Annotated in this window: 52 protein-coding genes, 4 tRNA genes and 3 riboswitches (2 of these 59 only partly in view); of the genes, 18 read left to right on the plus strand and 38 right to left on the minus strand. The window is 52.4% G+C overall.

Annotated elements, in window-relative coordinates; genetic code table 11:
- From minD to KQI75_RS07100, 8 genes are all read right to left on the minus strand, one after another.
- Window positions 1–683, minus strand: the 5' portion of a protein-coding gene (gene minD, locus KQI75_RS07065; protein ID WP_216470040.1) for a septum site-determining protein MinD. 67 nt of this gene lie to the left of the window's left edge; only the first 683 of its 750 coding nucleotides appear in the window; it begins with the start codon at window positions 681–683; the stop codon falls past the left edge of the window.
- A gap of 133 nt (window positions 684–816) precedes the next feature.
- On the minus strand, window positions 817–2907 hold the full coding sequence (locus KQI75_RS07070) for a penicillin-binding transpeptidase domain-containing protein (protein ID WP_216470041.1): 2091 nt from the start codon (window positions 2905–2907) through the stop codon (window positions 817–819).
- Entirely contained in the window at window positions 2894–3454 is a 561-nt protein-coding gene (locus KQI75_RS07075; protein ID WP_216470042.1) for a rod shape-determining protein MreD, read from the minus strand. Before KQI75_RS07075 ends, KQI75_RS07070 begins: the two co-directional genes overlap by 14 nt.
- A gap of 11 nt (window positions 3455–3465) precedes the next feature.
- The gene (gene mreC / locus KQI75_RS07080; protein ID WP_216470043.1) at window positions 3466–4299 is read right to left on the minus strand and encodes a rod shape-determining protein MreC; all 834 of its coding nucleotides are present in this window, start codon (window positions 4297–4299) and stop codon (window positions 3466–3468) included.
- A gap of 27 nt (window positions 4300–4326) precedes the next feature.
- Window positions 4327–4932: a Maf family protein gene (locus KQI75_RS07085; protein WP_246566486.1), complete on the minus strand. Its 606-nt coding sequence runs from the start codon at window positions 4930–4932 to the stop codon at window positions 4327–4329.
- A 13-nt stretch (window positions 4933–4945) separates the two neighbouring features.
- Window positions 4946–5398, minus strand: a complete 453-nt coding sequence (dut, locus tag KQI75_RS07090) for a dUTP diphosphatase (RefSeq protein WP_216470044.1) — start codon at window positions 5396–5398, stop codon at window positions 4946–4948.
- A gap of 2 nt (window positions 5399–5400) precedes the next feature.
- Window positions 5401–7512, minus strand: a complete 2112-nt coding sequence (locus tag KQI75_RS07095; RefSeq protein ID WP_216470045.1) for a U32 family peptidase — start codon at window positions 7510–7512, stop codon at window positions 5401–5403.
- Window positions 7512–8495 carry a cell division protein ZapA gene (locus KQI75_RS07100; protein ID WP_216470046.1) on the minus strand — a complete coding sequence of 328 codons (984 nt, stop codon included), beginning with the start codon at window positions 8493–8495 and terminating at the stop codon, window positions 7512–7514. Before KQI75_RS07100 ends, KQI75_RS07095 begins: the two co-directional genes overlap by 1 nt.
- Window positions 8496–8785: 290 nt before the next feature.
- Here KQI75_RS07100 and proB point away from each other — a divergent pair, with 290 nt between their 5' ends.
- Genes proB through KQI75_RS07115 form a run of 3 tightly spaced genes read left to right on the plus strand, consistent with a single transcriptional unit; the run spans window position 8786 to window position 11477 of the window.
- The gene (gene proB, locus KQI75_RS07105) at window positions 8786–9592 is read left to right on the plus strand and encodes a glutamate 5-kinase (RefSeq protein WP_216470047.1); all 807 of its coding nucleotides are present in this window, start codon (window positions 8786–8788) and stop codon (window positions 9590–9592) included.
- Between the two features lie 6 nt (window positions 9593–9598).
- Window positions 9599–10846 (plus strand): glutamate-5-semialdehyde dehydrogenase, encoded by a 1248-nt coding sequence (locus tag KQI75_RS07110; protein WP_216470048.1) that lies wholly within the window; start codon window positions 9599–9601, stop codon window positions 10844–10846.
- 28 nt (window positions 10847–10874) lie between these two features.
- On the plus strand, window positions 10875–11477 hold the full coding sequence (locus KQI75_RS07115; protein ID WP_216470049.1) for a CYTH domain-containing protein: 603 nt from the start codon (window positions 10875–10877) through the stop codon (window positions 11475–11477).
- A 111-nt stretch (window positions 11478–11588) separates the two neighbouring features.
- Here KQI75_RS07115 and KQI75_RS07120 read toward each other — a convergent pair whose 3' ends face one another.
- From KQI75_RS07120 to KQI75_RS07130, 3 genes are all read right to left on the minus strand, one after another.
- The gene (locus KQI75_RS07120) at window positions 11589–12143 is read right to left on the minus strand and encodes a folate family ECF transporter S component (RefSeq protein WP_216470050.1); all 555 of its coding nucleotides are present in this window, start codon (window positions 12141–12143) and stop codon (window positions 11589–11591) included.
- 60 nt (window positions 12144–12203) lie between these two features.
- A riboswitch (THF riboswitch) is annotated at window positions 12204–12299 on the minus strand.
- Window positions 12300–12344: 45 nt separating this feature from the next.
- Window positions 12345–12851, minus strand: coding sequence for a CarD family transcriptional regulator (locus KQI75_RS07125; protein WP_216470051.1), 507 nt, complete (start codon window positions 12849–12851; stop codon window positions 12345–12347).
- A 185-nt stretch (window positions 12852–13036) separates the two neighbouring features.
- On the minus strand, window positions 13037–13486 hold the full coding sequence (locus KQI75_RS07130; protein WP_216470052.1) for an Rrf2 family transcriptional regulator: 450 nt from the start codon (window positions 13484–13486) through the stop codon (window positions 13037–13039).
- A 179-nt stretch (window positions 13487–13665) separates the two neighbouring features.
- On the opposite strand from KQI75_RS07130, the gene KQI75_RS07135 reads away from it, so the two are divergent.
- Complete coding sequence (locus KQI75_RS07135) at window positions 13666–14061, plus strand: pyridoxamine 5'-phosphate oxidase family protein (protein ID WP_216470053.1); 396 nt, start codon at window positions 13666–13668, stop codon at window positions 14059–14061.
- Window positions 14062–14191: 130 nt separating this feature from the next.
- On the opposite strand, the gene KQI75_RS07140 is transcribed toward KQI75_RS07135, so the two are convergent.
- The 4 genes from KQI75_RS07140 to KQI75_RS07155 all read right to left on the minus strand — a co-directional run bounded on the left by KQI75_RS07140 (window position 14192) and on the right by KQI75_RS07155 (window position 20271).
- The gene (locus KQI75_RS07140; protein WP_216470054.1) at window positions 14192–15847 is read right to left on the minus strand and encodes a solute:sodium symporter family transporter; all 1656 of its coding nucleotides are present in this window, start codon (window positions 15845–15847) and stop codon (window positions 14192–14194) included.
- A gap of 337 nt (window positions 15848–16184) precedes the next feature.
- Window positions 16185–17630 (minus strand): MFS transporter, encoded by a 1446-nt coding sequence (locus KQI75_RS07145; protein WP_246566487.1) that lies wholly within the window; start codon window positions 17628–17630, stop codon window positions 16185–16187.
- 431 nt (window positions 17631–18061) lie between these two features.
- Window positions 18062–19027, minus strand: coding sequence for a sugar phosphate isomerase/epimerase family protein (locus KQI75_RS07150; protein ID WP_216470055.1), 966 nt, complete (start codon window positions 19025–19027; stop codon window positions 18062–18064).
- Window positions 19028–19092: 65 nt separating this feature from the next.
- Window positions 19093–20271 carry a Gfo/Idh/MocA family protein gene (locus KQI75_RS07155; protein WP_216470056.1) on the minus strand — a complete coding sequence of 393 codons (1179 nt, stop codon included), beginning with the start codon at window positions 20269–20271 and terminating at the stop codon, window positions 19093–19095.
- A 276-nt stretch (window positions 20272–20547) separates the two neighbouring features.
- On the opposite strand from KQI75_RS07155, the gene KQI75_RS07160 reads away from it, so the two are divergent.
- Entirely contained in the window at window positions 20548–21426 is an 879-nt protein-coding gene (locus tag KQI75_RS07160) for a helix-turn-helix domain-containing protein (RefSeq protein ID WP_216470057.1), read from the plus strand.
- A gap of 309 nt (window positions 21427–21735) precedes the next feature.
- Here the strand turns inward: KQI75_RS07160 and KQI75_RS07165 are convergent, their stop codons facing one another.
- The 11 genes from KQI75_RS07165 to KQI75_RS07215 form a co-directional block, all read right to left on the minus strand.
- Entirely contained in the window at window positions 21736–22773 is a 1038-nt protein-coding gene (locus KQI75_RS07165; protein WP_216470058.1) for a sugar ABC transporter substrate-binding protein, read from the minus strand.
- A 401-nt stretch (window positions 22774–23174) separates the two neighbouring features.
- The gene (gene spoVAE / locus KQI75_RS07170; RefSeq protein ID WP_216470059.1) at window positions 23175–23531 is read right to left on the minus strand and encodes a stage V sporulation protein AE; all 357 of its coding nucleotides are present in this window, start codon (window positions 23529–23531) and stop codon (window positions 23175–23177) included.
- Window positions 23532–24563: a stage V sporulation protein AD gene (gene spoVAD / locus KQI75_RS07175; RefSeq protein ID WP_216470060.1), complete on the minus strand. Its 1032-nt coding sequence runs from the start codon at window positions 24561–24563 to the stop codon at window positions 23532–23534.
- A 10-nt stretch (window positions 24564–24573) separates the two neighbouring features.
- Window positions 24574–25017, minus strand: coding sequence for a stage V sporulation protein AC (gene spoVAC / locus KQI75_RS07180; RefSeq protein WP_216470061.1), 444 nt, complete (start codon window positions 25015–25017; stop codon window positions 24574–24576).
- A gap of 107 nt (window positions 25018–25124) precedes the next feature.
- Complete coding sequence (gene glgA, locus KQI75_RS07185; protein WP_216470062.1) at window positions 25125–26567, minus strand: glycogen synthase GlgA; 1443 nt, start codon at window positions 26565–26567, stop codon at window positions 25125–25127.
- A 243-nt stretch (window positions 26568–26810) separates the two neighbouring features.
- Window positions 26811–28133: a zinc ribbon domain-containing protein gene (locus KQI75_RS07190; protein WP_216470063.1), complete on the minus strand. Its 1323-nt coding sequence runs from the start codon at window positions 28131–28133 to the stop codon at window positions 26811–26813.
- A 265-nt stretch (window positions 28134–28398) separates the two neighbouring features.
- The gene (locus tag KQI75_RS07195) at window positions 28399–28797 is read right to left on the minus strand and encodes a hypothetical protein (protein ID WP_216470064.1); all 399 of its coding nucleotides are present in this window, start codon (window positions 28795–28797) and stop codon (window positions 28399–28401) included.
- A gap of 95 nt (window positions 28798–28892) precedes the next feature.
- Window positions 28893–30095: an RtcB family protein gene (locus KQI75_RS07200; RefSeq protein WP_216470065.1), complete on the minus strand. Its 1203-nt coding sequence runs from the start codon at window positions 30093–30095 to the stop codon at window positions 28893–28895.
- Window positions 30096–30160: 65 nt separating this feature from the next.
- Window positions 30161–30246 (minus strand) — tRNA-Leu (locus KQI75_RS07205).
- A gap of 44 nt (window positions 30247–30290) precedes the next feature.
- A tRNA-Leu gene (locus KQI75_RS07210) sits at window positions 30291–30376 on the minus strand.
- Between the two features lie 3 nt (window positions 30377–30379).
- A tRNA-Leu gene (locus KQI75_RS07215) sits at window positions 30380–30462 on the minus strand.
- Window positions 30463–30710: 248 nt separating this feature from the next.
- On the opposite strand from KQI75_RS07215, the gene KQI75_RS07220 reads away from it, so the two are divergent.
- The 10 genes from KQI75_RS07220 to KQI75_RS07265 all read left to right on the plus strand — a co-directional run bounded on the left by KQI75_RS07220 (window position 30711) and on the right by KQI75_RS07265 (window position 41999).
- Window positions 30711–31127, plus strand: a complete 417-nt coding sequence (locus tag KQI75_RS07220) for an RrF2 family transcriptional regulator (RefSeq protein ID WP_216470066.1) — start codon at window positions 30711–30713, stop codon at window positions 31125–31127.
- Window positions 31128–31187: 60 nt separating this feature from the next.
- Entirely contained in the window at window positions 31188–31775 is a 588-nt protein-coding gene (locus KQI75_RS07225; protein ID WP_216470067.1) for an NADH peroxidase, read from the plus strand.
- Window positions 31776–31930: 155 nt separating this feature from the next.
- On the plus strand, window positions 31931–34510 hold the full coding sequence (locus KQI75_RS07230; RefSeq protein ID WP_216470068.1) for a calcium-translocating P-type ATPase, PMCA-type: 2580 nt from the start codon (window positions 31931–31933) through the stop codon (window positions 34508–34510).
- 104 nt (window positions 34511–34614) lie between these two features.
- A riboswitch (FMN riboswitch) is annotated at window positions 34615–34742 on the plus strand.
- A 130-nt stretch (window positions 34743–34872) separates the two neighbouring features.
- Entirely contained in the window at window positions 34873–35982 is a 1110-nt protein-coding gene (gene ribD / locus KQI75_RS07235) for a bifunctional diaminohydroxyphosphoribosylaminopyrimidine deaminase/5-amino-6-(5-phosphoribosylamino)uracil reductase RibD (RefSeq protein ID WP_216470069.1), read from the plus strand.
- Between the two features lie 4 nt (window positions 35983–35986).
- The gene (locus KQI75_RS07240; RefSeq protein WP_216470070.1) at window positions 35987–36640 is read left to right on the plus strand and encodes a riboflavin synthase; all 654 of its coding nucleotides are present in this window, start codon (window positions 35987–35989) and stop codon (window positions 36638–36640) included.
- A gap of 15 nt (window positions 36641–36655) precedes the next feature.
- Window positions 36656–37864, plus strand: coding sequence for a bifunctional 3,4-dihydroxy-2-butanone-4-phosphate synthase/GTP cyclohydrolase II (locus tag KQI75_RS07245; RefSeq protein ID WP_216470071.1), 1209 nt, complete (start codon window positions 36656–36658; stop codon window positions 37862–37864).
- 32 nt (window positions 37865–37896) lie between these two features.
- Complete coding sequence (ribH, locus tag KQI75_RS07250) at window positions 37897–38358, plus strand: 6,7-dimethyl-8-ribityllumazine synthase (protein ID WP_216470072.1); 462 nt, start codon at window positions 37897–37899, stop codon at window positions 38356–38358.
- Between the two features lie 260 nt (window positions 38359–38618).
- On the plus strand, window positions 38619–40202 hold the full coding sequence (locus tag KQI75_RS07255; protein ID WP_216470073.1) for a glucose-6-phosphate isomerase: 1584 nt from the start codon (window positions 38619–38621) through the stop codon (window positions 40200–40202).
- 242 nt (window positions 40203–40444) lie between these two features.
- Window positions 40445–40786 (plus strand): hypothetical protein, encoded by a 342-nt coding sequence (locus KQI75_RS07260; protein ID WP_216470074.1) that lies wholly within the window; start codon window positions 40445–40447, stop codon window positions 40784–40786.
- Window positions 40787–40874: 88 nt separating this feature from the next.
- Window positions 40875–41999, plus strand: coding sequence for a polysaccharide deacetylase family protein (locus KQI75_RS07265; protein WP_216470075.1), 1125 nt, complete (start codon window positions 40875–40877; stop codon window positions 41997–41999).
- Between the two features lie 90 nt (window positions 42000–42089).
- On the opposite strand, the gene KQI75_RS07270 is transcribed toward KQI75_RS07265, so the two are convergent.
- From KQI75_RS07270 to KQI75_RS07295, 6 genes are all read right to left on the minus strand, one after another.
- Window positions 42090–42166: transfer RNA gene (locus KQI75_RS07270), tRNA-Arg, on the minus strand.
- A 122-nt stretch (window positions 42167–42288) separates the two neighbouring features.
- Window positions 42289–43158 (minus strand): YitT family protein, encoded by an 870-nt coding sequence (locus KQI75_RS07275; protein WP_246566488.1) that lies wholly within the window; start codon window positions 43156–43158, stop codon window positions 42289–42291.
- Window positions 43159–43193: 35 nt separating this feature from the next.
- Window positions 43194–44681, minus strand: a complete 1488-nt coding sequence (glpK, locus tag KQI75_RS07280; protein WP_216470076.1) for a glycerol kinase GlpK — start codon at window positions 44679–44681, stop codon at window positions 43194–43196.
- Window positions 44682–44768: 87 nt separating this feature from the next.
- Window positions 44769–46019: a M16 family metallopeptidase gene (locus tag KQI75_RS07285; RefSeq protein ID WP_216470077.1), complete on the minus strand. Its 1251-nt coding sequence runs from the start codon at window positions 46017–46019 to the stop codon at window positions 44769–44771.
- A 183-nt stretch (window positions 46020–46202) separates the two neighbouring features.
- A complete protein-coding gene (locus tag KQI75_RS07290) occupies window positions 46203–46649 on the minus strand; it encodes a MarR family winged helix-turn-helix transcriptional regulator (protein ID WP_216470078.1) in 447 nt (148 codons plus the stop codon).
- A gap of 19 nt (window positions 46650–46668) precedes the next feature.
- On the minus strand, window positions 46669–48090 hold the full coding sequence (locus KQI75_RS07295; protein ID WP_216470079.1) for a radical SAM protein: 1422 nt from the start codon (window positions 48088–48090) through the stop codon (window positions 46669–46671).
- A gap of 176 nt (window positions 48091–48266) precedes the next feature.
- Here KQI75_RS07295 and KQI75_RS07300 point away from each other — a divergent pair, with 176 nt between their 5' ends.
- Window positions 48267–48638 carry a hypothetical protein gene (locus tag KQI75_RS07300; RefSeq protein ID WP_216470080.1) on the plus strand — a complete coding sequence of 124 codons (372 nt, stop codon included), beginning with the start codon at window positions 48267–48269 and terminating at the stop codon, window positions 48636–48638.
- Window positions 48639–48834: 196 nt separating this feature from the next.
- Here the strand turns inward: KQI75_RS07300 and KQI75_RS07305 are convergent, their stop codons facing one another.
- Window positions 48835–50958: a polyribonucleotide nucleotidyltransferase gene (locus KQI75_RS07305; RefSeq protein WP_216470081.1), complete on the minus strand. Its 2124-nt coding sequence runs from the start codon at window positions 50956–50958 to the stop codon at window positions 48835–48837.
- A 195-nt stretch (window positions 50959–51153) separates the two neighbouring features.
- A complete protein-coding gene (gene rpsO / locus KQI75_RS07310) occupies window positions 51154–51420 on the minus strand; it encodes a 30S ribosomal protein S15 (protein WP_246566489.1) in 267 nt (88 codons plus the stop codon).
- A gap of 742 nt (window positions 51421–52162) precedes the next feature.
- A riboswitch (TPP riboswitch) is annotated at window positions 52163–52278 on the plus strand.
- A 90-nt stretch (window positions 52279–52368) separates the two neighbouring features.
- Here rpsO and thiC point away from each other — a divergent pair.
- A complete protein-coding gene (gene thiC, locus KQI75_RS07315) occupies window positions 52369–53682 on the plus strand; it encodes a phosphomethylpyrimidine synthase ThiC (RefSeq protein WP_216470082.1) in 1314 nt (437 codons plus the stop codon).
- Between the two features lie 173 nt (window positions 53683–53855).
- Here thiC and KQI75_RS07320 read toward each other — a convergent pair whose 3' ends face one another.
- On the minus strand, window positions 53856–54065 hold the full coding sequence (locus KQI75_RS07320) for a helix-turn-helix domain-containing protein (RefSeq protein ID WP_216470083.1): 210 nt from the start codon (window positions 54063–54065) through the stop codon (window positions 53856–53858).
- A complete protein-coding gene (locus KQI75_RS13765) occupies window positions 54062–54385 on the minus strand; it encodes a helix-turn-helix domain-containing protein (RefSeq protein ID WP_330655525.1) in 324 nt (107 codons plus the stop codon). Before KQI75_RS13765 ends, KQI75_RS07320 begins: the two co-directional genes overlap by 4 nt.
- Between KQI75_RS13765 and KQI75_RS07330 the strand changes: the two genes are divergently transcribed.
- Window positions 54384–54722: a hypothetical protein gene (locus tag KQI75_RS07330; RefSeq protein WP_216470085.1), complete on the plus strand. Its 339-nt coding sequence runs from the start codon at window positions 54384–54386 to the stop codon at window positions 54720–54722. The two genes, KQI75_RS13765 and KQI75_RS07330, sit on opposite strands and share 2 nt — an antisense overlap.
- An 809-nt stretch (window positions 54723–55531) precedes the next feature.
- Here KQI75_RS07330 and KQI75_RS07335 read toward each other — a convergent pair.
- The gene (locus KQI75_RS07335; protein WP_216470086.1) at window positions 55532–57259 is read right to left on the minus strand and encodes a phospho-sugar mutase; all 1728 of its coding nucleotides are present in this window, start codon (window positions 57257–57259) and stop codon (window positions 55532–55534) included.
- Window positions 57260–57574: 315 nt separating this feature from the next.
- Window positions 57575–57671 carry the final stretch of a GTPase gene (locus KQI75_RS07340; protein ID WP_216470087.1) on the minus strand. The gene runs 1118 nt beyond the window's last position, so only the last 97 of its 1215 coding nucleotides appear in the window; its start codon lies off the right edge, out of view; the stop codon is at window positions 57575–57577.

Here is a 57671-nt window from a genome sequence, read left to right on the forward strand (position 1 = left end):
GCGCTTCTTGCTTTGTCAGACTGTACCGGCTTTCCGGCACCCGCCGCAACCGAGACAGCTTCGTCCTCCGGCACAATGCCGAGCAGACATAGTCCCGTCGCGTCCATGGCATCGTCTACGGTTCCAATCGCGCCCCTGCGGATCAGTCGTCTGCGAATGCGGTTGACAACCAGCCGAACCTGCATCACGCCGTCATCTTCCAGCACACGCGCCATGCGCTCTGCGCCGCGCAGACTGCCGCTTCCGCCGCAGGTGATAATAATCGCCTCATCTGCCACGGCCGCAAACGCGTGATATTCTTCTGCGAGCCCCGCCGGTCCGTCGATGAGAATGTAGTCGAACGCCTCCTCATTTGCCTGACGCGCCAGCAGACGCATGCCGTCCGCCGTCAGCGCGCCGGATTTGAGCGGCTCCGCCGGAGCAGTGAGCAGGAAGAGTTTTTCCAAATCCGGATGATGCGCCGCTGCTTCTGTGAGCGGAATCATGCCGGACGCAACATCCGCAAAGCTAAATACCACGCGGTCGCTCATGCCGAGCACAATATCCAGGTTGCGCAAACCGGAGTCCCCGTCCACAACGAGAACCTTATGATCCTGCTTCGCCAGCGCAGCGCCAACGCCCGCTGCCAGAGAGGTTTTGCCTGTTCCTCCCTTGCCGGATGCAATAACAATGATTTTCGTCATAACGCCTCCTGCTAATCAATAAAATTATATACCAAATCCATGTTTTGCACAAGTGTTTTCTGTTGTCTTTTTTGACATTTGTTACAATCGCTGTGCGCTTGCACACGGCAAGCGCACAGTTTTTTTGCAATTGTTATGCGATAACATCGTAGGCGCCGACATCCTGCGTTCCTGTCGTGCCGTCCGAGGTTCCATCCGTGCTGTTTTTGTCGGAATAGAAGTACGCATCATAAATATCGCGCACAACCGGTGCGACATTGTTGCCCGAATCGCCGCCCTCAATGATGACGCAAACCGCGATCTGCGGATCTTTATACGGTGCATACGAGATAAAGATACCGTTATCCAGCTTGGTGCCGGAAATCTGCGCAGTACCCGACTTGCCGGCAACCTTGATGGAATAGTTTGCAAATACCGACGATGCGGTACCGTCTTCACCGGTAACCTTCGCCATACCTTGCTGAACCAGCTTCCACGTGCTGTCTGCCGCCTCAATCTTGTTGCGCACCGTGGCTTCCTTCGTGTAAATCGTATCGGAATAGTCATACGCCTTGACGGAACGCAGCAAATGCGCTTCGTACTGTGTACCGTTGGATGCAATAGCCGCACAATAGTTGGCGAGCTGCAGCGGCGTAAACGCATTGTCGCCCTGTCCGATTGCCGTCTGAATGCTGTCTGCTCCGCTCCAATCGCGCAGCGACGAATCGTTTTTCTGTGCCTCTGCACGCTCGGTCGGACCGGCAGCTCTGCCCTTCTTTTCGCCGGACAGCTCCAGACCCGTGTATTCGCCAAGGCCAAACGCCTTTGCGTACTTTTCCAGATTTTCACCGCCGACCAGTCTGCCGGTCTCAAAGAAGAAGTAGTTGCAGGAATCTTCCAGTGCATCTGTGACATCTTCCCAGCCGTGTCCGTGACCGCTCTTATTATAGATCCAGCACTTCGGATGATAGCCCTTAAAATACGTATAGATACCCGTATCGTAAATGCGCGTGTCCGCAGTAATCTTTCCGGTTTCCAGACCGGCAACCGCCGTGACCGGCTTGAACGTCGAGCCGGGCGCATACGTGCCTGCAATCGAGCGGTTGAGCAGCGGTGTCAGCTTGTTTGCCGCCAGCTTTTCATAGTCCTTGTTAAATGTAGCCAGATCATAGGTCGGATAGTTCGCCAGTGCAAGAATTTCGCCGTTGCGAACGTCTACCACGGCAGCCGCGCCGCCCTTTGCGCCGCCAATGCTCTGGCAGCGCTGTGCCAGCGACTGCTCCGCAACCTTCTGCAAGTTGGCATCAATGGTCAAAATAACATTGTTGCCGGACTTTGCCTCCTTGGTTTCTTCCTCGCTCACAACGTTGCCGCGGGCATCGGTCTGAATGGCGCGCTCGCCGTCCGTGCCGCGCAGATATTCCTCAAACGCCTGCTCCGCGCCAGTCTTGCCGACCTGCGCGTTCATGGAGTAGCCATTGTCCTTGTACTTGTCCCAGTCCTCTGCAAAAATCGGGCCGGTGTATCCCAGAATGTTGGCTGCCACATCGCTCTTAATCTCGCGTTCTGCCGAAGTCTCTACTTCTACGCCGGCATATTTCTCCTGCTGCTCGCTGATGCGCACAACAAGATCCATCGAAATGTCGGTTGCCAGTGTAAACGGATTGTACATGGAGAACTGTTCCTGTTCCATCTGATAGCGAATGCCGACAATCTTGCGGGCGTCCGCATCGCTCAAACTGCTGTCCACTTCATACAGCGTGCGCAGATTGTCCACAACCGCATCCGCATCGAGATCTTCTTCCCATTTCTGCTTGGTACAAAACGTCTGCAGGCTCTTGTAATCCGAGGAATCCTCATCCTTTGTGAAGGCGAACGAACCGCGGCGGCCGTTGGAAATCGGCAGCGTATCATTGAGCTCTGCGTCATCCTCTGTGTCTATCAAATTGACCAGCTGCAAAATGCGGTCATTTTGTCCTTCTTTTTCCCAGAAAGCATAGGTAATACACAGCTTATACACGGTCTTATTGGATACCAGTGTCTCACCGTTTCTATCCAAAATATCGCCGCGCGATGCCGGAATGGTGTTTGTATACGTGTACAGCTGGCTCGCTTTGCTGGCGTATTCATCGCCATGAATGATTTGCAGAGAAAACAAATTCGCTGCAACAACCAAGCCGCACAGCAGTCCGCCCACTGTAACAACGGTCAGTCGGTTTAATAATTTTTTCTTATGACGGTCCATCGCTGTCTCCTTCCGTCAACTGCTCCACAGCAATCGCCGCGCGCTTGTTTTGTCCGCTCACCGCGCGAATGACGCGCAGGACAATCGGACTGAAAATCAGCGCAAGGATAATCTGAAGCACGGTTCTGGCGATGAGCAGCCACACACTGATGCTGTCAAACTGAAAGCTGAACAGATACCGGATTGCCGCCAGCGCAGCGATCATACCTGCCGTGCACAGCATCGCGCCGCCCAGCGCATGATTGCGAAACCGATGCATGCCAGTCTGTCCGCACGCAATGCCGCAAATCATGTAGTACAGCGGATATAAGCCTTCCACGCCGGTTCCCGCCACATCATACAGCAGACCGGCAAACAAGCCGCAGGCAAGCCCCGCGCCCGAGCCCATCACGATGCCGACCGCCGCAACAATAAGCGGCAGGATGTCTATATGCACACCGAAAATAGAGACCCGCACGCCCAAGCTGCTCTGCAAAACGTAAGCAAGCGTGAGCAGCAGGATGCAGCACACAACGCGCACCGCAAAATGCAGATTATGTTGTTTCATGCCGCGCCTCCTCAGTCTGCGTTGGTTGTTTCTGTCTCTGTGATAATATACACATTTGTCAGCTCGGACAGCTTAATCATCGGTGCAATCACGGCGTAGTTGGACATGCCGTCGCTCTCCGTCTTGATGCTCTCTACTGTTCCGATGGTCAATCCCTTCGGGAAATATCCACCCGTGCCGCTCGTCGTGACAGAATCACCGACAACAACATCGGCATCCTTGCTCAAATAGCTGACCTTGAGCTTTCCATCGCTCATCAGCTTATAATCGCCTGCTGCCACGCCGATTTCGCCGGTGCGGGTGACCAATGCGCCTGCCGACATGTTTTTATCAATAATCGTTGTCACCTGCGCCGTGTGATCGGACAGGTCACTGATGTATCCCACCATGCCCTGCGAGGTAACGACACAATCATGCTTTTCCAAACCATCCTTGCTTCCCGCATCAATGGTCAGCACGCTCGACCACTCATCCAGCGTGCGGCCGATCACCTGTGCCTGCTCATAGCTGAACGAGGTGTTTCGCTCCGACACGCCGAGCATGGATTTCAGCTCTTTGTTTTCCTTGACATCTGCCTGTGCAGATTCCAGCTGTTTCGTGAGATCTGTCACCTGCTTTTTGAGCGAATCGTTTTCCGCTTTCAGCGCATCATAGCCGTGGAACTTATTGTACGTGTCCGCCACGCCGACAGCCGCATGGGTAATGCCGCGCTCAGCCGGCAGCAGCACGCCGCCCAAGGTGCGCGAGATGATGCTGTCCTTTTTCGCCGCGCCGGTAAACACTGCCAGCACCAGACAAATAATGACGGCAATCACCGCAACGGGAAACCATCTGGTATGAACCATGGCTTTCCAATTTTTTCGCAACTTCGATCAACCTTTCTGTTTTTCCGTACCGGCATCGCAGCCGACCTGCCACAGCATCTCATGCAGCATGCAAATCGGCAGTCCCATGACGCCATAATAATCTCCGTCAATTCCCGTGACAAACAAGCCGCCCATGCCTTGAATGCCATACGCCCCTGCCTTGTCCATCGGCTCTCCGGTCGCGGTGTACGCCTCCGCTTCGCCGTCGCGCAGCGTGCGGAACGTCACATCCGTGACAGACACCTGTGTCAGCTCACGCTCCGGTGTCTTAACGCAAACCGCCGTCATAACCTGATGGGTTCTGCCGGACAGCGCCCGCAGCATGCGCACGGCATCCGCTTCATTTTCCGGCTTACCCAAAATCACATCATCACACACGACAATCGTATCCGATGCGATAATCAGTGCTTGGCAGTCGCTGTGCTGTGCCACTGCCTGCGCCTTGCGCTGCGCAAGACAGGCAACATTCTGTTTGGGCGTAAATCCCGGCGTCAGACTCTCATCCGCATGTGCCGGACACACCTGAAAATCAGAAAAAATACGGGCGAGCAATTCTTTTCTGCGCGGGGACTGGGAAGCGAGAATTACCGGTTGGAATCGAGATTCCATCATTCGGTCAGCCTCCTTATCGTCCGGTCGAGCCAAATCCGCCGCTGCCGCGCGCAGTTTCAGACAAATCGTCCGCCTCTACAGCGATAAACTGCGCCACCGGCAAAATACACAGCTGTGCAATGCGTTCATCCGGCTTAATGGTGTACGCCTTGTCGGACAGATTGACCAGACCGACGGAAATCTCTCCGCGATAGTCGCTGTCAATGACGCCGACGCTGTTGGACAACGTCAAACCGTGCTTGACCGCCAGACCGCTGCGCGCAAAGACAAACGCACCATACGATGCATCCGGCAGCTCAATTGCAAGACCGGTCGGCACAAGCGCCCGTCCCATCGGCGGAATGGTCACTTCTTCATCAATGTTGGCGTGCAGGTCTGCGCCTGCCGCGCCGCTGGTCGCATGCTTCGGAAGCTGTGCGAGCTTTCCCTTCGGGGACGGCATGCGGCGAAATCGTATTGTTATCATGGTTATTCTACTCCTCTGCGGTATAGTCCGCGGGTCATCGGCGCGCCGAAATCCGGCGTCTGTCCGTCTATCACACGGCGCGCAATCTCTGTCGCCTGCCGCGGGCTTTCATCGGAAAACAGCAGCCGCGCATAGGTCACGCCGGTCTGCCGGTATTCTTCCGGTTCCAAATACAGCGGCTGGGAATTATACAGCGTGTTGCGGCAATGTTCCTCTCGGAACACAGGGAACTTTGCGCCCATGCGGTCGGTCAGATAACAGACGCCCTTGGCACAGGCACCGCGGCCGTCTCTGCGGCAGCCGCCCTTTTTGCCTGCTATCATGCAATTTTCCGTAATCATGAGCGGCAGTCTGCCGCACACAATCAACTCGGTTTGCATCGGCTTGTGCATGTCGCGAATCTGCGGCAAACGCAGCTCATAGGACAAGGTCTGCCGCGCCACGCCAATCTGACGCAGCGTTTCCATCGCTTCTCCATTCCATGCATTGAGCCCAAAATCGCCGAATGCAGCCATGCCGCACGCCTGCACCAGCTTAGGCTGTGCGATATTTCCGCACAGCGCGGCGGTGCAGCCCATTCGTTTGCACTGCTCCAGCTGATGCACCACCTGTTTCTGTTCTCTGTCCCAAATAATGCGCGGCAGCACCGGAACCACGCTGCATCCGCGCGCAAGCAGCTCGCGCACACGCGCCTCGTTTTGTGCCATTTCCTGCACCGGAACATAAAACGTCTCAACAGGCAGCTGTGCCATGGCATCGGTCAGCTGTTTGAGCTGCCGCACCTGCACTATATACCCGCAAAAATCACCGCGGGATTCCGTCTGCAACGTCTGTCTCTTGTTTTCACGCAGCGGCGGCAGCGATGCGCGCTGCTGCGTCAGCTGTTCCAGTGCCTGCCGGCGCATATCATTGACGGCGCGCGCGGGTATGCGCAGACCGGAATCCAGCTGTACATCCAGCTCACGCACGGCAAACATGGTTCCGCCGGTTTTTTTCAGCGATTTTTCAATGTCCGCTGCAGTCGTCTCTTTGTGCTGTGCCGCTTCTGCGGCATCCGCTGTGACCGATGCCGTATGCATGCCGTCGGTCACCGTCAACTGCATATCCTGCTGCGTCTTTGCGGTGAAGGACAGCTGAATCGGCACCAGATCTGCCTCTTGTCCTTCTGCATACGAGTGTGCCGCCTCTTGATACAGCGGTTTCAGCTCTTTGTCGGGTGTCTCCGACCGCACGCCGAACATAGACGGACCAATGTTGTCATCCAAATAACCCTGTGTAAAGCCGTCGCGGGAAAATACTTTCGCCAGCGTCTGCATTTCTTCGCGCGTCGGTGCGCGGTTCTCGCGCAAAACAGCCGCATAAATGCGTGTGACAATGGCGACATATTCCGGCCGCTTCATGCGTCCCTCAATTTTGAGAGAGGATACGCCTGCATCGCAAAGCGCCCGCAGGCGCGGCAGCAAACACAGATCCTTCAAACTCATCGGATAGCTGTTTTTTCCGCCATACGGCAGCCGGCACGGCTGCGCGCACAAGCCGCGGTTGCCGCTGCGTCTGCCAATGACAGCGGACAGTTCACACTGTCCGGAATAGCACATGCACAGCGCACCGTGCACAAACACCTCGGTTTCCACGCCGGATTCCTGCGTGATGCGCTGAATTTCTTCCAACGGCAACTCGCGCGACAGCACCACGCGGGAAAATCCCAGCTCTTTTGCCTGCCGCGCGCCTTCCAGCGAATGAATGGTCAGCTGCGTTGATGCATGCAGCACGGCATCCGGAAACGTCTCCCGAATGCAGCGCGCCGCACCGAGATCCTGCACAATCAGCGCGTCCGCACCCGCATCGAGCAGCAGCCGCACATCGCGCAGCAGTGCCGGAATCTCTCGGTCGGATACCAGCGTGTTGACGGTGATATTGGTCTTTACACCGCGCAGACGGCAATACGCAATCGCTTCGCGCATTTGCTCCGGCGAAAAGTTTTTCGCACCGCGGCGGGCATTAAACGTGCCAAATCCCAGATAAACGGCGCCCGCTCCGTTTTGTACGGCAGCGCGCACCGCTTCCATCGAGCCTGCCGGAGCCAGCAGCTCCGGCAATTTTCTGTTCTGCATCACTTAAACAACCGCGCCAAGCGTGCACTTGCATCGCTGAGCTGGCGCTGGGTCAAATTCAGTTCTTTTTCCAGCTCATCGACACGCTGCTGGGTCTTTTCGCTGTCCGCGGTCTTTTCCCGCAGCGCAATCAATTCCTGACCAACGCGCTCTGCCTGCTCCAGATCATTGGTATGACGGGCGTCCGCTTCCACCAGCTGCTGTTCCAGCTCATGAATGCGGCGGCTGTGCGACTCTGCATCCTCGCTTGCGCTCTGCATACGCTGCTGGGTCTCGCTGAGCTTTTGCTCCAGCTCGGAAACGCGGCGGCTGTTCTTTTCCGCACCGCTGTTGCTGTCCTCTACCTGCTGCAGCGCTGCGCGCAGCTGGCTCTCCAGCTCGGATACACGCTTGCCGCTGGTCTCTGCCGCAGCATTTGCCTGCTGCATCTGCTTCTGTGTTTCGTCCAGCTTTTCTGCCAGCTGTGTCGCACGGCGGCTGTGGGTCTCTACATCGGTATTTGCCGCTGCAGCCTGCTGTTTGGTTTCATGCAGTGCGCGTTCCAGTTCCTCGACACGAGCCTGACAAGCATCCTTTTGCGCCGCTTCCTGCTGCAGGCTGTGTACAGACTGTTCCAGCTCTGCAATGCGCGCCTTGTACTCGTTGACTTCCGTCATCTCTTTGTCTTTTTCCTCCGCGGCCTGTTCCAGACTGCGAATTTCTTCCTGTGCATCCGCCAGATCGCGGGACAAATTCTTGTTCTCGTCAAGATACTTGGAAATCTGCGTGCGCAGATTTTCCGAGCCCTTGACCGCCTGTACATAGTTATCTGCAATATCGCAGGCTGTCAGCAGCACTGCCTGCAGCGTGCTGGCACCGCTTTCTTTGATCTTGCACACGCGGTTGTCCACGAGCGCTGCGATCTTGGTCATATATTCCTCATCCTGCTCGCCGGTCATGGTAAACCGGTTGCCGGCAATGACGACCTCGACTCTGTTTTTCATAGAAATCCCTTGCCTCCAATTGTCCGCTCTCACGGTTTCGCTTTCTATTCCGCGGGCGAATTTCTTCATATGGTAGTATTATAGCACAGACCGTTCGGGTTTGTTAACTGTTTGTTGGGGCTCTCCGTATATTTTTGCGCAAAAATTCCATGCAATCCGCAAATATCCGCTCATCGTGTGCATCCTGCACAGAAAATTCACACGACTGGAAATTGTATCCGGCGGCATTTCGTGATAAAATGAAAAACAGTATAGCAAAACCGTACGATTACAAAGGAGATTTCCCCATTATGATGAACCTGAGTCAGGCGCGCCGCATCGTGGTCAAGGTCGGCACTTCGACGCTTACCTATCCGACCGGCAAACTGAACATTCGCGGCATTGAGCGTCTTGTGCGCTGCATTGCAGACCTGCACAACCGCGGCTACGAGATGGTGCTCGTCTCATCCGGCGCCATCGCTGTCGGCGCTGCCAAAATGCGTCTGCCGGAGCGGCCGCAGGAGCTGCGCATGAAGCAGGCTGCCGCCGCTGTCGGCCAGTGCGAGCTGATGCACGTATACGACAAAATTTTCGCCGAATACGGCATCAATACCGCGCAGATTCTTCTCACCACAGAGGATACCGAGGACGAAACCCGCCGCCACAATGTACACAACACCTTTGATGCTCTGCTCGAGACCAAATCGCTGCCGATCGTCAACGAAAACGATACCGTCGCCGTGGAAGAAATTGAGTTCGGCGACAACGACAGTCTTGCCGCCGTGGTATCGCGCGTTTCCAACGCAGATTTGCTCGTTATTTTCACGGATATGGACGGTTTATTCGATGATAACCCGCGCGAAAATCCGGAAGCCCGCCTGATTCCGGTTGTGCATGAAATCAATGACGATTTGCGCGCCATCGCAGGCGGCGCGGGCACAGCCAACGGCACCGGCGGCATGATCACCAAGCTGCACGCAGCCGAGCTGTGCAACGAAAAAAACATCCCGATGTTTGTTGTCAACGGCGCAAAGCCGGAAATTTTATATGATTTGGCAGACGGCCGCCTCGCCGGCACGCTGTTTCTGCCGCCGAATTATGATTCTGCAAGGAGCTGAACGACTATGACATCTGTACTGGATACTTGCAAGCGTGCCGCTGCAGTCAAGCAGGAAATCGGCACACTGGGAACCAAGGAAAAGAACCGCGCACTGCTTGCCATCGCGGATGCTTTGCAGGCACATCGTGCGGAAATTCTCGCCGCCAATCAGCTGGATATTGACGCAGGCAGAAAAAATGGCTTAAACGAAGGCTTGATTGACCGCCTGACGCTGGGCAATGACCGCATTGACGGCGTGGCGGACGGCTGCCGGCAAGTCGCCGCCCTGCCCGACCCAATCGGCGAAGTGACCGAGATGAAGGTCACACCGAACGGCTTGAAAATCGGCAAAAAGCGCGTGCCGATGGGTGTCATCGGCATCATCTATGAAGCGCGCCCGAATGTCACGGTAGACGCCGCCGCTCTGTGCTTCAAGGCCGGTTCCGCCTGCGTCCTGCGCGGCGGCAAAGAAGCGTTTCACTCCAACCAATGCCTGATGGGCATTATGCGCGACGCCATCGCTTCCTGCGGCTTATCCCCAGATATTTTAAATTTGATTGAGGACACCACACATGAGGGTGCCAATGTCATGATGCAGGCAAACGGTCTCATTGACGTGTTGATTCCGCGCGGTTCTGCCCGCCTGATTCAAGCCGTTGTCAAGACGGCTACGGTTCCGGTTATCGAGACCGGCGTGGGCAACTGCCATATTTATGTCGATGCCAGCGCAGATATACCTATGGCACTGGATATTTTGGAAAATGCCAAGTGCCAGCGCATCTCCGTCTGCAACGCGGCGGAAAGCCTGCTTGTACATCGCGACATTGCGGCGCAGTTCCTGCCGCTGGCAAAACAGCGTCTGGACAAGCATCAGGTCATCTGGCACGGCTGTCCGAAAACCTGTGAGATCCTCGGAAACGACATCATTCCGGCAACCGATGACGACTACGGCACGGAGTATCTCAATTACGAGATTTCCTGCAAGGTCATCGACTCAACGGATGCCGCCATTGACCATATCAACCACTACAACACCGGACACTCGGAGGCAATCGTCACGCACGATTACTTCAACGCCCAGCGTTTTCTGGATCGGGTCGATGCCGCCGCTGTTTATGTCAACGCTTCTACCCGCTTTACCGACGGCGGCGAATTTGGCTTTGGCGCAGAAATCGGCATCTCCACCCAAAAGCTGCACGCCCGCGGCCCCATGGGTCTGAAGGAGCTGACCTCAAACAAGTACATCATCTACGGAGAAGGTCAGATTCGATAAGTGTACGGCACAGAAAGGATTTGATCACATGGAGCGCGAATTTAAATGGAATATCAAACAGGCGGAGGATTTTGACGTCCTTGCAGACAGCGATTTCGTCAAACCTCTGGTGACGGAAGAAACGCGGCTGGAAATGGAAGCGGCGTATTATGATACGGCAGACGGCTTGGTTTCCAAAGTGCATGGTGGCTTGCGTCTGCGCCGCGAGAACAAAGAAACAGTCGTTTGCCTCAAGCTGGCTGCCCGCAGCGAATTTGACGGTGCCTGCAAGGCGCGCGAGGAATACGAAGTGTGTGCGGAGGACATCCGTGCCGGCATTCGGCAGCTGCCGTCCGTCGGCGCACCGCAGGACTTTTGCGACCAGCTCATGCAATCGAATTTAATCGAACAGGGCCGCACGATGTTCACGCGCTTTGCCTCTCAGCTGGCATATAAGGGCTGTACCTGCGAGCTGTCGTTTGACTACGGCCGCATGACGCATCTGACCCGCATCGGCACCATCTGCGAGATGGAGCTGGAGTACAAGGGCGGCAGCGATTTTGATTTCGATGAACTGGCAATCACGCTGCAGCGCAAGTTCCAACTGGAACCGCAGCCGCTGTCTAAGCTCGCACGAATGATGAGATTATAAATTCATATAGAAAGCAGAAAGAACCACTGGCATTACGCCAGTGGTTCTTTGTTATGCAATATCTTACCTTTGCGTCAGCTGAAGGAGTCTGCTTATGCCTTCACACGTCTATTATCTTCTGATGATATTTCTCTGATGGAGCGCGTCCAAAATGCGCGGCAGCAGAACCGCATACACGACCGCTGTGACAATGCCCACCAAAATGCGCGGCGGGATGGCAACATAAATCGCCAAAAAGGATTGATAGTATCCATACAGCATCTGTTCCACCAGCATGGCTCCTGTATTGCACAGCGTCACAAGAACCGAAGTAAGACAGGTTTCCAGCGCCAGAATGTGGAATTTTGTGCTGCCCCGAAACGCACGGAACAGCAATCCCATAGACAAGCCGCGCATCACCGCGGGAAGAATCCATAAAATCGTTGTCGCACTAAACCCATAGGTCAGCATCTGCCCGACAAATGCACCGGTAAAGCCGGTCGCCGCTCCCCAAACCGGTCCGCCGAACACAGCCATAACCAGTACCGGCAAGCCGCTCAGCGATATTTTCAAGTTTCCGGCAAACGGAACACTGATGCTTACCGCCAAGAAGTCGAGACCGACATACATGGCAGCCATCATGCCTGCCATGCACATCATGCGAATGTTGTTTTGTGTTTTGTTCAAAATAAAATACCTCCTTATACCCGTTGTTCCGAAATATAAGGAGGTAAGATCCGTATTTCCGGCAGCGGGATGCAACACCTGAACCGCGGATGTTCCTTCGTCTATATGGCAACTCCCCGTCCATACAGCACTTAACGCTCAGATGCCTACTCTGCATAAGCTTGTCTATTATACCTCTAACGCTGTGATTTGTCTACTGTTTTACGCCTGCGCACCCGCAATGCGTTTTTGAATATACGGCTGCACCTGATCGAAGCCGATGCCCAGTGCAACGGACAATTCGCCGTACAGCAGCTTTTCTGCCCGTTTCATGTACTGCTGATCCGTCGAACCCATGTGCCGCCCCGCTTTCATCGAGCGGTGATTCTTGCGATGCACGACCTTAATCAGACGAATCAGATCTTCATTTTCATGCGTATTCAGGCAAGCACGATATTTCTCGCTCTGCATCCGAATGTCCCGATTGTTTTCCAGCTCCTCCGGAATCTCCGGAATGCGGTCAATCAGCTGCTCGGCATCCGTCCGCGACATCACCGGACGCATAAATGCCTTGGTATCTACCGGTGTGTAAATAACCTCTTTGTCGTATACCGGCGCCAGCGTATAATACAGCTTTTCTTTATCCGAAATTCCCTCCGGATGTCCCACATCCTCTACGCGGCAAACGCCCGTACTTCCATACATGACCAGTTCTCCGACTTGATACATACTTACACTCCTTTTCCGATTTGTTCTTATTTTGTCGTATTGTTCCAGTTATATTATAACACCATTTTTATCCTCCGGTAACATTTATTTTGAAAAAAAGTGCCAATTTTTTCTGGTTCTGCAAGTTTTTCATGCGCCAAATATCAAAAAGATTTCCAATAGCGGCAGCAAAAAAGAGTAGCTTCTCATGAGAAACTGCTCTTTTCTGTCGTATCTTTTCGCTGAAGATCCTCCATCAGCTGCTGTACCGTGACCGCACGCAATTGGTTTTCCATTGCCAGCGCAGCGGCGTCTAAATAGCCGCTCAGGATACCATGTACCTCGCGTCCGACCGGACAGGCGGGGTTTGGGTTCTCATGAAAATGAAATAACGGCTCTTCTTTCGGCTCTACTGCGCGAAAGATATCCAGCAGGGTAATCTCCTCCGGCGGCTTGGCCAGTGAAGCACCGCCGACGCCTGCTTCTACGCGAACCAAGCCCGCCTTTTTCAGCTGTCCCAGCGTCTTGCGGATGATAACCGGATTGACATTGACGCTTCCCGCCAAAAAATCCGATGTAATTTTACAGTCCTCCCCAAACCGCACAATACACATCAAAATGTGCGCTGCAATGGGGAGTCTGGAAGAAAACTGCATATATTTGGCCTCCTGTGTTCAATAAAAATATTGTAGCATCGGCGCATCACACTGTCAACGAAGAAAAAATTTTCAATTTTTCTTGTTGTAACCATTGACATTACAACAAGCATGTGGTATTTTATTGTTGTAATTGACGTGGTTACAACATTTCAAACAACAGCATGGAGGTTTTTATCATGGAAAAGATTATTGCGTTTTTACAGGAAAATCCGGTTCAGTATCTGGCAACCGTAGGCCGTGACGGCAAAGCAAAGTGTCGTCCGTTCATGTTTGCCGGTGAGATGGACGGCAAGCTGTGGTTCTGCACCAACAATCAGAAAGACGTATACAAGGATATGCAGGAAAATCCAAACATCGAGATTTCTGTGTCCAGCCCGTCTTATGCATGGATTCGCCTGCACGGCAAGGCTGTCTTTGAGAACAACATGGCGGCAAAGGAACTGTGCATCGCCAATCCGATTGTCAAAGGGCAGTACCAAACCGCAGACAACCCGATTTTCGAGGTATTCTATCTGGAAGATCCGCACGGCGTGATTGCCGACTTCTCCGGCAACCCGCCTTATGAATTCTAACCCATGGACGATGCATGAAGCAAAAGAAAATCGCCGACAGCCCCTGAAACTGCCGGCGATTTTCTTTTGTTTGGTGTTGTGGAGAGAGTTTTTTTGACAGATAGTCTGTCGGAGAGAAAAGTCGAAATGATTACGCTCCCAAACCGAGCGGAGAGAATGCTGCATAAACGATGATGCACAGCGCGATGATAGCAACCGCGCATACCTTGCGGTACTTCCACGGAGTCATATCAACCGCATGAACATCTTCCTGCTCCCAAGCTTCCATGTCCGGATGATCTTTCTTGTTCTTGTGGTTGAGGAATGCCATGATGAGCAGTTCAATTGGCCACAGAACGAGGATTGCGTACAGATAATGGATGGAGCCGCCGACTACTGGATACTGCGGAGCGATAATCAGGAACAGACCATAGCAGATGATGTGGAAAATCATGATGAACTTTGCAGCGTACTGCGGCAGATACTTGAAGAAGAAGCCGCCGAATACTGCGGACAGAACCGGAAGACCGATCAGCATGACAAACGAATCCAGGAACGTCTTGAGGCCTGCTGGGAAGAAGTATACCATCGGACCTACGATTGTCGTAGCGACAGCAAAAACAATACCAATGTTCTTGCCAACCTGAACCAGCTTCATCTCAGAAGCTTCCGGATTGATGTACTCATGATAAATGTCCATGGTGAACATGGTATTTACCGAGTTGAGTACGGAATTAAACGAGGAGAGAATTGCGCCGAACATAACCGCTGCAAAGAAGCCCATGAGCGGTGCCGGAATAACCTCTGTTACCAGCTGCGGATATGCCGCATCCATCATAGAAACCTGATTTCCGTGAAGTTCGAACAGCGCGTATGCAATCACGCCCGGCAGTGCCAGATACATGAAGCCGATAATCTTGAGGAATGCGCAGTACAGAGCACCCTTCTGTGCTTCCTTCAAGTTTTCTGCGGCGAGAACGCGCTGAATGAACGACTGATGGGTACACCAAGACTGGAGACCGAGGAAAATCAAGCCGGTAAAGACGGTAATCCACGGAACCTCTGGTGCCTCTGCGGTCAACTTGCCAATCGAATTGAGCTTTTCCGGATAGGTCTGCGCCAGATACTTGAAGCCGTCAATGATTGCAATGCCGTCGTATCCAGCCGCATTGCCCAGCACGTGCAGCGCAAAAAACGGAATCATAAAGCCGCCGATTAACAGGCCGACACCGTTTACGGTATCGGATACGGCTACTGCCTTCAGACCGCCGAAAATCGCATAGATAGAGCCGACAATGCTGATGACAATACACAGCACAACGACAGAACCGAAGGTAGACAGTCCGAAAATATCGGATACGTGGAAGATGTTTTCAAATACCAGAGAACCGGAATACAGAATAACCGGAATCTGTACAACAAGGTACAAAATGATGTATGCGATGGAGAACCACAGCTTGGTGGAACGTCCGAAGCGCTGACCGATCAGCTGCGGAATCGTCGTGATGCCGCCCTTCAAGTATCGCGGGGCCGCCCACAGCGCAAGAACAATACAGCACGGAGCTGCGACAATTTCAAACGCCATCGGGCTCATACCGACCAGCCAAGTCTGTCCGTTCGTGCCGACCAGCTGTTCAGCCGAAAGGTTTGTCAGAAGCAAAGATCCCGCAATTACAAATCCAGGAAGTCCGCGTCCTGCCAAAAAATATCCGTCTGCTGTTGTCTGGTCATCTCCTTTTGTCTTGAGGTAGGAAATGACAGCGACAAGAACAGTAAAGCCAATAAAGGTTACCAATGTCCAAATCATATGTTTTCACTCTTTCTTTCTATATCTCTTTTTATGACTGATATAAACATTTATTTTACTTTTATATCGCAAAATAATCTTTGTCCGGCAATACGGTCGGCCGTGCCGTGCTGCCTTCTCTTTTTTACAGTCCCTATTATACCAGCACATATATGCGTGCACAATGCCCGCTGTTGCGTAAAAGTTTCTTGATTTTGCTCTAGCCATTTTGTGCAAATACTTGTTTTTCCGCATAGCAAACAAAATAAACTTTTCCGTAAATTCCAGACACACAAAAACCGCCGCCCGGAGAGTGGGCGACGGCCAGAGAGAGTTAAAAGTATGATGTTAGCAGTTTTTAGAGTTCACCGCGCTGTTCGCGTTCCTTGAGGTCTGCCATAATCGTATCATAGTGCTTGTCCAGCTTATAGAACAGCAGTACGATGACAGCGGCGCCCCACAGGATAATCGGGCCATAGATGAACATATTTTGAATCATGTGCAGAGCGGAGTCCGGCTGAACAACCGCCTTGCCGGTCGAGCTAATATATCCGCTCGCTGTCAGCAGCATACCAATGATGCCGCCTGCAACGCCCTGACCGAACTTGGTTCCGACACTGCTTCCGCTCATAATCAGGCTTTCCTGACGAACGTGTGTTTTCCACTGACCATACTCGATGACATCGCAGATCATGCCGAATACACACGCGTTGAGCGGAACCGTACCGATGGCACGCAGAACCGTGACGCCCATCGCCATTGCCACACTGTTCGGATTGGTCATCAGAATGCACTGTGCAACAACAACGAGAATCGAACCTGCCAGCGCCAAATCGCGCTTACCGAAGCGGCGCAGCAGTACCTGACTGAACAGAACACCGCTGATAATAACGACCATCTCGATGGTATACATCACGCTGTACAGCTCATCGTTGCCCAAAATATACTTGCAGAAATACGGCGCGGTTGTGCCGAATACTGCATTGTAGCTGGACTGTACCATCCACAGAACGGTAACCGCCCAGAAATACTTATTGGTGAACAAAGCCTTCAGATTCTTGCCGAGGCCAATGTTGCTCTTTTCTGCGGCTTCAATGTGTACGCGCTCCTCGCAGTTCTTAAAGCACAGCAGCAGCAGGATGACTGCGATGACTGCCCAAATGCTCATGGTCTTAACCCATGCCATCTGATCCGAACCAAATACCTTGACCAGCGGCAGAGTGAATGTCACTGCAATGATACGTCCGAACGGAGACATTGCCATGCGGAAAATGCCGAGCAAATCACGTCCGTGGGAAGAACGCGTCATCATTGCGGACATCGTGCCATACGGCAGGTTTACAGCAGTGTACAGAACCGTTGTCACCAGATTGTATGTGACAAGGATGTACCAGAACTGCAGCATTGGAGTTGTCTGCGGCACCATCATAAGCAGAACTGCGGCAACGCCAAACGGAACTGCCATCCACAAAATCCATGGACGCGCCTTGCCCCATTTGGAATTTGTCTTGCTGACAATAATGCCCATGACGAAGTCGGAAACGCCGTCCAGACAACGAGAAATAATCATAACCAGACCGACCGTCATCGCCGGAACGCCAACGTAGTCGGTATAAAACAGAGTGATGAGAGATGCCACCAATCCATACACAATGTTACAAGATACGTCTCCGAATCCGTAACAAATTTTCTCTCGCATAGTTGGCATATCATCCTGTGCGCGCATACCAAGATTTTCTGCTGTTTTCTCTTTTATGGTAAGAGAATCGCCAGAAATCACTGCGCCAGATTCCATACTTTTCATGATTTGCTCCTTACTTTTTGTTAAAATCTTACTTTTTCTTGTGCACTCTCCCTAAAAAACGTGATGAAGAGAAATGATTCTGCAGTGCTATTTCGCACATATAATCATCTATTTTCCGGTATTTATCATGTTTTTTGTAACTTTCATCTTGTTTGGTTTTTATTATACCAACCGTTTACTGTGCAGACAATATACATTTGCCACAAAGAATTTATATATTTTGCTTTTTATTTTATAAAAATCTTATCACGCAAAAAGTAACATATTTCGCAATTTGTAACGGTCCGCAAAAGACACATATAGAAAACAAATGCGCGCGCAGCAGCAGACTGGCATTTTATTCCTCAAAACAATATCTGTCGATGCATAAAAAACAGACAGAGCCAATAAGGCTCTGTCTGCCTCTATAGAAATATAAGAAAAGAAAAATGTTACTTGCTGATGGTAGCCTTGAGTGCATCAATGGAGGTTTCCAGACCAGCCTCCACAGACATGGTCAGGTCTTCCATCTCCAGAGATACATAACCGTTATAACCCATCATGCGGCAAACCGAGAAGAATTCCTTCCACCACTGCAGGTCACGGCCGCAGCCGACAGCTACATAGTTCCATGTGCGATCCTTAGAGCACTCTACCGGCAGATTCTCCAGCAGGCCGTCTACGTCAACATTGTAACGCTCCGGACGAGCGTCCTTGCCGTGTACATAGAAAATCTTGTCGCCCAGTGCGCGAGCAGCTGCAATCGGCTCTGCGCCCTGAATCATCAGGTGGGACGGGTCAAGGTTCAGACCCAGTACGTCGGAATCTTCGCCGACTACTTCACACAGCTTATTGAAGGTGCGAACGTTGTGAACCAGTGCGCCCGGGAACTCCTCGATGGCAATGCGCTTGACACCGTTTTCCTTCGCGATGCGGCAGGTTTCCTTCCACCATGCAGCAGCGGTCTCCCACTGATACTTAACGCCTTCCTTCATGTAAGAGAAGCCGTCAAAATCCGGCCACGAAACGGTAGATACGAACCAGTTCGGGGTCTTATCACCCGGTGCGCCTGCCGGCAGACCGGACATGGTAACAACGGTGTCAACACCCAGCTTGCCAGCCAGAACCATGGTATCACGCATGGTCTTGGAGTGCTCATGCCCCATCGGGGTGTCGATCAGCGGGTTGCCGGAGCAGTTCAGCGCGGAGATCTCCAGACCACGGCTCTTGATTTCCTTCAGGAATGCTTCGCGCTTTGCGTCATCGTTGATATACTCCTCTGCTGACTCGATAAAGTTGCAGCCGCCCCAGCCGCCAGCAGTCAGCTCAACAGCGTCCAAACCGTAAGCAACGACCTTGTCCAGCATCTCAGTCAGCGGGATCTTGCCAAATACATCGGTACAAATAGAAAGTTTCATCGGTATATCCTCCAAATTTTGAGAAGCTATCGGGGGCAATTGCCCCGATAGCGAATCTATCAATCTTACTTTACGTCTACCCAAACAGCGCCCTTATCAGCGGACTCTGCGCAAGCATTGATCCACTTGATGCCGTCGATGCCGTGCTCCAGATCCGGATAGATCACGTTCTTCACGGTTTCCTCATCGCCGCGATCCTTCGCAGCCATAACAACTGCAAAGCGCTTGTACAGGTTGGACCAAGATTCAATCAGACCGGTGTAGTGCAGCGCACCCAGACGCTCATCTTCCTGTGCCATCGGATCCAGATAATCCATGCCGCGGTACAGCAGCTGCTCCGGCTGACCCTGTACCTGATACTTAACAACGTCCGGATGCATGTCGTTCCACTCCAGAGAAGCCTTGGAGCCTACGATGCGGATGTGCTGGGAGGACATGTCACCGGCGTTGACACAGGAGCACCACATACGGCCAACTGCACCGTCTTCGTAACGCATCAGCACGTAAGCGTTGTCTTCCAGCGGGTAACGGGAACCAACGAATGCCTGACGGTCACACAGAACCTGCTTCAGCTTCTGATCCGGGCAGATGAGCTGAGACATGTAATAGGTATGGGTGGACAGGTCGCCCAGAACGAACGCCTTGCCTACCTTGGACGGATCTACGCGCCACTTCTGACCCTCAGACTTTACGTCACCTTCCGGATCGCAGCCAAAGCCGTGTGCATAGCGCAGGTCGATCATGTTGATCTTGCCCAGCTTGCCGGAGGTTACCATCGCGCGCATCTGCTGCAGCAGTTCGAAACCGGAGAAGCCATAGGTTACAGCAACGATCTTGCCCTTTTCCTCAGCCAGCTTCTTGATTTCCTCACCCTGCTCTACTTCAAAGAACAGCGGCTTCTCACAGATAACGTGCAGGCCAGCTTCCAGCGCAGCCTTGGTTACTTCGTAATGCAGGAAGTTCGGAGTTGCTACGTCAACCACTTCGATGCCGTCCTCGCGCTTTGCCTCTGCTTCGAACATGGTCTTGTAATCCGGATAGCAGCGATCCTCATCCATGCACAGGTTGCGGCCGAACTCCTTGCAGCGCTCTGCGTCTACGTCGAATGCAGCAGCCTTCAGAACGAAAGAGGTGTTGTCGCGCATTGCGCCCAGACGATGCTTGTAGCCTACCTGAGAGGTCTTGCCTCCGCCTACGATACCCCAACGGAACGGTCTGTCAATCAATTTCTCGCCAATGTACATAATAGTTACTTCCTTTCCTGTTTCTCGCTTTGTTTTAAAATAACTTGAATGGTCTCAACAAATTCAGAACACTTTTGTTTGGATTATTGCGTGTTTGCTTTTTCTCCCAAGCGAACAGTATCGTCATTTTCAACAAACATTCATGTGTTTATTTGTCATTTTTGTTTCTTGTGTTCTTTCTGAAACTAGTATAATCTAAGAAGTGTAAATGGTAAATACGCGTGGTTGCTATAGAGTTCATCGTATTTGCTTTGAAAGAAATCGAGGTGCAAAAAAATGAAAAGTGTTGATCCAGGCATTCTCCCGCAGTCCCATTGCTCGACGTTTCAGCCGTCTGAGTTCGCACGGAAGAACCTGATTTATATGACTTGGTGCGGGCATTACTACTGTACCGGACAATATTACATGGATCGGGATAGCTATCCGGAAGCACTGCTTCTGTTCGTGCGAAACGGCGAGATGGATGTCAAATACAACAACAAGGCGTATACCATTCACAAGGGTGATGTCCTTCTGCTCGACTGCGTCAATCCGCACTACTACCGTTCTCACGACGGAACCGAATTCGTTTACATTCACTTTGACGGCGGCAATTCTCACGCGCTCGTCGACTATGTGATAGAATTAAACGGCGGTCCGGTATTCCGTCAGGACGAAAATATGGAGATCGGCAAGGAATTATATGAAACTGCGCTCATACACGAAAAAGGCACAGTACAGCCGCCTTTATATATTTCTACATGGATTACGCAACTTTTATACAAGCTTTCCCTGTCTGCGGTGCCGCCAATCGAAGAAAACGCGCCCATCAGTGAAGCCATTCGTTATATTCTCGCGCATGTCGGAGACCCCATCACGCTAGACGATCTGTCTCAACTGACAAACTTCAGTCCGTACTATCTATCGCATCTGTTCAAGAAGCAAACTGGCTACTCCCCCTCCGAGTACATCATCAACACGCGTCTGGAAAAAGCACAGCGCCTGCTGACGCACAGCCGAAAATCCGTGGCAGAAATCGCGTACGAAGTCGGCTACGGCTCCGCGAGCAGCTTTATCAACGTGTTCACGCGAAAAGTCGGCTGCACGCCGAAAACCTACCGCACGCAGCAGCAGAGCGGCAACGTACTCGCCAGCAACGACATCGAAATTTTCTAAACGCAAAAGACCGAAGCAACTGTGCTCCGGTCTTTTTCTGTCGAGAGTTTGCGCCAAAATTGCGCGGTTCTGCTTTTTATTTATCGGTCTTGCTTTTGCGGTTTTCCCACATAAAAAGCAGCCGCCGTCATCCTCATCGGGGAATGAGGATGACGAACAGCTGCTATGCCGCGTTGGTTTGGCTGTTCTAAAATCCCAAGCGAACAGTCAAAAAATCAAACGTCGAGATGCAGGTTCTAAGAGAATGAGCCTACCATGAAAAGAGAAAATTGAATTATCTGATTGTTAAAAAATGGAGAAGGATACCGATTACATGTAATCAGCTACGTTGTCCTTGGTTACCGGCTCAAACGGAATCCAGAAAATCGAATCGCTGTAATCCTTGCCGGAAGTATCCAGTGCACCGAGTTCTTCCATACCAGTGCCCAGCTTCTTGCCGTTAATCATGTTGTCCGCAGCAATGACCGCGCCCTTGCCCTGTCCTACCGGATTCTGGAATACGGTCATAGCCATATCTCCGTCCTGAACAGCCTTTGCGCCGTCAGCCGTGCAGTCGATACCAACGATCGGGAAGTTGATTTCCACACCGGCATCCTTGCACGCTTCTATTGCACCCAGTGCCATGGCGTCATTGTTCGCAATGATGCAATCAAATTCCTTGCCGGAAGTCAGCAGCGGCTGAATCATTTCCTGTGCAGTCGGACGGTCATAGTCCGCAACAACCGGAGCGGAAGCCTCTACCGGATTGATGCCATTGTCCTTGAGCGCCTTGATAACGCCTTCCGAACGCTTGGTGGTAGAAACCTGACCCAGTGTGCCCTGAATCATCAGGTACTTCACTTCCTTCTGACCCTTCTGCTTGAAGTAGTTTGCCAGATATTCGCCCTGATAGTAACCGGAGGTGTCCTCATTGGAACCAACATAGGTTACATTGTCCGCTGCCAATTCGGAATAATTCGTAGGCGGACGGTTTACAAACACAAGGTTCTTTTCGCCCACTGCATCAATCAAAGACTGCGTGCCGTCTGCGTCAACCGGCAAACAGATAACCGCTTCCGCGCCGCCATTTACTGCGGTTTCGATGTACTGGATCTGCTTGGACGAGTCGTTCTGCGCGTCCTGCGATACAATCTTATAGCCGAGCGGTTCTGCTTCCGCTACCATTGCTTCTTCAATCGACGACATAAACTCATCGCGGGACGCCATAACGAATGTCAGTTCCGTCAGACCGCCGCTGTTGGAAGCAGCCGAACCGGTATCCTTCGAACCGGAACCGCCGCAGCCTGCCAGCGCGCCGGCACATGTCACACCTGCCATCAAAATCGCCATTGTTCGCTTCAGTTTCATCCTTGTTTCCTCTCTTTCTGTTGAGTCACAGATTCATTGTTGCAATGAATAAGGAGTTTCCAATCTCCGCCGCGGCATGTGCAGAGAAGATTTCTCCTTGCAAAGCAGTTACTTTTTTGAACTGTCTTTCTGTTGCACCTATCATACCAAAGAAACGCGATGGTGAACATACGCTTTTTTGTCTCTTTATTCATCGTTTTTGTTATTTTTAGTAAGATTGTTATATTTTTCGCATACTTTTTATCAAATTTGCCATTTTATTCACCTTTTTTGTCATATATTTCTTTATGCAAAGTCTTGCATTTCATTATTCTTTGTCTGTTTTTTGTTTGTTTTCCTCGCTTTTATCCATTATACACGAAAATCAGCTTGTAATTTTTTACAATATTCCAATTCTGCTTTCAGCTTTTATCCGCCGGCTGAAACAAAATTGCGGTGCACAGGCCGAAAAACACGGCAGCAGAAATGCCCCCTGCCGCCGCTCGAACACCGCCGGTAAATGCGCCGAGCAAGCCCTGCTGCGCCACCGCCTGTCTGACACCTTCCGCCAACGTGCAGCCGAATCCCAGCAGAGGCACAGTCGCGCCTGCACCCGCCCACTGCTTGAACGGCTCATATATCCCTATCGCGGTCAGAACCACACCGAGCACCACATAAGAAGTCAAAATACGCGCCGGTGTCAATCGGGTCTTGTCAATCAAAATCTGGCTCAGCGCGCAGATAGTCCCTCCTGTTATAAACGCATAGAAATATTGCAATTAGGACTCACCCTTTCCCACGTGTTCCAATACAGCAGCATGGCAGATGCCGGGAATGCTCTCTCCCTGCTGTACGCTGGTCGGGCTCATCAGCGCTCCAGTCGCCGCGACAATCACGCGCCGCAGCTCTCCCGCCGCCAATTTCGGCAAAATATGCGCGCACAACACGGATGCCACACAGCCGCAGCCCGAGCCTCCCGCATGGACATCCTGTTTCTCCGAAAACAGCAGAATCCCGCAGTCCTGATGCTTGTCCGCCAGCACAATGCTGTCGTCCTGCGCCATCGTGCACAGCAGCCGCGAACCGACGCGCCCCAAATCACCGGTATAAATGACATCATAGTCCCCCGGATGCGTGCCCGTATCACTGAGCAGCGTGCGAATGGTGTTATATGCCGCCGGTGCCATAGCCGCGCCCATGTTATTGGCATCGGTCACACCCAAATCGCAAATTTTCCCAAAGCAGGCATGCGTCAGGTGCACGGACGCCTGTACGTCTGCATGGCTTAAAATACAGGCGCCCGCCGCCGTTGCCGTCCATTGGGCAGTCGGCGTGCGCTGTCCGCCATAGGCGAGCGGAAAGCGGTACTGCCGTTCCGCCGTACAAAAATGCGAGGATGCCGCCGCACACACGCGCTGGGCATAGCCGCCGTCAATCATACAGCCTGCCAGCAGCAGCCCTTCTATCATTGTCGAACACGCACCGTACACGCCGAGATATGGCACCTGTGTGCTGCGCGCCGCATAGCTGGATGCAACACACTGACCGAGCAAATCGCCCGCAATCATCAAATCCAGTGCCAAAACCGGCAGACCGCATTTGTTCGCCGCCAGCCGCACAGCAACCTGCTGCATATGCATTTCTGCCTTCTCCCATGTCGCTTCTCCGCACATGGTATCCGGAAACAGTTGGTCAAACTGTGCGCCAAGCGGCCCTTCCTGCTCTTTTTTTCCGCCGACAGCTGCCCACGCGGACAGCATCGGCGGCTGTTCAAAGGCAATCGTGCTCACTCCCATTCGTTTTCCTATCATGATGACCTCCTCACGCACCGCCGAATATTGCCAGCACAACGCCATACACGATAGACGCACTGATGCCGTACACGAGCACCGGTCCGGCGATGGTAAACATCTTTGCCGCCGTGCCGAGCACCAAGCCCTCACTTTTAAATTCCAGCGCCGGCGCTGCAACGGAATTGCTAAATCCTGTAATCGGCACCAAGGTTCCCGCTCCCGCATGTTTGGCGAGCTTTTCATACACATGCAGTCCGGTAAGCAGGGCAGACAGCGCAATGAGTGTGATAGATACGGCTGTGCCTGCGTCGCTTTCATCCAGTCCCGCCATTTGCCAAAAAACAAGAATGCCCTGTCCCAACGCACAGATGCCGCCGCCGACGGCAAACGCCCACAGCATATTCTTTCCAAGCGGTGATTTTTTGCAGCTGCGCTGTATCATTTGGTTGTACTGTTCCGGTGTCGGCTGCATACCAATCCCTCCGTTTCTCTGCATTAGTATGCACCGCTTTCCGGCGATCCATGCACAAAAAAGTGACTGCGGCAATTTTGCCGCAGTCACCCAAACAATTTCTTATTTTACAGCAGAGAATCGTACAATTCTTCGTAGATTTTCGCGGACGCCGTCCACGAGTAATCCTTTGTCATACCGCGCTCTACCATCGCCTTCCAAGCATCCGGTTCGTCATAGAATACCTGTTCCGCATAGAAAATGGTATTGAGCATCTCATCCGCATTGTAGTTTGCAAACGAGAAACCGGTGCCTGTCTGTTCAAACCGATTGTACGGCTGTACCGTGTCGCGCAGACCGCCGGTTTCCCGCACAATCGGAACCGTGCCGTAACGCAGAGAAATGAGCTGTGTCAAACCGCACGGCTCAAACCGCGACGGCATCAGCATCGCATCCGCTGCCGCATACACGCGGTGTGCGCGTGTTTCATTGAACAGAATGTTCGCGGATACCTGTCCCTTTCTCGTCCACTCATAGTAGCGGAACAGATTTTCATAGCGCGGATCGCCTGTGCCGATGATTACCAGCTGTACGCGAGAGGTCAGCAACCGTTCCATGACCCATTCGACAAGATCCAAGCCCTTCTGATCGGTCAGGCGGGTAATCATGGCGATCATCATGACATCCGGATCTTCCGGCATGCCCAGCTCGCGCTGAATCGCCAATTTACATGCCTTTTTGCCCTCCTCAAAGGTGGTTTCGTCGTAGTTTTCCGCAATCATTTTGTCGGTTGCAGGGTTGTACAAATCATAATCAATGCCGTTTACAATGCCCCACAGCGAATCTGAGCGGGCATTGAGCAGACCGTCCAGACCTTCGCCATAATACGGCATGCGAATCTCATTCGCATAAGTGTTGCTGACCGTGGTAATGCGGTCTGCGTATACCAAGCCGCCCTTGAGCATGTTTGCATCCCGATGGAACTCCATGCGTCCCAGTGTAAATACATGTCCCGGCAGGCCGGTAAAGCGCCGCATGGTCTGAATATCCCAAACGCCTTGGAATTTCAGATTGTGCACGGTCATAATCGTGCGGATGCCGCGGAAGAACGGGTTATCCTGGAACATTTCATGCAGGAATACCGGAATCAGCGCCGTCTGCCAGTCGTGGCAGTGGATAATATCCGGACGGAATCCAATGACCGGCAGCATAGACAGCACAGCCTTGGAGAAAAAGCTGAATTTCTGAATGTCCCACAGAATATCGCTGTACAGCCGCTCTCCCTGGAAGAAATGTTCATTGTCGATGTAATAATAGCGAATGCCGTCAAACTCACAGGTCATGATACCGACATAGAAATTTCCCAGTTCTCCCAAATCCATGTAGAAGCTGTCGAGATAGGAAAATCTGCTGCGATACTTCTGCGGAATGCTGGTGTAATCCGGAATGACTACGCGCACATCGTATTTGTCTTTATCCAAAGACTTCGGAAGCGCTCCGACAACATCCGCCAAGCCGCCCGTCTTGACAAACGGCACGCACTCCGATGCTGCAAACAATATATTCTTCATAATAGATTCCCTCCATTCGGGTGAAACAAGCAGTTCCCGCCTTTGTTCTTCCCTCCATATAGCTGCGCATATCTCGCAGACATTGCATCATACTATTTTATTCTATTATAAGATACCTGTTCAGCATTGTCAACGGATACAAGCGAGCAGCTGTTAAAGTTTTTGTGCATTTTCCCGTCTTTTCCGCATTTTAATACACACATCGTCGACTTTTGTGCACAAATATGAATTTTTATTCCGATATCAGCCCTTTGCCTCGCTGTCTGACTGTCCGTAGGAAAATCCCACATCACCGCTGCCGGAGCCGGTATCTGCCGCGCCGCCGCTGTTGAGCGCCATCACACAGGCGCCTACCGCCAACGCAAACAGCAAAATAACAATCACGACAACCGCCGCAATGCCGCGGCCGCTGATCAGCTGCTCCGGACCGTCATCCTCGTCTTCCAAATCCGCCTTCCGTTTGATGCGGTTGCGTCTCGGCGGCTTCTCCATCGGCGGCTGTTCTACCTGCTCCGTTGCGACAAAATCCGTCGGAATCGGAATATCCGGAATGCTTTCCACCTCTACCGGCTGTTGTTCCACAGCATCCTCAAAGACCGACTCGTCCACTTTGTGCTGCGTCTGTTGCTGTTCGATTGCCTGTTTGATGTCTTCCTTCGCCAAAACCTGCGTGTATGCTTCGCTCTCTATCGGCTGTGCGTTCTCCGCCTCTTGGACAGGCTGGCTTGTCTGCTCCGTTTCATCCGGTTCTCGAACGGACTGGCTTGTCTGCTCCGTTTCATCCGGTTCCGGCTCAGCCTGCTTTGCCTCCTGTATTTCTTCCTTCGAGATGATGCGCGTCGGCTGCTGCGCATAGGCATGCATCGCCTGATGAATGTCCTCGCGGGCAATCGCGCGCGTATACCCTTCATCTTCGATTTCATCCGCTTCCGGCGGCATCTCGCGGCCGCTCTCCGCCATAACTTCCTGCACATATTGTTTCAGCAGCTCGTCGGTATCCTGCTTGTCTTCTTGCGGCTGTACCGCCGGTTCCTGTTTCGGTGCCTGTTCCCGCTGCGCCAATATTTCCTGAATATCCGCCGCAAATACCTTCGTCTCGTCTTCGATCTCCGGCTGTTCCGGTGCTGCGGTCTCCCGCTCCGCCGGCCGTGTATGCTCACTGGTCATGACGTCCTGCACATACTGCTGCAGCTCTGAATCCTCGTCCGGTCGTGCCTGTTCCATCGCACGCGCAAGATCCTCTCGCGAGACGGCGCGGGTGTACTCGTGCTCTGCCTGTTCCCGCTCTCCCAATTCCTCGTCAATCACCTGACCGATTTCATCCTGCAATCCCTCTGGCATGTACTCTTCTGCCGGATCCGGAACAAAATCCTTTCCAAACGAAATGTGCTGTGTTGCATCCATACCGCTTGCGTCGCTCTGTACATACCCCTTTGGAACGGCGATGGTAAAATCATCCTCCGTCGAAACATGTTCGTCTTTTTTCGGCGCCGCAGTCGGTGCACCGCAATAAATACAGTACTTGGTTCCGTCTGCCAGCTGTTTTCCGCATCGGATGCAATACATACACATCTCCTCCTTTTCCTATCATTGAATTGGTTCTATTATACGGCATCTCAGAAACAATGACAAGTTTTTCTGACAGGATGCGTCATATACAGCAGCATATGCAGCGCATGCATACAAAAGAACCCCGAACGTTTCCGCTCGGGGTTCCTATATCAAAACATGAAAAAGGTAGGGACGGGACCAAACAGCGCGTGCGCTGTTGTCCTTAGTATACCAAAACTTCTCCCGTTTCATTTGCTGCAATTATGACGGTTTTGTAAAATCAAAATCCGCTGACTACGCCGATAATCAATCCCGCCAAAATGCCAATCGTCATGACAACGGCACTGAGCAGATATGCACTGCTCTGTTCCTTTTGCGCGTGCAGCTTTTGAAACATGCCGCGAATCAGAGCCACAATGCCAAACAGCGCAAGGAGCACAAAGGCAATACATCCCGCCGCCATCGCCATGGACTCCGCCGTCAGAACACGCGCAATCAGCATGATAATACCCGCAGACAGACAAATCAGGACAAATGTGACAATCGGCAGTCCGCCTGTCCGGCTCGAAAGGTCCGGAAGATTTTCCAACGGATCTTCTTCCAATCGCTCCGGCTCAACCGGCTTCGTGTCTTCTTCTACCAGCTTGACCTGATAGTTCTTTTTTATTTCCGGCTCCATCTTCATCTCATCTCCTATTTATATGAATATATGTAGCATATCACAGGATACACCGCACTGTAAAGCGTTCCGTGTCGAGATTCACAAAACATTCATTATTCTGCCGCTTTATAGTTGTACACCGGACGAATGCGCCGAACAATTTCCGCTGTCGGTGCAATCTGTTCCACAATTTCATCCATGCTTTTATACGCCATCGGCGATTCATCCAATGTATCACGCTGGACGCAGGTTGTATAAATACCGCGCATGGACTGCTGAAACTGTTCCAGCGTCAGGGTCTTTTTCGCATCCGCGCGGCTCATCAGACGGCCTGCACCGTGCGGTGCCGATTGATTCCAATCCTCGTTTCCCTTCCCGACACAAATCAAGCTGCCGTCCCGCATATTGATCGGAATGAGCAGCCTTTCGCCCCGCTTTGCGGACACACTGCCCTTGCGCAAAATCATCGCATCGGTATCAATATAGTTGTGAATGGTTGAGAACGCGTCAACACAGGTCAACTGCATGTTTTGTAAAATGGTCTGCACCATTGCCTGCCGATTGCAAACCGCAAACTGCTGCACTAGCTTCATATCATGGATATAATCCGCAAACAGATCTCCCGTGACATACGCCAGCTCCTGCGGAACATCCGGCGCATAGTCCCGCTTGATTTCCGCTGTCACCTGCGCAATATCCCGCTCACGCCCCTGCGCCTTGAGCTGCCGCATCGCCTCCTGCACATGCGGGCGGCATCTGTGCTGCAGCGCCTTCCAACCGGCTTTCTGGTAAAAATTCGCGGTCTCTACGCCGAGATGGCGGCTTCCCGCGTGTACCACAAGATACAAGGTGCCATCTTCGTCGCAGTCGATTTCAATAAAATGATTGCCGCCGCCCAGCGTACCGATGCTGCACTGCGCCCGCTTGCTGTCTATTTGCCCGGCACAGCGCAAGTCTTGCAAATTGATTTGCTTTGCCAGCGGATGCGCAGCCGGGCGCACAGCACGCCCTGATGGAATGTATGTGCGGATGACGCGATCCAGCGCGTCAAAATCAATCTGCGTTTCTCTGAGCTTGACGGTTTCCATGCCGCAGCCGATATCTACGCCGACCATGCCCGGCACCACTTTATCCGTCAGCGTCATCGTCGTGCCGATGGTACAGCCTTTGCCCGCGTGCGCGTCCGGCATAATGCGAATTTTCGCATCGGCGAACGCTTGCTGATCGCAAACCATTTGAATTTGCTGCCGCGCCTGCGGCTCCAAGGTCTTGCAAAAGCATTTTGCCGTGTTGTGTGCTCCGTGAACGACAATCATGTTACCCCTCCTATCGTACAAATATCCAGATATAGCAAAAAGACCTTAACTTTCGTTAAGGTCTTTGGTGCAGATGGAGGGACTTGAACCCTCACGTCCTTGCGAACACTAGCACCTGAAGCTAGCGCGTCTGCCATTCCGCCACATCTGCATGGCGTCTCTTCTTTTGTTGCACGACCGAGACTCAATCGTGTTTGGTGCAGATGGAGGGACTTGAACCCTCACGTCCTTGCGAACACTAGCACCTGAAGCTAGCGCGTCTGCCATTCCGCCACATCTGCAAATGGTGCGACTGGCCGGACTTGAACCGGCACGGTTGCCCACACGCCCCTCAAACGTGCGCGTCTGCCTATTCCGCCACAGTCGCATGTATGAGTTGTCTGAGCAACTTGAGGGAGAAATACCGAAGCATTTCTGTCGCATCTCTCAGCGACGATTAGTATTATACCGCGCCCACAAACAAATGTCAACTGTTTTTTCGATTTTTTCGAAAAAAATTTGCGCGGAAATTTTTCTAAAATAATTTCAAAAATAATAACTATTACTACTTGACATTCCGCACGAATCTGCTATACTGTAGATGTCGAAAGACAAAAGACCTTCCGGAGGTGCAGCATGCGAATCACGCATGAGGCGGATTACGCAATCCGTATTATGTACTGTTTGGCTGAGCGAAATCAGACGATCAGTGCAAAGCAAATTTCAGATGACAGCGGGGTTCCTTCTCGGTTCGCCCTGAAAATCCTGCGCAGGCTGACGCAGGCCGGTCTGACAGAGTCCTTTAAGGGTGTCAGCGGCGGCTACCAGCTCGCCCGCGCAGCAGACCATATCTCTCTCGGTGAGATCATTGAGGTAATCGACGGTCCGATTGAAATCAACCACTGCCTGAGCAGTGAATTTGACTGCAGCCGCGTGCAGCAAAAAAATGAATGCACATTTCACCGGCTGTTCAGCGCAATCAATCAGGATATCCGCAGCAAATTATATGACCTGCCTCTGTCACAGTTCGTGCCGGAGAAAAATCAGGCATAATAATTATATTTTGAGTTCAAACACACGATACTATACTATATTATTTAGGAGGATATGATTATGGCTAAGTTTGTATGTACTGTATGTGGTTATGTGTACGAAGGTGACGCAGCTCCGGAGCAGTGCCCGGTATGTAAGGCACCGGCTAAGATGTTCAAGGAAGTAGCTGGCGAAATCGAGCTGGCAGCTGAGCATGAGTACGGCGTATACGAAAAGACCGTTGCCAACAACGACAACGTTTCCGCTGAGGACAAGGAATATATCCTGGAGCAGCTGAAGGCAAACTTCAACGGCGAATGTTCTGAAGTTGGTATGTATCTGTGCATGGCTCGCATCGCACACCGCGAGGGCTATCCGGAAATCGGTCTGTACTGGGAAAAGGCTGCTTACGAGGAAGCAGAACACGCTGCTAAGTTCGCAGAGCTGCTCGGCGAGACGCTGGAGCCGAACATGAAGGCAAGCACCAAGGAGAATCTGGCATGGCGCGTTGACTGTGAGTACGGCGCAACGCAGGGCAAGTTCGATCTGGCTAAGTGCGCAAAGAAGAACGGTCTGGACGCAATCCACGATACCGTTCATGAGATGGCTCGCGACGAGGCTCGCCACGGCAAGGCTCTGGCAGGTCTGCTCAAGCGTTACTTCGGCTAAGTCCGATTGGTTCGCGTATTATACCCCCAATTTTACACGCAATACGATCTCCCGCCGGATCTTCGGCGGGAGATTTTTGTTTTGTCCTCTTCATTATGGCGCCTGTCATACTCCCCGCTCTCCTTTCATACACTGGAGCAAAGGGAGGGATGTCTATGACCGGAAGCGGCGGACTGAGCAGCGCACAAGTGCAGGCGTCTCGACAGCAGCACGGCTGCAATCGTCTATCTGAATCCAACGAAAACAAGTTGCTTTCTCGTTTTCTTTCGGGCTTTTCCGACCCGATCATTCGCATTCTGCTCATTGCGCTGTGCATCAATCTGTTATTTATGCTGCGCGGTGCGCCGTGGTTTGAAACCGCGGGCATTGCCGCCGCAGTGTTTTTGGCTACGTTTATATCCGCCCTGTCAGAGTACGGCAGCGATGCGGCGTTTCGCCGGATGCAAACAGAAGCTGCCAACGTGACCTGCCGTGTGCGGCGCGACGGCGGCCGCATCGTTGTCATTCCCGCGGATGATGTCGTGTGCGGCGATTTGATTTTGCTGCAGGCAGGAGAGAGCATCCCTGCGGATGGAGTTCTGCGCGAAGGCCAAGTGGATGTCAATCAATCTGCACTGACCGGCGAAAGTCACGACTTACACAAAACACTCGATGCAGAATTGCTGCGTGGCAGCGTTGTTACATCCGGAGAAGGCATCATGGAAGCCACTGCTGTCGGCAGCAAAACTGTATACGGCAGCATGGCGCAGCAATTGCAGGAGGACACGCGCGAAAGTCCGCTGCACGTTCGTCTGGATGCCCTCGCAAGTACCATCAGCAAGCTGGGCATAGCAGCCGCAGTTCTCGTTGCGGCGTCAGACCTGTTTTTGTGTTTGATTGTTCAGGGCGGCATGCGGCAGCACGCAGTGTTTATCTTGCAGCACGTCCTGCACGCCATCACGCTGGCAGTGACCGTGCTCGTTGTCGCCGTGCCGGAGGGTCTGCCGATGATGATAACCGTTGTGTTGTCCTCCAATATGCTGCGCATGATGCACGACCATGTTTTGGTTCGCCGCCTGACCGGCATTGAGACCGCCGGAAGCATGAACATCCTGTTTACCGACAAAACCGGCACACTGACCTCGGGACAAATGACCGCAGAGACCGTATTCTCCGGTGACGGCACGCGATTTGACGGGATGCAGTCTCTGCGCCGGCATGCATCGGCACTGTTTGGGCAAATCTATGCGGATTGCCGGTATAATACCGGCGCCACGCTGTCTGTAAGCGGCATAGCAGGCGGCAACGCGACTGACCGCGCGCTGCTGCGCGCGATTGCGTCATTTGACACCGGACGCGCAGAACCCGCCTGTCAGCGCATCCCCTTTGATTCCAGCCGAAAATATGCGGCGGTTCGTCTGCCTCAGCGGGCACAAACCTTGGTGCGCGGCGCACCGGAACTGCTTCTTCCCCGCTGCTCGCACTATCTCACGCCGGACGGTCTGGTGCGCCCCTTTTGTTCCCATGCGTTATCTCGCATCATACATGAGCAATCGGCGGCAGGCGGGCGGTTACTCGCTATGGCAGTCACTGACCAAGCCGTATCCGAAACACATCTGCCGCACGGCATGACCCTGACAGCCCTGCTCGTTCTGCACGATCCCCTGCGCCGCGAGACACCGCAGGCGATTCACCAGCTAGCGCAGGCAGGTATCCGCACCGTCATGCTGACCGGCGACCATCCGGATACCGCGCGTGCCATCGCCCAACGATGCGGCATTCTATCCGATGCCCACCCACTGATAATAGACAGCCGGCAATTGCACGCTTGGTCAGAGCGTGAGCTTATCCAAAATTTGCCCAAGCTCGCCGTTGTGGCGCGGGCACTGCCAACAGACAAAGTGCGGCTGATTCAGGCGTCACAGACCGCTGGACTCGTCACGGGCATGACCGGAGACGGCGTCAACGATGCGCCTGCCCTCAAGCTCGCAGACATCGGTTTCGCCATGGGCAGCGGCACCGCCGTTGCCAAAGAAGCCGGTGATATTGTCATCACAGACGACAATCCGGCATCCATCGCGCACGCCGTGCTGTACGGACGCACGATTTTCAAAAGTATTCGGAAATTTCTGGTCTTTCAGCTGACGATGAACCTTTGCGCCGTCGGCGTATCTATCGCCGGACCGCTCATCGGTATTGACACGCCGGTCACCGTCATGCAAATGCTGTGGATCAACCTGATTATGGACACACTGGCAGGCTTGGCGTTTTCCGGAGAGCCGCCGCTGCAGGAATATATGCGCGAACCGCCCAAGTGCCGCGAGGAACCCGTGCTCAACCGATATATGAAAAGTCAGCTTATCTGGACGGGCAGTTATACCATTGTTTTATGTATTATATTTCTGCGCGCCGCACCCCTTCGCCGGTTTTTCAGCTATGCCGCCGATCCCATTCGATTTTTAACCGCATTTTTTACGCTGTTTATCTTTTGCGGCATTTTCAACGCCTTCAATGCGCGCACGCACCGGCTGCATATCTTGGCACACATCCGGCGCGATCCGCTGTTTCTCAGCATCATGACAGCGGTCTCCCTCGTGCAGCTCGGACTGATTTATTACGGCGGCGCCCTGTTTCGCACGACACCGCTGCCGCTATACCAATTGTGCGCTGCAGCAGGTCTCGCGCTCACCGTGATTCCCGCGGATTTGCTGCGCAAGCTGTGGCTGCGGGCAGCCGGACGCGAACGAAATTTTTGACGGATTTTCCGCAGTTTGTTTCGGCTAAAATTTTTGTAACATGCAGAAAATCTATTGCATTTTGTCCATGCGTGTAGTATACTTGTACTTGTCAAGAAAATAACATTGTTCTTCGGGGCAGGGTGCAATTCCCTACCGGCGGTACAGCCCGCGACCCGCTGGAAGCAATTCCGCGGCCGATCCGGTTTGAGTCCGGAGCCGACAGTCACAGTCTGGATGGAAGAAGATACAATCGAGACATGTTACAATGTCTCTTGTTTGTTTTGCCCTGTTTCACGCACATGCGTAAACAGGCTCTTTTTGTTTTGTGCGCCCTGTTTGATGCATTTCAAGCGGGGCTTTTTGTTTTGGAGTTGATAAAAATGTCTGAAATCACGCAGCGCGATGTGCAGTATATGCGTCATGCGCTGGAGCTTGCCAAGCGCGGCGCCGGACACGTCTCTCCCAACCCGATGGTCGGCGCGGTCATTGTCAAGGACGACCGCATCATCGGCGAGGGCTGGCATGAGCATATTGGCGGTCTGCATGCAGAGCGCAACGCATTTAAAAATTGTACGGAGGACTGCACCGGCGCTACCATTTATGTGACACTGGAGCCGTGCTGTCACTGGGGGCGCACCCCGCCGTGCACGGACGCCATTTTGGAGCACAAGATTGCCCGTGTCGTTGTCGGCTGTCTGGATCCGAACCCGCTCGTCGCCGGAAAGGGTCTGCGCATTTTGCGTGACGCCGGTATTTCTTGTGTTTCCGGTGTTCTGGAAAACGAATGCCACGCCGTAAACGAGGTGTTCTTCCATTACATTACGACCAAGACCCCATTTGTCGTGATGAAATACGCGATGACGCTGGACGGCCGCATTGCCGCGTACACCGGAGATTCCAAATGGGTGACCGGCGAAACGGCGCGGCTGCACGTACAGGAAACCCGCAAGCGCCTGAGCGGCATTATGGTCGGCATCGGAACCGTGCTCGCAGATGATCCCATGCTCAACTGCCGCATCGAAACCGGCGTCGATCCCATTCGTCTGATCTGTGACAGCCAACTGCGCACACCGCTGGACAGTCAGCTTGTGCGCACCGCAAAGGACATTCCGACTTGGATTTTCTGTGCACACGCACAGTCTGACCGCGCTGCAGCGCTGGAAAAAGCCGGCGTTCGTGTCGTCTCCCTGCCGGATGCCGACGGCAAGCGCGTAGACCTGCGCGCTGTGATGAATTACCTCGGCGAACAGCAGGTTGACAGTGTATTGCTGGAAGGCGGCGGCACGCTCAACGGCGAAGCCCTGCGGCTCGGACTTGTCCACAAAGTACAGGCATATATTGCCCCGAAGCTGATCGGCGGCGCAAGCGCACACGGCCCTGTCGGCGGCCCCGGCATTGCAAAAATGGCAGATGCGCTGCAGCTGGCTGATTTAACTATTACACGGCTGGGAGAGGATATTCTCATCGAAGGCCGCATCCGAAAGGACTGAAGCTATGTTTACCGGAATTGTCGAAGAAGTCGGTGAAATCACCGGTCTGCGGCAGTCAGCAACCAGTACGGTTCTCGGCGTTCGCGCCAGCACGGTTCTCGGCGGCACGAAGCTCGGTGATTCCATCGCCGTCAACGGCGTTTGTCTGACCGTGGTTCGCCTCACCGGAGACGGATTTGAAGGTGACGTCATGCCGGAGACCATGCGCCGCACCAATCTGGGCGCCCTCAAGCCGAAATCCCGCGTCAATCTGGAGCGTGCGATGGCGGCGGACGGCCGATTCGGCGGACACATCGTTGCCGGACACGTGGACGGCACCGGAACCATTACAGATTTATCTCCGGAAGGAAATGCCGTTTGGGTGACAATTGCCGCCCCGTCCAGCATCCTGCACTACATTGTAGAAAAGGGCTCGATTACGATTGACGGCATCAGCTTGACGGTGGCTTACGTCGATGACCGCTGTTTTAAGGTCTCGATTATCCCGCACACCGGTCAGGAAACCACTCTGCTGACCCGCAAGCCCGGCTATGTCGTGAATCTGGAATGCGACATTGTCGGAAAATATATTGAAAAGCTAATGAAACCCGCGCCGGAAGCGGACAAGCCGTCCGGCGGCCTGACCGCCGATTTTCTGTCGGCACACGGGTTTCTCTGACAGGAGGATATAAAAATGGCTGATTTTGCAACCATTGAAGAAGCTCTGGACGCCCTGCGTGCAGGCAAAAACATTCTGGTCATTGACGATCCGGATCGTGAAAACGAAGGCGACATCATCTGTGCCGCACAGTTTGCAACCACAGAAAACGTCAACTTCATGGCAACCTATGCCAAGGGTCTGATCTGTATGCCGATGAGCGGCGAATACTGCGACAAGCTGGGTCTGCCGCCGATGGTCGAACAGAACACCGACAACCACGAGACCGCGTTCACCGTAGCCATTGACCACGTGAACACCACCACCGGTATTTCCGCCGAAGAGCGCGGCTATACCGCCCGCGCAACGGTTCTGGCAAACGCCAAGCCGTCCGATTTCCGCCGCCCGGGTCATATGTTCCCGCTGCGCGCACGCGAAGGCGGCGTGCTGATTCGCTCCGGCCACACCGAAGCTACCGTGGATTTGTGCCGTCTGGCAAATCTGGAGCCGGTTGGTCTGTGCTGTGAGATTATGCGTGAGGATGGCACCATGATGCGCACGACAGAACTGATTGAATTCGCCAAGGAACACAATCTGGTTATGATTTCCATTGCCGACCTGATTGCTTACCGCATGCGCGACAAGGACGAAGCCCTTGTAGAAGAAGTTGCTTGTGCGGACATGCCGACCAAGTTTGGCCATTTCAAAATTCACGGCTTTATCAACAAGGTTTCCGGCGAGCATCACGTTGCCCTGACCATGGGTGATATCGCAAACGGTGAGCCGGTTCTGTGCCGTGTTCACTCTGAGTGCCTGACCGGTGACACGTTCGGCTCCAAGCGCTGCGACTGCGGCGAACAGCTGGCGGCTTCGCTCAAGGCAATCAACGAAGAAGGCCGCGGTCTGCTGCTGTATCTGCGTCAGGAAGGACGCGGCATCGGCTTGATTAACAAGCTGCGCGCTTATGAACTGCAGGAGCAGGGCTACGATACCGTAGACGCGAACATCAAGCTCGGCTTCCCGGCTGATATGCGCGAGTACGGCATGGGTGCACAGATTCTCGTTGCCCTCGGCGTACAGAAGCTGCGCCTGATGACCAACAACCCGACCAAGATTCACGGCCTGTCCGGCTACGGTCTGGAAATTGTCGAGCGCGTGCCGATTCAGATCGCTGCAAACCCTGTCGATGCGTTCTATCTCAAGACCAAGCAGGAGCGCATGGATCACATGACCGAATATAAGTAAACTTTGACCGTTTATTCAGGAGGATATCAAATATGAAACTGTTAGAAGGAAATGTAGTAGGCACCGGCCTGAAGGTTGGTATTGTAGCTGCCCGCTTCAATGAATTCATCGTAGGCAAGCTGGTCAGCGGCGCACAGGACGCACTGGTTCGTCACGGCGTATCTGCGGACGACATCGAAATCGCTTGGGTTCCGGGCGCATTTGAAATCCCGCTGATTGCACAGAAGATGGCAAACTCCGGCAAGTATGACATGGTTCTGTGCCTCGGCGCTGTTATCCGCGGTTCGACCTCTCACTACGATCTGGTTTGCAACGAGTGCGCAAAGGGCGTTGCACAGGTTTCTCTGTCCGCCGGCATTCCGGTTCTGTTCGGCGTCGTTACCACCGACACCATCGAGCAGGCTATCGAGCGCGCAGGCACCAAGGCCGGCAACAAGGGCTACGACGTTGCTTGCTCCGGCATCGAGATGGCAAATCTGATCCGCAACCTGTAAGTTTCTCATATGATATATACGCCCCGCATGCGCCCCAGACACGCGCTGTGCGGGGCGTATTTTATTTCTTGCTGTTATACAAAAAAACTGTCGATTTTTTTGTAAGTTTTCCATAAGTTTTCCATAATATTACACAAATCACCCTAGCATATTTCCGAAAAGTATGATACACTATAAATAGTCTCTTGTGAGATATTTCACAAAGCACAAGAGACCATGGTTAGGAAGAGATTTTTTTTGGAAAAGGTGGAACAAACATTATGGTCACTTGGAACAATTTAGACACGCTCGCAGCATTCAGCAAGCTGATTCAGTTGAAGGACTGCGTGAATATTGCACGGGCAATGACGGGGGAAAACGGCGCTGCACGTGTTAAAAAATATAGTGCACCGATGGCGGCAGGTCTGCACTTCAATTATGCCGCAAAGCAGGTGAATGACGACGTTCTTGCCGTGCTTGCGGAGCTCGCAAAAGAAACCCAAGCCATTGACAAATACAAGGAGCTGCTGAGCGGCGCCGTCATCAACACCGGCGAAAAGCGCCTTGTGCTGCATCAGCTGGCACGCGGTCAGCAGTGTGATGCTGTCATCGCAGACGGTGTGGACAAGCGCGAATTCTACGTGTCGCAGCAGAAGAAAATTGCTGCATTTGCCAAGAAGGTACATGCCGGTGAAATCACCAACGAAGCCGGCGAGCCGTACACCACCGTCGTTCAGATTGGCATCGGCGGCAGCGACCTCGGCCCGCGCGCCATTTATCTGGCTCTGGAAAACTGGGCACGGGTACATGACACGCTCAAGATGGAAGCGAAATTCATCAGCAACGTTGATCCGGACGATGCAGCAGCCGTGCTCCAGTCGGTAGACATTGCACACACGCTGTTTATCGTTGTTTCCAAGTCCGGCACCACGCTGGAGACGCTGACCAACGAGACATTCGTCAAGAACGCCATCAAGAATGCCGGTCTGGAGGTCTCCAAGCACATGCTGGCTGTCACCAGCGAGACATCTCCGCTCGCCAAGGGCGCAGATTATATGGCCGCGTTCTTTATGGATGACTACATCGGCGGCAGATATTCTTCTTCTTCCGCAGTCGGCGGCGCGGTACTGTCGCTTGCCTTTGGTCCGGAAGTTTTCGCTGACATTCTGGACGGCGCAGCAGAGACTGACAAGCTGTCTCTCAACGAAAACATTTTGGAAAATGCCGCTCTGCTCGATGCTCTCATCGGCGTATACGAGCGCAATGTACAGAATTATCAGTGTACCGCTGTTCTGCCGTATTCGCAGGCACTCAGCCGCTTCCCTGCTCATTTACAGCAGCTGGACATGGAGTCCAACGGCAAGTCCGTCAACCGCCGCGGCGAGCCGATTCATTACGCAACCGGTCCGGTAATTTTCGGTGAGCCGGGCACCAACGGTCAGCACTCGTTCTATCAGCTGCTGCATCAGGGCACAGATATTACCCCGCTGCAGTTTATCGGCTTCAAGAACAGCCAGATCGGCATGGATGTCACCATTCAGGGCAGCACAAGCCAGCAAAAGCTGTGCGCTAACGTTGTCGCACAGATTGTTGCCTTTGCCTGCGGCAAGGACGATTCGGACAACAACAAGAAGTTCGAGGGTGGCCGCCCGTCCAGCATCATCATCGGTGACCAGCTGACACCGGCTGCGCTCGGCGCTCTGCTCGCACACTTTGAGAACAAGGTCATGTTCCAGGGCTTTATCTGGAATCTGAACAGCTTCGATCAGGAAGGCGTACAGCTCGGCAAGATTCTTGCAAAGCGCGTCCTCGCGCACGAGACCGACGGCGCACTCAAGGAGTACAGCGACCTGCTGGACATTTAACATCAGACAAGCAAAAAGGCGGTTCCGCGAGGAATCGCCTTTTTCTATTGTGCTACGTATTTTCCGACAATTGGCGGATTCTTACTTTATTTCTTAAGATTCCAGCTTATTTATTGACAATCCATATAATGCATGTTATTTTTTGTATATAAAATATATGCAACATTTCCAATCGTTTTCGCATTTTTGTCACATATCAGACATTACTTTCTATCGCTCACTTAGAAATGGAGGTTTGTCTTATGAAACTTATGAAACTTCGAAAGAAACTTCTTATAGCGGGAATTCTCGTCCTCGTTCTAATCGGCGCAGGTCTATGTTATCACAACTACCGTGCTGAGCATTCCTACTACGCTATGGGTGGTAAAGTAGTGGTAGCAGATAAGCAGATGTCTGGTTCTCAGCATTATATTGTGATCAAGGAAACAATCGATGCCTTGCAGCAAAAAGATTACTACTACACATTATCCTGCACAAAAGAACAATATGATCAGGTCAATGTCGGTGACACCGTATATTGCGAACGTTTTCAGAGTGCTGTTACCTATAAGGGAAACATCAATAAAATAGAAGTAATTAGCTGATGTCCCATCAATTGACCGTCTGATTTGACACGTTCCCGCCGCTCCGCTACAATACCTTTGTACAAAACCTACCAAAAGGAGAGATATTATGAACAAACAATGGCTTTGCGGCGTTGCCATACTGGGACTGTTCTGTTTATCCGGCTGTTCCGGTGCGCCGAGTGAAAGCGCCCAAACGGCGCAGGCGCAAAAGCAAGTGCAGTCTATTTCCCTGCGCGACAGCGAGCACACGGACATTCCGGTTCATACAGACGGCGTACAGCTTTCTGCACTGCAAATAGACGATGTGACCCTATTATCCTGTGCAGACGTACAGAAGGCATTCTCGTGGCTGAAATGGTCGGCGGACAGTGAAAACGTCACGCTGACCGACGAGAGCGGTCAGACACACGTGCTCTCGGCAAACGATGATTCGGTTCGCGTCATCAAAAACAGCGATGATTCCGTCTCGGAATGCTGGATTGACATACAGGTGTTGTCTGATGCGCTTTCTCTGCGGTATTTGAGCGACACGGAGAATCAGACGATGTATCTATCTCCCAAAATTGACACCGCGGCCATTCCGTCCGGCAGACAGGTTCCTGTTCTCATGTACCACGCGGTCTCTGACCAGACATGGGGCTTAGAAGGCTTATTCCTCTCCCCGCCCGATATGGAAGCACAGCTCAAATACCTGACCGAAAACGGCTACGACCCGATTTTCTTCTCGGATTTGCCGCATCTTGACCAATACAGAAAACCGGTGATTCTGACCTTTGATGACGGCTATAACAACAACTACACCGACTTGTATCCGCTGCTGCAAAAGTACAACGTCAAGGCGACGATTTTTGTCATTCCGTCCTCTGTCGGCGGGCAGTATTCGATGACTGCGGCACAGATTAAAGAAATGGCGGATTCCGGTCTGGTATCCATCCAAAGCCACACCCAAGATCACAAGGAGCTTGCCTCGTTGTCTGCCGACCAGCAAAAACAGCAGTTCGCGCAGTCTCAGCTGGCTATCGCCCGCATGACAGGGCGCATTCCCTCCGTGCTGTCCTATCCGTCCGGAAGCTATGACAGCAACACGCTGTCTCTTGCGCCGGAATATTTTGACATGGCGGTGAAGTCCCGCGGCGGTCTGTGGACGGTGCAGAATAATTTCTTTGAAATTGACCGGTATCCGGTGTACCGCGACACTGGCATCCACAGTTTTCAAACGTTTATCCACTGAATAGAAAAAGCGAGGTGTTTGACACACCTCGCTTAAATTTTTACGCGGAGAAAAAAAATAAGGCAACTACTCGAAATCAAGTAGTTGCCTTGGTACGCCAGAAGGGATTCGAACCCCCGACCTTTTGGTTCGTAGCCAAACACTCTATCCAGCTGAGCTACTGGCGCATACCGTTTTGTTTTTTGCGTCATCCCTGACTGCTTGATTAGTATACCAAGTATTTGGCGTTTTGTCAACAATATTTTTAAGTTTTTTTAAAAAACATTTTCACAGCCTATTTTACAGCTTTTCAGGCGGTTTCTTCCTGTTCTGCTGTACCAGACGAGCTCTTAATATGTCTGCCGATAATCTCAGATACATCGCTGATCGTGACAAAGGCAGAGCCGTCGTATTCCTTGATGATGCGTTTGAGCTCATTGATTTCCAAGCGCGTCAGCACGCAGTACAGCACGACCTTCTTTCCGCTGATGAGTCCTTCTCCTTCGAGAATCGTGCAGGTGCGTCCCAGACGCTGATAAATCATGTCCGCCAGCAGGCCGGAATGATCCGTGATAATCATTGCCGCCTTTGCCTGCTCCAAGCCTTCTTCAACCATGTCGATGACTTTAAAGCTGATGAAGTATGTCAGCAGGCTGTACATCGCGCGATCCCAGCCGAACAGAAAGCCCGCCACAATATAAATCACAACGTTGATGCCGAAGATAATCTGACCGGTCGAAAAATTGCTGCGCTTGCTCACAATCATCGCAACCACTTCCGAGCCGTCCAGACATCCGCCGCTGCGCAGCACCAGACCAACGCCGACGCCCAGCAATACACCGCCGAACACAACCGCCAGCAGCTCCGAGCTGGTCGCGTTTTGAAATTCCGCAAACACTTCCAAAAATACCGTGAAAATCACCATGCCGTAAATGCCGCTGACAAAAAAGCGCTTGCCGAGCTGCTGAAATCCCAGCAGCAGGAACGGCAAGTTGAGAACGATAATAAAGATACTGATTGGCTGTAACGTCAGCTGATTTAAGATAATGCTGATGCCTGTGATACCGCCGTCCAGCACGGTATTCGGCACGAGGAATTCTTCCAGCGCAAACGCTGCCAAAATCGCTCCCGCCGTAATCATAAGGTATTGCAGCAAATAGTCTCGAATCAGTTTTTTCAATTGTCATCCGTCCTTTCTTGTATATGATATGATGCTTATGCCCAATCTCTGCAGCGCGACACGGCTTTTTCCCAGCCCGCCAGCTTCTTCATGCGCTGTGCGCTGTCCATTTGCGGCTGGAATGTGCGGGACACTGCCACGGTGCGTTTGATGTCCGAAAAATCCGCCCAGAATCCAACCGCCAATCCCGACAGAAATGCAGCGCCCATTGCGGTTGTCTCTACGCAGGCGGGTCGCGTCACGGGCACATGGCAAAGATCCGACTGAAACTGCATCAAAAAGTCGTTGGCGCTCGCGCCGCCGTCCGCACGCAGCGTTTGCAGGGCAATACCGGCGTCCTGCTGCATCGCACGCAGCACATCCGCCGTTTGATAGGCAAGCGATTCCAGCACCGCACGCACGACCTGTGCGCGGCTGGTGCTGCGCGTCAATCCAATGAGCATGCCGCGGGCATACGGGTCCCAGTACGGCGCGCCCAAGCCGGTAAACGCCGGCACAAAATATACCCCGCCCGTGTCCTGCACTGACTGTGCCAGCGCCTGGGTATCCGCCGACTGCTTGACCAGACCCATTTCGTCGCGCAGCCACTGAATTGCCGCACCTGCGACAAACACAGACCCTTCCAGCGCATATGTTATCTTTCCGTCTATTTCCCAAGCAACCGTCGTCAGCAGGCCGTTGTGGCTCTCTACCGGTTTGTCTCCGGTATTCATGAGCAAAAAGCAGCCGGTTCCATATGTGTTCTTGGCATTGCCCGGCTCAAAGCAGGTCTGACCGAACAGCGCGGACTGCTGATCTCCCGCCACACCAGCGATCGGAATCGGAGCGCCGAACAGCTGTGCCTCAGTCTCTCCGAGTACACCGCTCGACGGCACAACCTCCGGCAGCAGCTCCATCGGAATATCCAGCTCGCGGCAAATCGCCGCATCCCACTTGTGCGCGTGAATATCAAACAGCATCGTGCGCGCCGCATTGGTCACGTCTGTCACATGCCGCTTGCCGCCCGTCAAATTCCAAATCAGCCAGCTGTCCACCGTGCCAAACAGCAGCTCGCCGCGTTTGGCGCGGTGTCTCGCGCCCGTCACGTGATCAAGAATCCAACTGATTTTCGTCGCGGAAAAATAGGCATCCACGAGCAGACCGGTCGTCTTGCGGATATACGGTTCCAAGCCGCGGGTGCGCAGATCCTCCGCCATAGACGCCGTTCTGCGGCACTGCCAAACAATCGCCGGTGCAATGGGTTCTCCCGTCTGTTTATCCCAGACAATGGTTGTCTCGCGCTGATTGGTGATGCCAATGGCGGCAATCTGTTCGGGTCGGATAGCCAGCGCAGCAATCGCCTCCTGACAAACCGTGCGCTGTACCTCCCAGATTTCTCGCGCAGATTGTTCCACCCATCCGTCATGCGGATATACCATGTGCAGCTCACGCTGCTTCATCGCACGCACATTGCCCTGCTTATCAAATATAATACAGCGGGCACTCGTCGTGCCTGCGTCAATCGAAAGAATATACTGTTCCATGTTGTTCTCCCTAAAAAAACACGTCGGATAGCAACTGACGGCGCAGCAAAAAACCTGCTGCGCCGTCGCTTATCTCAAATATTCGGTTTATCCTCTCAGCAGCTTGTCATAGTACGCTTCATCCTGTACCTTTCCAACGGCGCAGATAGATGCCTGTTCAAAGTCAAAGATGCTGCGTGCCAAATTGGCAATGTCTTCTTCCGTGACCGCGTCATACAGTGCGATAACTTCTTCCAGCTCCAACGCATGGTCAAAGAACATCTCACTGCGTCCCAGCTGGTTCATTCTGCCTGATGTGCTCTCCAAGCCAAGCAGCATGTTGGTCTTTGCCTGCTCACGGCAGCGGCGCAGCTCGGAACGATCCGGTCCTTCCTCAGCCAGACGCAGGCACTCTTCCTTGATTAACTCGACCGCCTTGCTCTCTGTCTCTTTGCCAAGAGCGGTATAAATGGCAAACATGCCGGTGTCCTCATGCGAGGTGTTGAACGAGTACACCGAATAGCACAGACCGTTTTCCTCACGCACGGTGCGGAACAGGCGGGATGCCATGCCTCCGCCCAAAATGGCACCCATCAGTGCATTGACATAGCGTTCTTCTGCGCGAATCGGCAGACCCGGAAATGCAATGCACAGGTGGTTCTGTTCGATTTCCTTCGGACGAACGATAATCTTCGGCGCATAGCCCGCCGGTTCGATGACGTTGCGGCCGCTGCCCTCCATTTCGGAGAACAAATCGCAGATAAACTGAATGTCATCCTTTGTAAACGAACCTGCGATCGCAACAATCGTATCTTTCGGACGGTAGTATTCATCCATGTACTTGTGCAGGGTGTCACCGGTCATTTTTTGCAGGCATTCTTCGTTTCCGAGAATCGGGCGTCCCAGCGAAAAGCCGTCGTAGCACGCCTCAAAGATTTTCTCCGTTGCCACGTCCTCCGGCGAGTCTTCGTACATGTCGATTTCTTCGAGAACAACGCCGCGCTCCAGCTCTAAATCCCGTTCGTTGAATGTGGAATGCAGGAACATATCCGCGAGAATTTCCACACCGGTCTTGAGATGCTTATCCAGTGTTTTTAAGTAAAAGCAGGTGCACTCCTTTGTCGTAAAAGCGTTGACCTGTCCGCCGATGGCATCCATCGCAATGGCAATATGCTGGGCAGAGCGTTTTGCAGTTCCCTTAAATACCATATGCTCAATAAAATGCGAGATGCCGCTGAGTTGTTCCGGCTCATGTCGGGAGCCGTTCATAATCCAAATGCCAATCGCAGCCGAACGCATGCCCGGCACGTGCTCCGCTACGATGCGCACACCGTTTGGCAATGTAATACGGTCATACATCAATCAATCTCTCCCTTAGCGATTCCGTAAAAGGAATCGCTCTATTCTACTGTTTGTTTTAGTATAACATACTATAAACCGGTTGCGAACCGTTTTATCGGTTTTTTATTGCAACATCTTGTTAACTTTTTGTTTTGCAAAACGCCAAAGAAGCTGGGATTTCTCCCAGCTTCTCAACCTGCCTTACGGCAATTGAAACAGTTCGTCATGATGCGGGCCAAGCAGCTTCACGCCCTGCTTGAGCAGGCGCATAAACTCGCGTGCGTCCGCTTCTCCCAGCACACAAAGCAGCCATGCATAGCCGTCTACTTCCTTGTGATAGACCTGCTTGGCATACTCTCGTCCGGCAGCTGTCAAGCATACAAGGACTTTTCTTTTATCCTGTGTTCCCGGCGTGCGCTCGATATATCCCTTGCGCTCCAATTGCTTGAGAATGTTTGCCACGCGGCCGGAGGTCAAGCCGACACACTCCGCCAATTCTCCCGCGCACACCGCTTTGTCTCGATGTGCAAGCATCAATAACAGCTGTTCTTCTCCTCTGGCTGCAATGCAATCCGCAATCCAACTCAACGGACGCGCATTTTCCACCTGCATTTCAACCAGTTCTTTTGCCAATTTTTCATACTCCACACCACTTCACCTCAGTACATTACTTGATAATGTTAGAAGGCTTGTAGTTCTGATAACTCGGTTTCTTGTGTGTCTCATGTGTCCAAATTTCGTCCGCTTCCTTTGCCCAGCAAGCAGCGTAATCCTTGCACTTTTCGCACAGATGCTCTACCGACTCCGGAGACTCCAAATCCGTGCTGTGTGCGCCGGTCTCGTGCACCATCTTTTGCAGCAGCTCCGGATTCTCCAGCATCGGACACGGGCGCAGATGGTTGTGATTGAACGGCTGACCGTCATGATATGCCTTAAACAGCGGGCTCTGCAGCATCTCCAGAATCGAGTTGCCATGGATATTGGTGTTCGAGTAATGAATGAACACACACGGCTCTGCGTCGCCGGCAGAGTTGATATGGAAGTAGTTTCTGCCGCCTGCGATACATCCGCCGACAAACTCACCGTCGTTCTGGAAGTCCATCGGATAGAACTCAATATCAGACTTGCTGGAACGAACGTAGCGAATGCGCTCAATCATGTACTTGCGCTGTTCCATCGTCGGCATCAGCTCTGGTGCAGCATTGTTGCCGACCGGCATATAGTGGAAGTAGAAGCCGAAGCGCGCGCCCTTGTCAGCAATCATCTTGAGGAACTCATCGCTGGTGACAGCCTCGACGTTGTGTCTCGTGTAGCAAATGGACGTACCGAACAAAATGCCGTACTTCTTGAGCAGATCCATTGCGCGCATAACCGCAGCGTAATGACCTGCGCCGCGGCGCTCATCGTTGGTCTCCGGCGTGCCCTCGATGGACAGCTGGAAGGTCAGGTTGCCCAGACGGACGACTTCTTTACAGAAATCCTCGTCAATCAGCGTAGAGTTGGTGTACAGAGAGAATTCTACATCGTTGTGCTTCTCTGCCAGCTTAAGAATATCCTTTTTGCGGACGAGCGGTTCGCCGCCAGTCATCATATACAGGTATACGCCCAGCTCCTTGCCCTGCGTGACAATTTTATCCATATCCTCGAAGGACAGGTTGTGCTTGTGACCATATGTGCCGGACCAGCAGCCGGTGCAGTGCATGTTGCATGCAGAGGTCGGGTCAAACAAAATCAGCCACGGAATGTTGCAGTCATACTTCTTGCGGTTTTTGCGAATCTCCTTGGTGCCGCGGAAGAATGCCTCAAAGCCCAGATTCAGAGCCGCCATCTTTGCGACATGCGGGTCGGTTTCGTCGAGCACGCGGTTGATAAAGCGAATCCACTTGTTTCCTTCCGGATGGCGAATTGCCTCACGAACCTTATCATAATTTTCCTTCGGCATGCCGTCTCCCCAGAACTTCTCTGCGAAATCGACGATGTCGAGGAATGCTTTTTCTCTATCTTTCTTCGCATTGGACAGCACATGATCAATGATGACGCTTGCTGCCGCTCTTTGAGCCTTATGCGAAAGCTCTGCTAATCCAGCCATTTTACTTGCCTCCAATTAAGTATCTTTTACTGAAAGTTAATATACGCCGTTCTTCACATTCTGTCAAGTCTTTTTCGACAAAAATGTAAGTTCTTTTATCAATTCCTTGCTTTTTTTCCCAGATAACGATATACTGAAAGAACATTCTGTACATAAATCAGAAAGGAGTTCTTTCCATGCGTCTGCTGTATCTGCTGGTCTGGGACGCGATGTTCTGCATCGTGCTGAGCATCAGCCACTTTGCTTCTGCCACCCTAATCTCTCCGGATTCCAGCTATATTGTCACCCTGATTACCTTTGCCGTTTGCGGTGCATTTCTCGGACATCTGCCTCACGTAGACGGATTAACCATTGTTTTTGTCACGCTTCCGGCGCTGTATCTGGCGCTCGCGCCATTTCTCGCACCGATTTTAAATACGCTGCCCCTCCCGCTGCCGGGCGGCATTTCTCTGGTGCCGGCCGCACTGCTGTCCCCGGATACCCTGCTGCTGCGCTATGCCGGCGCACTCACAGCCGGATACACGCTGTGGCGAAAATTCCAACAGTGAGCAATTTTTGTATCAGCCGAAGTTCTCCTGAGAACTTCGGTTTTTTCACGGCTGTCTTTTCCACAGCATATTCTGTTCCGCGCCCGTCTAGCACACGTGTTTCTTTGGCGTACAAGGAAATTTTTCCAATCTTTCCTTGAACCAAAAAGGCTGTATCCTTGCCGGATACAGCCTCTTTTTTCATTTAAAACGCCAATTACAGGACTTTTTCTTCTTCCTTTACGTCCTTACGGGACAGGTTGATGCGGCCCTTGTCATCAATCTCAATGACCTTAACCCAAATCATGTCGCCAACATTGACAACGTCTTCTACGCGCTCAACGCGGCGCTTCTCCAGCTTGGAGATATGAACCAGACCGTCCTTGCCCGGTGCGATCTGTACGAATGCGCCGAAGCCCATCAGACGAACAACCTTGCCGTAGAATACATCACCGACTTCCGGATCCTTGACGATGGTTTCAATCATCTTCTTTGCCTTCTCGCCGTCAGAACCGTTGATAGCGGAAATGCTTACGGTGCCGTCCTCAGCGATGTCAACCTTTGCGCCGGACTCGGCGGTAATCTTCTGGATGACAGCGCCGCCCTTGCCGATAACGTCACGGATCTTGTCCGGATTGATGTGGATGGTCATGGTCTTCGGTGCCCACTCGGAAACATCAGCGCGCGGCTCAGCAATTGCCTTGAGCATAACATCGTCGAGAATCTTGTAACGAGCATCGCGGCACTTGCGGAATGCTTCCTTGATGATGGACGGAGTCAGACCGTCAACCTTGATATCTACCTGAATACCGGTGATGCCCTTCTTGGTACCTGCTACCTTGAAGTCCATGTCGCCGTAGAAGTCCTCTACGCCCTGAATATCGGTAAAGGTGGTTTCCTGACCGTCATCGGTAATCAGACCGCAGGAAATACCGGCTACCGGAGCCTTGATCGGAACGCCTGCATCCATCAGAGCCAGCGTGGAGCCGCAAACAGAGCCCTGAGAAGTAGAACCGTTGGAGGACAGAACCTCAGATACCACGCGGATTGCATACGGAAATTCTTCTACAGACGGCAGTACCGGCACCAGAGAACGCTCAGCCAGCGCGCCATGACCAATTTCACGACGGCCAGGACCGCGGGACGGGCGGGTCTCGCCAACAGAGAAGGACGGGAAGTTATAATGATGGATATACCGCTTCTCCTTCTGCTCGAAGATGGTATCCAGCGTCTGTGCATCAGACAGCGTGCCCAGCGTGCAGACAGACAGAACCTGCGTCTGACCACGGGTAAACAGGCCGGTACCATGTGCACGCGGCAGAACACCAACTTCGGATGCCAGCGGACGAACTTCTTCCATGCCGCGGCCGTCTACGCGCTTGCCCTGTGTCAGCCAGTGGCGAACAACCTTCTTGCACAGCTTGTCCACGATCTCGGAGATTTCAGCTGCGCGCTCAGTAGCAACTTCTTCACCCAGCATCTCGTCGATTTCTTCGCGAACTACCTGCATGCGGGCGTCACGAACCGTCTTGTCGTCGGTGTCAAAGGCAACCTCTACCTTTGCGCGTGCGAATGCTTCGATCTGGTCGAACAGCTCATGATCGATATCATGATGCTCGTACTCAAACTTCGGCTTGCCGATCTCTGCCTTGATGGAGTCGATGAATGCACACATCTTCTTGATTTCCTCGTGTGCAAACAGCAGAGCATCCAGCATCTGATCTTCCGGAACTTCCTTTGCGCCAGCCTCGATCATAACGATCTTCTCAGCGGTGCCGCAAACGGTGACGTCCATCAGGCTCTTCTGGCGCTGCTCCAGCGTCGGATTCAGCACGAACTCGCCGTCTACCAGACCAACGTCTACGCCTGCTACGGTGTAGTTGAACGGAATATCAGAAATAGCAACTGCGATAGATGCACCATTCAGAGCAGTTACCTGCGGGGAGTTGTCGTAATCGTTGCCCATAACGGTGCACACGATGGATACGTCATTGCGCAGATCCTTCGGGAACAACGGACGCATCGGACGGTCGATCTGACGGGAAGCGATGGTAGCCTGCTCGCTTGCCTTGCCCTCGCGGCGCATAAAGGAGCCCGGGATACGGCCTACTGCGTACAGCTTTTCTTCAAAATCAACGGAAAGCGGGAAGAAATCCACGCCCTCACGCGGCTTCGGGGAAGCGGTAGCGGTAACGAGAACTACGGTATCGCCGTAGCGAACCAGAGCGGAACCATTTGCCAGCTGTGCAACCTTGCCGGTCTCAACAGTCAGCTCGCGGCCTGCGAACGTGGTCTTAAACACGCGCGCTTCATCAAATGACTTATGGGTAATCGTCGTCATAACTGTCTCCTATCTTAATAAAATTCTTCGTTTTTTCGGAAAGGCCGACAGTCCTTCAAGCACTTGAAGCAGATGTGGCAGCACGTCCACACTTCCTTCAACTGCTCAAGGAATTGCCGTCCAGTCCATTCCTTCATAAACGGGCAGAGAGGACGACCGCAGCGCGTGCGGCCTTCCTCTCTCATGAACAAGTACTTACTTTCTGATGCCGAGCTTAGCGATGATAGCTCTGTAACGCTCGATGTCCTTCTTCTTCAGGTAAGCGAGCATGTTGCGGCGCTGACCAACCATCTTCAGCAGGCCACGACGGGAATGGTTGTCGTGCTTGTGCTCCTTCAGATGCTCGGTGAGCTGCTTGATGCGCTCGGTCAGGATTGCGATCTGTACTTCCGGAGAACCGGTGTCGGTCTCGTGGGTACGGTTTGCAGCAATAACTTCAGCCTTCTGTTCTTTGCGGATCATAATTAGACACCTCATAATATAATATAGTTTGTAGCTTTCCGCACACCGGGCAGCGGCTCAGGTGTAAGGACACGGTCAAACGTGTCCGGTATCCAGACTGCTCAGTGAGGGGGATACGCTAACTACTGCATCATATCACACGGCACGCCGTTTGTAAAGTAAAAATTTTCGGAAAATTTTCCTGTATTTTGTACATGTCATTTTTTTCGTCCGCCGCGAGGCGTCTTGTTTCATTTTGCAGCGCATTCATACAGATTGTACAAGTTTTTTTGCGAATTTCCGCTGTTTTTTTACCGTCCAATTGCAATTTTTCCATGCAGTCTGTATTTGCGAAATCCTGCATTTTCCGTCGAACACAATCCAAGTCTCCGCATTTTCTGCATGTGCAGAAAATGCTTCCTGCACGCATTGTATACTTGCACAGTTGCCCGCCAGATGGCTGTGATTTGTTTCATGAAATTTGTATCTTTTCAGGAAGATGAGGCAATGCTATAATACATCCATCAACAACAGGCAAGTCACTGAGCAATCAGTGCTGTGTCTACTCTCCGTGCTCTCCGCACGGATTCCTCTTTTTCTCTTTTCTGAAATGAAAACACATGGCGGGGGCTGTGCAATCGTGCGGCCTGGATGTCATGTGTTTTTCTTTTGCCTTTTTTATACATTCTTGCATTTTTCCTGCTGTATTTGTCTATTTCCTCTTTTTTACATTGACATTCTTCCGTATTTTTGCTACAATAATACCAATTTACAGGGGAACTACCGTATGTCCGTTCGGGCATCGAGTTGAGAAGGTTAAAACCTGACCCTTTGAACCTGTCGGTTAACACCGTTGTAGGAAGTAAAGGTATTTCGGATACTGAATCCAGATATGCATTGATTTCCTGCGAAATCAGTGCATTTTTTTGTTTCCTACGTTGTTCCCACGTTTCTTTTAGGAGGATCAGCATGTACAAAACACAGATTGAAGCAGCCAAGCAGGGGATTATCACCCCGCAGATGGAAGTTGTCGCAAAGAAGGAAAATATTGACGCAGAAGTTCTGCGCGACCGCATTGCCCGCGGCACTGTCGTCATTCCGGCGAACCGCAACCACACGTCCTTGTCTCCGGAAGGCATCGGCGAAGGTCTGAAGACCAAAATCAACGTCAATCTCGGTATTTCCGGCGACTGTCATGATTATGAAGAGGAATTCAAAAAGGTTCGCATGTCCATTGATTACGGCGCAGAGGCAATTATGGATCTGTCCAATTACGGCAAGACCCACACCTTCCGTCAGGAACTGATTGATATGTCTCCGGCGATGATCGGCACGGTTCCGATGTATGACGCCGTTGGCTATCTGGAAAAAGATCTGAAGAGCATCGAAGCAAAGGATTTTCTGCGCGTCGTCGAAGCGCACGCTAAGACCGGCGTAGACTTTGTGACCATTCACGCAGGCATCAACCGCAAGACCATTGATACCTTCAAGCAGACCAAGCGTCTGACCAACATTGTATCGCGCGGCGGCTCTCTGCTGTTCGCATGGATGGAAATGACCGGCAACGAAAACCCGTTCTACGAGTATTTCGATGAGCTGTGCGACATTCTGCACGAATATGACGTCACCATCAGCTTGGGTGATGCCATGCGTCCGGGTTCCAACCACGACTCCACAGATGCCAGCCAGATTACCGAGCTGATTGAGCTGGGCATCCTGACCAAGCGCGCTTGGGAAAAGAACGTACAGGTCATGATCGAAGGTCCTGGCCACATGGTGCTCAATGAAATCAAGGCGAATATGGAAATTGAAAAGCGTCTGTGCCACGGTGCGCCGTTCTATGTTCTCGGTCCAATCGTAACCGATATTGCTCCGGGTTATGACCATATCACTTCCGCAATCGGCGGTGCGATTGCAGCGACATACGGTGCTGACTTCCTGTGTTATGTCACACCGGCAGAGCATCTGCGTCTGCCGGACGTCAATGACGTAAAGGAAGGCATTATTGCCTCCAAAATCGCAGCGCACGCCGCAGATATGGCAAAGGGCATCCCGCACGCCCGCGACATCGACAACAAGATGAGCGATGCGCGCCGCCGTCTGGACTGGGACGAAATGTTCGACCTCGCCATTGACGGGGAAAAAGCACGCAAATACTTCGAATCCAAGCCGCCTCAGGATCGTCACACCTGCTCCATGTGCGGCAAGATGTGCGCAATGCGCACCACCAACTATATTCTGGAAGGCAAGGATGTCTCCCTGCTCTCCTCCAGCGAAAAGTAAGCCTCTTTATTTTTCTTCTCATATCATCTATATATGCGAAAACCTCCCGTGTAAAAACGGGAGGTTTTTGTGTTACATCGCGATTTCTCCCAAGAAAGCCTGCCCTCTCTGTCGCTGCGCGACATCTCTCCCAGAGGGAGAGACGAGTGGGTCTGTGCGCAATAAAAACTAAATCACATATTGTCCGTCAATCCCAAAATATAATCCGTCGAAGTCTGATAAAATCTCGCCAGACGAATCAGCACATCTGTCGGTATATCGCGCAAACCGCGCTCATATCGACAATACTGCGGCTGTTTCATGTCCAGAAAATCCGCCACCTGTTTTTGCGTCAAATCATGATCTTCACGCAATTCTCGTAATCTTTTATAATAATTATTCATGAATTGCTATCGATAAACCGTAAAACATCATTCGGCGTACATTGCAAGATGTTGCACAGCTTCTCCAATGTATAGACTGTAATCCCTTTGTTGTGTTTTAAATTAAAAATCGTTCGGGTATTAATGCCGTATTTTGTGATTAACGTATATGTTGTAATCTGTTTTTGCTTCATTGTTGCCCATAGCGGACTGTAATCAACCAAACCGGCACCTCCTCCCACGATATATGTCTTATTATCGTAGGAAAAGAGATACTTGAATATACTGAAAAATGTAAGTATAATATTGGTATCAAATGACAAAGCCGGAGGGATCTTCATGCGAGTAGAAAAATACTATTATTCCGACGCGAACAAGCCTGAGTCAGACATCCAAAACACGGAAAAGTTCCAGTCGTTCACGCAGTTATCTGCGTCCTGTCAATCTCTCGCACGGGAAATCGGCGCGAACCTGTTCATGGATACCGACGACCACGCGGGCTGGATTACCTTCATCTGCGATGTTTTGAGCTTCAAGGGCGCAACGAAACAAGCTATGCAGCATCTAGCAGACGTCGCAGATGAGGTGACGATACGAGCATCTGTAGACACCGGCGCGAACAGCCCCGCAGATGTTGACAACGCGGTGCAGCTGACCTTCTGGTTTGACTTTATTTAATCTCAACACAGCCCTCTCTGTCGCTGCGCGACATCTCTCCCAGAGGGAGAGACAAGTTGGTCTGCGCGCAAAACCAAAGCCTTCCTCTCTGAGGAAGGTGGCGCGGCGCAAGCCGTGACGGAAGGAGCAGCACGTGAGCAAGTCTGTATGCAAGTCAACTTGGTTCGTCAGGTGTGCGGTTCGCTCCGGCTTCTTGGCTCTCCCTTTGGGAGAGCTGGCATTTGCGAAGCAAATGACTGAGAGGGCAAGGCGCTGACAAATTCGTATGAGAGATACCCTGATTCGTCAGGGTTAGTCGGCTGCTCCCTCAGTCTTTGCCTGCGGCAAATCCAGCTCCCTCACAAGGGAGCCTGCCCTCTCTGTCGCTGCGCGACATCTCTCCCAGAGGGAGAGACAAGTTGGTTTGCGCGCAAAACCAAAGCCTTCCTCTCTGAGGAAGGTGGCGCGGCACAAGCCGTGACGGAAGGAGCAGCACGCGAACAAGTCTGTATGCAAGTCAACTTGGTTCGTCAGGTGTGCGGTTCGCTCCGGCTTCTTGGCTCTCCCTTTGGGAGAGCTGGCATTTGCATGGCAAATGACTGAGAGGGCAAGGCGCTGACAAATTCGTATGAGAGATACCCTGATTCGTCAGGGTTCGTCGGCTGCTCCCTCAGTCTTTGCCTGCGGCAATCCAACTCCCTCACAAGGGAGCCTGCCCTCTCTGTCGCTGCGCGACATCTCTCCCAGAGGGAGAGACAAGTTTGGATTGCGCGTAAGACAAAAAATCCCTCCGGAGCATTTTCCGGAGGGATTCATTTGTCTATGCGAAATTACTTCACGATTTCCTTTGCAGCAGCCGCGTACTTTTCAATCTTTGCGTCTACTTCTGCCTTTTCCTTGCCGTTTGCCATGATGTAAACCTTGACCTTCGGCTCGGTGCCAGACGGACGGATGATGAAGCTCGTGCCGTCCTCCAGATCGTAATACAGAACGTTCTGGCCCTTCAGCTCTACTTCGGTCTGTGCGCCAGTTGCCAGCTCGGTCTGGATGCCGGACTGCAAATCGCGAACGTCCTTTACTGCGGTTCCGCCAACTTCCTTGAGCGGGGTCTCACGCAGCTCCTTCATCAGCTCTGCCATGCGGGTCAGACCGGATACGCCCGGCATCACGATGGACAGGGTTTCTTCTGCATAATAGCCGTAACGCTTGTACATGTCCTGCATTGCATCGTACAGGGTCATGCCCTTGGTGCGGTAATAAGCAGCCATCTCTGCAATCAGCATGGATGCAATGACAGCGTCCTTGTCGCGGGCATGGTCGCCGCACAGGTAGCCATAAGACTCCTCAAAGGCGAACAGGTACTGATGCGAACCGGTTGCTTCGAATTCCTTGATCTTCTCCGCCAGGAACTTGAAGCCGGTAAACGTATCAAAGCAAGCAACGCCGTTGTCGTTGGCAACCTTGCGTGCCATTTCGGTAGAAACAACAGACTTGAGCACTGCCGGATGCGGCGGCATGGTGTTGGTCAGCTTCTTTGCCGTGATGATGTAGTCAATCAGCAGCACGCCCATCTGGTTGCCGCTCAGCGTGACATAGTCACCGGTGCTGCTCTTGAGCACGGTGCCGCAGCGGTCGGAGTCCGGATCCGTGCCGATAATCAGGTCAACACCCTGCTGCTTTGCCATCTCGATAGCCAGATTAAAGCCTTCCTTGTTCTCCGGATTCGGAGACTTTACGGTCGGGAAGTTGCCGTCAATGACCATCTGCTCCGGCACACAAATCACGTGCTTGTAGCCGATGCGCTTGAGGATTTCCGGAACCAGCTTGTAGCCCGCACCGTGGAACGGCGTGTAAATAATCTTGAAGTCATCGGCAACCTGTGCGATGCAGTCCGGATTGATGCTCATCTTCTGAATCTGACGCAGGTAAATCTCATCGGATTCCGGTCCGATAATCTTAATCAAACCCTTGTCAATGGCTTCCTGATGATCCATGGTCTTGACATCAGTAAACATGTCCAGCGCGTCCATTTCCTTTGCCACAACGTCAGCTTCCTTCGGCGGCAGCTGTGCGCCGTCCTCCCAGTAAACCTTGTAGCCGTTGTACTCCTTCGGGTTGTGGGATGCAGTGACCATAACGCCTGCAAGGGTGCCATATGTACGAACCGCAAACGAAAGCACCGGAACCGGACGCAGGGATTCATACTCAATGACATTGATGCCGTTCGCTGCCAGAATGCTGGCTGCCAGATGAGAGTACTCATCCGAATGCAGACGGCTGTCGCAGGCAATTGCTACACCGCGCTGCATAGCACGCGGGCCATACTGCTTAATCAAATTTGCCAGACCCTGCGTTGCTGCACCGACAGTAAAACGATTCATTTTATACAGACCAATGCCCATCGTGCCGCGCAGACCCGCTGTGCCGAAGGAGAGCGGTGCAAAAAATCGCTCTTGGATTTCCTTCTCATTGCCCTCCAGAGCTGCCAATTCCGCATGTTCCTCTGCGGTCAAAGCCGGAGATTCCATCCACTTGCGATATTCTTCCATATAGCCCATTTCAAAACACCTCATATTTCCTATTTTATTTTTTTCATAGAATTTTTCTTCCGTTGAAGCAGAAGATATCTCTAGAAAAATTATACAGCATTTCACAGGAAATTTGAAGGATAATTTACCAAAATTACAAAATGTTTTTGTCGCACACAATGTGTCCCTGTATTTTACAGCACTTTATCTAAATTTGATGGACATTTTTGTGTTACTTTGCAAAAGCAACACGATTTTTGCGTTTTCGAAATAAATTTTTCAGCTATTTTCTACGCAAAAAACGGATGTCCGCACGGACATCCGTTTTTGCTTTTTATTTGAAGTTTATTCTTTCGGCAGCAGCACTGCTTCGCAGCGATCCAGCACACCGGCCAGTGCCGCCAGCACGGTGCCGTAGTTCGCAGACGGAACGCCTGCCTCG

This window comes from Butyricicoccus intestinisimiae (assembly GCF_018918345.1).
Taxonomy (GTDB): domain Bacteria; phylum Bacillota; class Clostridia; order Oscillospirales; family Butyricicoccaceae; genus Butyricicoccus_A; species Butyricicoccus_A intestinisimiae.

Coding starts and splice junctions, on each gene's coding strand:
- KQI75_RS07070 (WP_216470041.1), bottom strand. CDS start 2,907: ATGGACCGTCATAAGAAAAAATTATTAAACCGACTGACCGTTGTTACA.
- KQI75_RS07075 (WP_216470042.1), bottom strand. CDS start 3,454: ATGAAACAACATAATCTGCATTTTGCGGTGCGCGTTGTGTGCTGCATC.
- mreC (WP_216470043.1), bottom strand. CDS start 4,299: ATGGTTCATACCAGATGGTTTCCCGTTGCGGTGATTGCCGTCATTATT.
- KQI75_RS07085 (WP_246566486.1), bottom strand. CDS start 4,932: ATGATGGAATCTCGATTCCAACCGGTAATTCTCGCTTCCCAGTCCCCG.
- dut (WP_216470044.1), bottom strand. CDS start 5,398: ATGATAACAATACGATTTCGCCGCATGCCGTCCCCGAAGGGAAAGCTC.
- KQI75_RS07095 (WP_216470045.1), bottom strand. CDS start 7,512: ATGCAGAACAGAAAATTGCCGGAGCTGCTGGCTCCGGCAGGCTCGATG.
- KQI75_RS07100 (WP_216470046.1), bottom strand. CDS start 8,495: ATGAAAAACAGAGTCGAGGTCGTCATTGCCGGCAACCGGTTTACCATG.
- proB (WP_216470047.1), top strand. CDS start 8,786: ATGATGAACCTGAGTCAGGCGCGCCGCATCGTGGTCAAGGTCGGCACT.
- KQI75_RS07110 (WP_216470048.1), top strand. CDS start 9,599: ATGACATCTGTACTGGATACTTGCAAGCGTGCCGCTGCAGTCAAGCAG.
- KQI75_RS07115 (WP_216470049.1), top strand. CDS start 10,875: ATGGAGCGCGAATTTAAATGGAATATCAAACAGGCGGAGGATTTTGAC.
- KQI75_RS07125 (WP_216470051.1), bottom strand. CDS start 12,851: ATGTATCAAGTCGGAGAACTGGTCATGTATGGAAGTACGGGCGTTTGC.
- KQI75_RS07130 (WP_216470052.1), bottom strand. CDS start 13,486: ATGCAGTTTTCTTCCAGACTCCCCATTGCAGCGCACATTTTGATGTGT.
- KQI75_RS07135 (WP_216470053.1), top strand. CDS start 13,666: ATGGAAAAGATTATTGCGTTTTTACAGGAAAATCCGGTTCAGTATCTG.
- KQI75_RS07140 (WP_216470054.1), bottom strand. CDS start 15,847: ATGATTTGGACATTGGTAACCTTTATTGGCTTTACTGTTCTTGTCGCT.
- KQI75_RS07145 (WP_246566487.1), bottom strand. CDS start 17,630: ATGAAAAGTATGGAATCTGGCGCAGTGATTTCTGGCGATTCTCTTACC.
- KQI75_RS07150 (WP_216470055.1), bottom strand. CDS start 19,027: ATGAAACTTTCTATTTGTACCGATGTATTTGGCAAGATCCCGCTGACT.
- KQI75_RS07155 (WP_216470056.1), bottom strand. CDS start 20,271: ATGTACATTGGCGAGAAATTGATTGACAGACCGTTCCGTTGGGGTATC.
- KQI75_RS07160 (WP_216470057.1), top strand. CDS start 20,548: ATGAAAAGTGTTGATCCAGGCATTCTCCCGCAGTCCCATTGCTCGACG.
- KQI75_RS07165 (WP_216470058.1), bottom strand. CDS start 22,773: ATGAAACTGAAGCGAACAATGGCGATTTTGATGGCAGGTGTGACATGT.
- spoVAD (WP_216470060.1), bottom strand. CDS start 24,563: ATGATAGGAAAACGAATGGGAGTGAGCACGATTGCCTTTGAACAGCCG.
- spoVAC (WP_216470061.1), bottom strand. CDS start 25,017: ATGCAGCCGACACCGGAACAGTACAACCAAATGATACAGCGCAGCTGC.
- glgA (WP_216470062.1), bottom strand. CDS start 26,567: ATGAAGAATATATTGTTTGCAGCATCGGAGTGCGTGCCGTTTGTCAAG.
- KQI75_RS07190 (WP_216470063.1), bottom strand. CDS start 28,133: ATGTATTGCATCCGATGCGGAAAACAGCTGGCAGACGGAACCAAGTAC.
- KQI75_RS07195 (WP_216470064.1), bottom strand. CDS start 28,797: ATGGAGCCGGAAATAAAAAAGAACTATCAGGTCAAGCTGGTAGAAGAA.
- KQI75_RS07200 (WP_216470065.1), bottom strand. CDS start 30,095: ATGATTGTCGTTCACGGAGCACACAACACGGCAAAATGCTTTTGCAAG.
- KQI75_RS07220 (WP_216470066.1), top strand. CDS start 30,711: ATGCGAATCACGCATGAGGCGGATTACGCAATCCGTATTATGTACTGT.
- KQI75_RS07225 (WP_216470067.1), top strand. CDS start 31,188: ATGGCTAAGTTTGTATGTACTGTATGTGGTTATGTGTACGAAGGTGAC.
- KQI75_RS07230 (WP_216470068.1), top strand. CDS start 31,931: ATGACCGGAAGCGGCGGACTGAGCAGCGCACAAGTGCAGGCGTCTCGA.
- ribD (WP_216470069.1), top strand. CDS start 34,873: ATGTCTGAAATCACGCAGCGCGATGTGCAGTATATGCGTCATGCGCTG.
- KQI75_RS07240 (WP_216470070.1), top strand. CDS start 35,987: ATGTTTACCGGAATTGTCGAAGAAGTCGGTGAAATCACCGGTCTGCGG.
- KQI75_RS07245 (WP_216470071.1), top strand. CDS start 36,656: ATGGCTGATTTTGCAACCATTGAAGAAGCTCTGGACGCCCTGCGTGCA.
- ribH (WP_216470072.1), top strand. CDS start 37,897: ATGAAACTGTTAGAAGGAAATGTAGTAGGCACCGGCCTGAAGGTTGGT.
- KQI75_RS07255 (WP_216470073.1), top strand. CDS start 38,619: ATGGTCACTTGGAACAATTTAGACACGCTCGCAGCATTCAGCAAGCTG.
- KQI75_RS07260 (WP_216470074.1), top strand. CDS start 40,445: ATGAAACTTATGAAACTTCGAAAGAAACTTCTTATAGCGGGAATTCTC.
- KQI75_RS07265 (WP_216470075.1), top strand. CDS start 40,875: ATGAACAAACAATGGCTTTGCGGCGTTGCCATACTGGGACTGTTCTGT.
- glpK (WP_216470076.1), bottom strand. CDS start 44,681: ATGGAACAGTATATTCTTTCGATTGACGCAGGCACGACGAGTGCCCGC.
- KQI75_RS07285 (WP_216470077.1), bottom strand. CDS start 46,019: ATGTATGACCGTATTACATTGCCAAACGGTGTGCGCATCGTAGCGGAG.
- KQI75_RS07295 (WP_216470079.1), bottom strand. CDS start 48,090: ATGGCTGGATTAGCAGAGCTTTCGCATAAGGCTCAAAGAGCGGCAGCA.
- KQI75_RS07300 (WP_216470080.1), top strand. CDS start 48,267: ATGCGTCTGCTGTATCTGCTGGTCTGGGACGCGATGTTCTGCATCGTG.
- KQI75_RS07305 (WP_216470081.1), bottom strand. CDS start 50,958: ATGACGACGATTACCCATAAGTCATTTGATGAAGCGCGCGTGTTTAAG.
- rpsO (WP_246566489.1), bottom strand. CDS start 51,420: ATGATCCGCAAAGAACAGAAGGCTGAAGTTATTGCTGCAAACCGTACC.
- thiC (WP_216470082.1), top strand. CDS start 52,369: ATGTACAAAACACAGATTGAAGCAGCCAAGCAGGGGATTATCACCCCG.
- KQI75_RS07320 (WP_216470083.1), bottom strand. CDS start 54,065: ATGAATAATTATTATAAAAGATTACGAGAATTGCGTGAAGATCATGAT.
- KQI75_RS07330 (WP_216470085.1), top strand. CDS start 54,384: ATGCGAGTAGAAAAATACTATTATTCCGACGCGAACAAGCCTGAGTCA.
- KQI75_RS13765 (WP_330655525.1), bottom strand. CDS start 54,385: ATGAAGATCCCTCCGGCTTTGTCATTTGATACCAATATTATACTTACA.
- KQI75_RS07335 (WP_216470086.1), bottom strand. CDS start 57,259: ATGGGCTATATGGAAGAATATCGCAAGTGGATGGAATCTCCGGCTTTG.